The sequence below is a fragment of the Bordetella genomosp. 7 genome, from assembly GCF_002261415.1.
Taxonomy (GTDB): Bacteria; Pseudomonadota; Gammaproteobacteria; order Burkholderiales; family Burkholderiaceae_B; genus Bordetella_A.
Genome location: NZ_NEVI01000005.1, coordinates 57,265 through 111,612, shown reverse-complemented (window position 1 = coordinate 111,612; position 54,348 = coordinate 57,265). Strand labels below are relative to the sequence as shown.

Sequence of the window (54,348 nt, the reverse complement as noted above, 5' to 3'; positions counted from 1 at the left end):
GGCGACAAAAGCGCGGTTCATCGCCGCGTCTTCGCTTTCCCGCATGAAAATGCCGTCGGCGTTGACCGCATGCACGCCCAGAAACGCTTCGCGAACCTGGATATCCGGCAGGGTGTTGTTCTCGTGCCGCTCTATCGTGGCCAGTTTGCGGGGATCCAGGCGGCCTGCCAGGACATAGACGTGCGCAAGATGGCTTTGGCCTGCCGCCGTGGCCACTGACAGGCCATTGGTGATGATGTGCAGGTCTTGATGGCCGCGCAGCGCCATCGCCAGCGCATGGGCCGTGGTGCCTGCATTGATAAGAATGCTGTCGCCGTCCGAGATGTATTGCGCCGCGCATTCCGCGATCGCGGCTTTCTCTGCGGACTGCTGGCTGTGGCGTTCCGAGTAGCTGTACATCTCGTACCGGGCGCTGCCCTCGGCCAACACTTCCTGCGATAAAACCGCGCCGCCATGCGTGCGCTCCAGCAGCCCTTTATCCCGCAGTTCGAGCAGATCTCGCCGAATGGTGATGGGCGACGTCGAGAACATCTGGGCAAGATCCCGCACGGTCACGGCGTTGGTCTCTTGCATGAAGGTGAGGATACGCTGCTGACGTTCGGCTTTGATCATATATGTTCACATGCGCCTATTTCGATCAATTTAGCACAACAAATAGCCGCGCTTGATTCACAAAATGTTCACATTCGATCATTAAAGTGGCGGCCATGATAACGCCCCTTCATTACACCGCCATCGTGTTCGATCTGGATGGCACGTTGATCGATACCTGGCCCAGCCTGTTTGCCGCTGCGCAGGCTGTCGCGCCCGGATGCGCCCCGCGCCCCGATGTGTTGCGCCACGCACTCAGCGAAGGCATTGCTCCGATGTTCGCACGGGCGGCGCGCCACCTGGCGCCGACAGGCCCGGAACGAGCCGCGCTGGCAAGCGCCATGCATCACGACTATCTGACGCGCAAGCTTACCGACGCGCAACCGTATGACGGTGTCGACATCGCGCTCAAACGGCTCGCCGCAAGCGGTTACCCGCTGGCCCTGTGTACCAACCGCGACCGCGCCTCGACCGAGATCCTGCTGCGGCACTTGGGCTGGCAGTCCTTGTTCAGGCATACGCAATGTCTCGATGACGGCCTGCCCGCCAAGCCAGACCCTCGACCCCTGATCGCGACTGCGTTGCATGTGGCCGAGCACCCGTCGCAGGTGCTTTTCGTTGGCGACTCGCACATTGACGCCGCCTGCGCCGAAGCAGCGGGGATGCACTTTGCCGCCCACCTGGGGGGTTATCACACCCATGCGCACGATCTGCGTCCTGCTGTCGTGTGGTACCGCCATATCGATGAACTCTCGCAGCGGCTGGCGCAGCCGTTGCCTGTGATGGAGGTGAACCATGACTGATATCGTGCTTGAAAACATCGCGAAGACCTACGGCAATACCAAGGTCCTCGACGGCCTGTCGCTGACCATCCGGGACGGGGAGTTCCTGACGCTGCTGGGCGCATCCGGCTGCGGCAAATCCACGCTGCTGAAGCTGCTGGCCGGCCTGGAGATGCCGGATGCCGGCACGATACGCCGCGGCGACACGAACTTGCTGACGCGCTCGCCCGGCGAGCGCGATTGCGCTATGGTGTTCCAGTCGTATGCGCTGTACCCGCACCTGTCCGTGCGCGATAACGTCTGCATGCCGCTGTACATGCGATCGTTGAACTTCGTGCAGCGTCTGCCGGGGGTGCGCTGGCTCAGCCCGGCCACGCGACGTCAAGTGCGGCAAGCTCAGGCTCAGGGCACGGAAGTGGCGCGGGTGCTGGGCATCGAACATCTGTGGGCGCGCAAGCCCGCTCAATTGTCCGGCGGACAGCGGCAACGGGTGGCGCTGGCGCGGGCCATGGTGCGTCGTCCGTCATTGTTCCTGTTCGACGAACCGCTGTCCAATCTGGATGCCAACCTGCGTCAATCGTTGCGTAGCGAAATCCGCCAGCTGCACGAAAAGCTGGGGGTGACGTTCGTGTACGTGACGCACGACCAGCATGAAGCCATGTCGATGTCCGACCGGGTGGCGGTCATGAAAGACGGCCAGATCCTGCAACTGGGCACTCCGCAAGACATCTATCACGCGCCTGAGCACGCCAACGTTGCCGCGTTTGTCGGGGCGCCGCGCATCAACTTCCTGACGGTCGAACGCGATGGCGCGGGCAGGCCGACGCTGCAGGGGCGCGCGCTGGACGGCGCCTTCCCCAGTGAAACGCACAGGCTGGCATTTCGCCCTCATGAAGCTGCGCTCACCCCGATGCGCGATGCCCTGCCCGTCAGCGGCGTGGTCACGCAGGTGGAGTTCACGGGCGCCGACTGCATGATCACGCTGCGAACGGCGGCCGACGAAAGCGTGATGGCGGTGCTCGACCCTCAGTCGCGAGCGCAGGCGGGAAGCCCGCTGACTGTGTATATCCACCAGGACGCCTGGCATGCCTTTGATGCCAGCGGTCGTCGCCTGGCGCTCGATCGCCCGCAGATGTTCCGGGCCGCCTGACATCGGCAAGGGCTATTCACATGATGCGTATCAAACCCTTGCCGCTGGCGCTGCTGCTTGGCCCCAGCCTTGTTCTTACGGCGCTTCTGCTGATCGTGCCGTTGGCCATCGTGGCGCTGATGTCGATGACCGACTGGCAATTCGGCGCCGCCACATGGAATTGGGTGGGCCTGGAAAACTACATCAAGCTCTGGAACGACGATTCGTTTCGCAAGAGCTTTTCCAACACGGTGTTTTACCTGATCGTGGTGTCTTTGGGGTCCATCGGCCTGGGGCTCGGCCTGGCGCTGCTGATCGAATCGCACGACAGCTGGCGTTCTTTCTATCGGACGGCCTTCTTCATGCCGGTGGCCTCGACGTTGATTGCCATGGCCATCGTGTGGCAATTCCTGATGCACCCGACGGCCGGCTTCTTCAATTATGTGCTGTCGATGTTTGGCGGCGAACCTCGCAACTGGTTACGGGACTACGACCTGGCGCTGCCCTCGCTGGCCGTGATCGGCATCTGGCAGATGTCCGGCCTGGCGCTCGTGATGTTTCTTGCCGGGCTCAAGAGCATCCCCTCAGAACTGCGCGACGCCTGCCTGCTCGACGGCATGCGCCACCCGGTGGACCGCCTGTTCAGGCTGATCCTGCCGATGCTGGGCCCCACCATGTTGTTCGTCGTCACCGTATGCGCCATCCGATCGCTGCAGGTCTTTGACACCGTGCACGCCTTGACCCAGGGCGGGCCGAACAAGGCCACGGAAGTGCTGCTGCACACGATCTATTCGGAAGGTTTTGGATTCTTCCGCATGGGGTATGCGTCGGCAATGGTGGTGGTGTTCGTCGCCTGCATCTTCATATTGACGCTGATCCAGCAGATCGGCATGGAAAAACGGACGCACTACTGATGAAGAATCCCTTGCAAGCATCCTGGTCCTGGCGGGTTTTCCGGCATGCGGTGCTGTTGACCGGGGCGATGATCTACCTGCTGCCGTTCGTGTGGATGCTGTCGACATCGTTCAAGCCGGCAGACGAAATATTCCGGCAAGGTTTCCACCTGCTGCCGCAGAAGTGGGCGGCCATTGAAAACTACACGCAGGCGCTTACGCAAGTGCCGCTGCTGCGATACCTGGCCAACGGCGTGATCGTGTGCGGCGGCATTCTGATTCTGCAGATCCTCGTGTCGCTGCCGGCCGCGTACTGCTTCGCCAAGCTGGAATTTCGGGGCAAGCGCATGGCCTGGGGGTTGGTTCTGCTGTCCCTGATGATTCCGTTTCAGGCCACGGCCATCCCGTTGTACATCCTGCTGCACCATGCGGGCCTGCTGGACACGACCGCGGCGCTGATCATCCCCTTCATCGCCTCGGCGTTCGGCATCTTCCTGATGCGCCAGTTCTTCATGGGCGTGCCCAATGACCTGATCCATGCCGCGCGCCTGGACGGCATGGGCGAGTTCGAACTGGTGTGGCGGGTGCTCATGCCCGCCGCCATGCCCGCGCTGATCGCGTTCTCTATCTTCTCGGTGGTGTGGCACTGGAACGACTATTTCTGGCCGCTGCTGGTGATCAACTCGATGGATCTCGCCACGCCGCCGCTGGGAACCATGTTTTTCAAGAACGAAGAATCCGGGACCAACTACGGTCCTCTGATGGCCGGCACGGTCATTATCACCTTGCCGCTGCTGTTGTTCTTTCTGTCTGCGCAGAAGCGCTTTATCGAAGGCGTCACCCTCTCGGGTGTCAAAGGTTAAAGGAATTCAGATGCAATTCAAGGTGTTATTCAGTGTGCTTGCCGGCCTTGCCATGACCGGCGCCGCAGCCCAGGCTGCCAAGGTAGAACTCGTGGTCGAGTACCCCTACCCGGATGTGTTCAACCAGACGCACCAGGAAATTGCCAAGCGGTTCACCGCCAAGTTTCCCGACTACACGGTGAAGTTCCGTGCCCCCACGCCCGAGTACGAAGCCGCGGCCCAGCAGGCGTTGCGCCACGCCGTGACCGGCCAGCTGGCCGACGTGTCGTTCCAGGGCCTGAACCGCCAGCGCATCTTTGTCGACCGGGGTATCGCAGTCGATCTGACGCCCTTCATCAAGGCCGAACCCGACTGGGAACAAAGCGGCTATAGCGACGCCCTGATGTCGCTGGGGCAGATCAACGGCAAGCAGGTCGGCATCGGCTTTTCGCTGTCCACGCCCATCGTCTACTACAACATGGACCTGCTGGAAAAAGTCGGTGTCGCCGATGACGCACTGCCCAAGAACTGGGACGACATAATCGCGGTAGCCGACAAGTCGCGCCAGGCCAGCCCCGGCACGCATGGCCTGCACTACGATTGGGAGATCACCGGCAACTGGCTGTGGCAAGCCATCATCTTCTCGAAAGGCGGCGCCATGCTGAACGCCGACGAGACCAAGGTGGCCTTTGACAATGCCATCGGTCGCGAATCCATTGCGCAGCTTGGGCGCATGGTGCAAAACGGCACCATGGGCAATTTCTCGTACCGCGACGCGCAACAGCTATTCGTGAACGGCCAGCTGGCGGTGCTGTCGAGCTCGACCTCGCGGCTGCAGCATATCGAGTCGCAGATCGGCGACAAGTTCCGCATGGTGACAGGCTACTTTCCTGTGTACGCCGACAAGGGCACCGTACCTGCAGGAGGCAACGTCGCCATGATGTTCACCAAGGATCCGGAGCGTCAGAAAGCCGCCTGGGAATACATCAAGTTCGTGACGGGCCCCGAAGGCGCCACGCTGATGACCCAATCGACGGGCTATTTTCCCGCCAACACGCTGCCCATCGACGACCCGAAGATGCTGGCCGGCTACTATGACGCCAATCCGAATCAGTACACGGCCGTCAAGCAGCAAGCCTGGCTGACCGGCTGGTATGCCTTCCCGGGCGAGAACGGCCTGAAAATCACCGACGTGATCCACGACCACCTGCAGACCGTGTTCGACAAGAGCGCGCAGCCGCAGCAAGCGCTGGACGCGATGGTCAAGGACGTGCAGGCGCTGTTGAACTAAAGGAATCTCGATGAAATTCATTCATCTGACCGACACGCACCTGGTGGCCGACGCGGGCGACCTGTACGGCACGAACCCCAAAAAACGCGTGCAACAGGCCGTCGCCCATATGCAGGCGAACCAGCCGGATGCGCAGGCCCTGGTGATCACCGGCGACCTCACGCATTACGGGCACGACGACGCCTATCGTCATCTGCGCGAATGCCTGGCGCCGGTTACCATGCCCATCTACCCCATTCTGGGCAACCACGACCACCGGCTGCGCTTCCAGAATCATTTTCCGGAAGTGCCCCGCGATGCCGACGGCTTTGTGCAGTACACCGCGGATTTCAATGGTTCGCTGGCGATTTTCCTTGATACGAACGAGCCCGGCGTTACATGGGGCGTGTTCTGCGCCCGGCGCGGCGCCTGGCTGCGCCAGCAACTGGAACATACCGATAGCCCGGTGCTGATCTTCATGCACCATCCGTTCTTTTCGATTGGCATTCACAGCATGGACGCCATCTCTTTGCGCGACACCGGCCCGTTCATGGCGGCCATTGCCGGGCATGAGCACCGCATCCGCCACGTGTTCTTCGGGCATATTCATCGCCCGATCTTCGGCGCCTTCCGCGGCATCCCTTATTCGACCTTGCGCGGCACCAATCATCAAGTCGCGCTGGATCTGCACGGCAAACAGCTTGACGTGCTGGGTGCGCACGAACCCCCGCAGTACGGCGTCGTTCGGGTGGAGGCCGATCAGGTGCTGATCCACCTGGAAGACTATCTGAATGCCGGAAAGAGATTCCCGCTTGGCGAATACGATCACTCGATCGCCATTGCGGGATAGGGCTGCAGATCTTGTGGCCGCCGTGCCCTCCATGACAGAAACAAGGCTCTCGATCCGAGAGCCTTGTTTTTGACGATCTGCACCGCCGGCCGATCTGGCTTCAGGGCTCGATGTATCCGGCCACCGGCCCGAAACTGGCGCTGCTGGGCGTGGCGGCGACGGTCTGGCGGTTTTGGGCCACGGGGCCGGCGCTTGGCGGGCAGGTGTGGCCGGTGGCTTCCCAGGCCAGGCGGTTCTCTTCTTCACCGAAACAGAAGAAGCGCATTTCCGCAACCTCTTTGTAGCCGAGCTTGTAGGCGGTGGCTGTATCTTCACGGGCGTTACAAGACGAACTTTCGGACGCCACGGAACCGCCGATGCCGAAGCCCGTGACGCCCACTCCCATTGTGTTGCTCTGGCCGCAGTTGTTGGAACCGCCGAACATGCTGGGCGCGATATACACATTGGGCGTGGTGGAAATGCTTTGGTGCTTGCGTTGCGACGACCCCTCGAAGGTGATGTTTCCCATGCCCATCTCCGCCGACACCCCGACCTGGGCCGTACCGGACTGTGAGCTCGAGTTGGCGTTGCTGGATGCGTTGGAACCCGCGCTGGCGCCCGTGTTGATGGTTTGGCCCCACGCGCTGAACGTACATAAGGCCAAGGTTATTAGTGCTAGCCGTTTCATGAGTATTCTCCTGGATTTAAGCCACCTTATGCCGTTCGTAGGACGTCTGAGCTTCGGACGCCTTTGATAATGTAACTTTACGAGCGGTGACACCTTATTCTATGGTTACAAGAAAATGGATTTTTGCCAGTTTGTGCGTCATCGATAAATAAAAAAATAAATACTTCGCACCACCTATATTCAAAAATTCGCGCACTTTCTTTTTCTTTATCAACCTGGGCGTCGCCGTTGGCCATCGACCCGGCCGGCGTACGCACGACCCCTGTTCGCGGCTACTTCTCGTCATCGCAAGGCGGGCCGCTCTGCTTGCCGCGAATGCGCAGCTCTAGCATCGCTTCGCCGTAAGCCTGCTGCAGCGCCTTGATCTGCTTTTCATAATATTCCTTTACATTCAATGGGTTGGATCGCAACGCATTTTCCAGCCCACGCTTGCCCTCGTCTACCCACCGCTCGATCTCGGACGCTGGCAAGCCGAAGGTTTCGCTGGCTTCACGCACACTGGTGCGGCCCTGGATAATGTCCATGACCAGCACGCTTTTGCGCCTGACAGTCCAGCGCTTGATTTCTTCGTCAAGTTTTTCGTCCATCGCCAGCGCTCCTTAAATAAGGCCGATACAAATTCAGCCGGATTAAAATCTAGAAATGTAACCATGAAATAAAATTCGGCCAAAAAAAAGGCCAGTTATATTCCACGGCTTTTTAACCATAGCCCCGCCGCCTGTTTTCACTGGCGGCCAACCTGCAGGCCCAGTTCGAGCCAATGCCACCCCGGCGGCAATTGCCCGGTGACACCCGCATTGGGCAGGCTAGGCAATAACCGGGCGCGGGAGATCCATACCTGGTCGGCGCCCCCTTGCACAACACTGTGGTAGCCACTGCCCTCGACCGCTCTGCAATCCTGAAAGCCCGGCGCCAGCACGACGTCCTGGCCTGGCTCCGACATTTGCGGAAACGACGCGATTTCGGGGTACCCGGATTGCGCTTGTTCTTGCGGGCATGTGGCCTCCCATGCCGGAGCAGTATCCGCGCCAGGATTCGCAGCCATGGCTGGGGCCATAAACAGCGCCAACCATGCCGCAAGACTTCGAAGAACCGGTCGAAATGCAGTGTTCATCGCACTCTCCTGCGTGCAGGAGGCGCGGCATCGCGCCCCCTGCACGACGGGTGTCGGTATGGCTGCTGCTTACCAGCTCCAGCCGCCAAAACCGATGCTGCCCACATTGCCGGTGGCGCCGCTGGTGTATTCGCCGCCGGCCATGCCTGACGTGCTGCCCGCGGCGAACCCGGCGGTGTAACCGCCGCCGACCGACGTGTTGACGCTGGCACCGTTGGCGTAGGTGTTGGTGCCTTGCGGCGACAGGGAAACGCCCGAGTTCGCGCTGGTGCTACTCGTGGCCGTGCTGCCCTGCAACGCCGCGCCGAACCCCAGCGAGCCGCTGCCGCTGGTGGCCTGCGATCCGCCCATCGTTCCGGAAGAGGACGAGCCGGTGCCCGCGAAACCGCCAATGGCGAAACCGGCCGCATGGGCCATGCCGATCGAGCTCACGGCCAGAGCCGCTGCCAATATTGCTTTCTTCATGGTGTATTGCCTCCTGATAATTCGAGAAACCGTCTCGAGGCGGTACTACTCCGTGAATTCCCGTATTGGTCCGATGCATTGATTGGCTAATTTCGAGCCAATTCGGAAAACATTTGCTGCCTGGTTTCGTGCCTTCGGTAATAACCCGCATTAATCTCGATGCATCTAAATGGTGCGTTTTTCAAAAACCGCGGGAAAACACTACCCCTCCGGCCTCAATAAAGAGCCCGGAACCATTCCGTGTGTCTGTCGTTATTTGCCGGCCGCCCCGGATACGCGGGTGATTCCCTAATCCCTACGGCCTATTCAATATGTGCTATGCAAAACGCATAATCACTTCCCTGAAAAGTCGTCGCGCAAATTTCACTACTGATTCGTGCAGTTTCCGTGTCTGCCAACGCCACCTGAAAACTGCTTCCCTCTCCCGGACCGCTTGTCACGACGGCTTTCATTCTAGGCAGTTTGATTTCACAAAATTTACAGTTTGTGATCTTTTTGCCGATTTATCGAAACCTTTGTCCGCGCCATGCGGATTAACAAGCTCGCGGGAGCAAGCGCTGGGTCACCAGCGAAGGGAATGTTTTTATGGATCCTCGAATTCAATACTGCGTGACGCAAATCGAACAACAAATCCTGCATGGGTCTACAGACCATTGCGTACATGACGCGCTTATCCAGGAACTGGCGCAGAAGATCAGAGTCAGCCGGTTCCACCTGACCCGTCTTTTCATGAAGGATTTCCAGCATTCGCCACGCGACTACATCCACCACAATCTCATGGGACGTTGCGCACTGATGGTGGCGCATACGCGCCAACCACCCTTCTCCATCGCCATCGACATGGGTTTTTCGAGCCAGCAGGCCTTTACCCGGGCGTTCACCCGTTATTGGGGAATTCCGCCCGGCCAGTTCAGGCAGGCGCATGCGATGTACATCGCCAAGATCAATGAAACCGCGCAACAGGCATCAAGCACCTGGTGCATGCGCGAGAATCGTGCTCGCGTAACGCTGCGCGAAATGCCTCCGGCGCGCTTCTGGGCGGTGCGCTACGAAGGGATGTCGAACCAGAAACATGCTTGCTGGAACGACTTCTACCGGCTCTTTGCCAACCTGGGCGCCGACAAGCTGACCGGCCCGTTCTTCGGCCTGACATATGACACTCCGATGTTTGTGCCCATGCCGTTCATCCGGTATTACTGCGGAGTACAGGTGCCGCCCGGATTCGGGCCCAAGCCGCGCGACGCGTTCGAGATCACCTTGCCCGGCGGCCGCGTGGCCACGTGCGAGAACGACTGCACCGCTCATGATGTGTCCGGGCTGCATGCCAACCTGCTGGACCATTGGCTGCCCCGCTCTGGCTACAGCTTGCGGGCTTCCTGCTTTGCGGAGCGGTTCGACACGTTTCCGCTGAATTGGGACAAGACGCCGCACCCCGTGCAACTGTATTGCTGGATCCAGTGACACTGGCAAATCTGGCTGTAGATGTATCAAAAAATTCCCTTATTGCTATTTTTAGTATCGCGAGTTAAATTTTTTAACACTGAGGTTTATCCGGCGGCCGGCGCGGGCAGTATTCTGTCCGCTACGGCCAGTTTCCGGCCTCGTCACTGCTTTTGGCGTGCCTCCAAAAATAATCCAGGGGATTCCGCAGGAACCACGGAAGGAGAAGCCGTCATGTCGACGATCATTGTCATTGCGGCAGAACATGCGTATAGACAGGCGATTGTGCAGGCCGCGGCCAGCGCGTTGCCGGGTTGGCGCGTTGATGAAGCGGTACGCCCGGCATTGCTGTTCAACCATCGCCCGGGGCGCGAACACGAGCTCATGCTGCTGGCCGTGCCCAGCCTCGATCACATTCACCAGATCGTCCTGATGGCGCGGCTGGCATACCTGCCCAGGGCCGTTTTGCTGTTGACGTCGCGTACCGAGCCGGCGCCGTGGTCGCGCGGCCTGCCGACGGGCGTGGTCGGCTGCCTGCCGAGCGACGCCTCGGCAGAGATATTGCAGGCGGCAATCAAGCTCGTGCTGGCAGGCGGAATGCTGTTTCCGAGCCAGTTGGTCCCCCCGCTGACCGGGCCGCCACCAGCCTGCAGGCCCCCCGCGCCGGTGGCCGATGCGGCAGTGTTGCCTGAGCAGGTGGCCCGCCGCGAAAGTGCCGTGCTGGGCCTGACGCCACGGCAGTACGAAGTGCTGGTGCTGATGGCTCGAGGCTGCAGCCTGAAGGAAATCGGTCGGCAATTGAACATCGCGGTTCCTACTGCCAAGGTGCACGCGGAAACCGTGTACCAGCGCCTGCGCGTGCACAACCGGACCGAAGCGGTGTACGCCGCGATTTCGCGCGGGGCCACCCTGGGATGGTCGTCGATGGCGCGCGAGCCCGTGACCAGCGGCTAGCGACGCTGCCGCACCGGCGCGTGTGCAACCGATCTGGTTAAATAGCGCATGACGCGGGCGCTGGCTCCCGCGCGCAGGCCGATATCCGCATGGACTCTTCCGTCAAAGAAGCACTGGCCAAGTGGCCCAACGTGCCCGCCGTTTTCGGCTGGCTGTCGCTGGACGAGCGTGGCCGCTGGCGGCTGCATCCACAAGGCGATGCCGCGGCGGGCGGAATGGGCGAATCAATCCCGAATACGCAGATCGTGGCCTTCATCGACCGCAATTATGACGTCGACGAACAGGGTCGCTGGTTCTTCCAGAATGGCCCGCAACGGGTCTATGTGCGCCTGGACGGGGCGCCTTATCTGCTGCGGCGCGCGGACGACGGTATTGCGCTGGTGACCCATACTGGCCTGCCCGTGCGCGGCGTGTCCGCCTGGTGGCTTGACGACACGGGCCGGCTCTATGCGCAGGCGGACGTCGGCCCGGCGATGGTAGACGACCGCGACCTGCCGGCCCTGCTCGAGCAGCTGCGCACCGTGGCCGGCAACGCCGTGGCCGATGTGCTCGAGACCAACGACGCGCCGGTCCGGCTGACACATCCGGCGCTGGCCGGCGCGGCAGACCTGCATTGCCACACCAGCCGGGCCGATATCCCGGCACGCTTGGGCTTCGTGGCCCAGCCCAGGCCCTGAAGCGCTGCCGCGCAGAAGTCTGGAGACTGCCGGTAGAATCGACGCCATGACCGATCAATCGCCCGTGAACTATTTCCCCGCCCCACGCCGCGCGCGCTTCTGCAGCCAGTGCGGCACGCCGATAACGCGACGCGTGCCGGAAGGCGACAACCGCGAACGCGACGTCTGCGACCGCTGCGGCGCAATTCATTATCAGAATCCGCGGCTGGTGGTGGGCACCTTGCCGGTGTGGGACAACCGCATCTTGTTGTGCAGGCGCGCCATCGAACCGCGCTATGACACCTGGACGCTGCCTGCCGGATTCATGGAACTGGGCGAAAGCACGGCCCAGGGCGCGGCGCGCGAAACGCTCGAAGAATCTGGCGCCCGCATCGAGCTCGGCCAGTTGTTCACCGTGATAGACGTGCCCCAGATTGACCAGGTCCATGTGTTCTACCTGGCGCAGGCGCTGGACCCGCGCCTGGATCCCGGCCCCGAAAGCCTGGACGCGCGCTACTACGACGAAGCCGACATTCCGTGGAATGACCTGGCCTTCCGCACGGTGGCCACCACGCTGGAACGGTTCCTGGAAGATCGCCGCAGCGGCGCGTTCCAGACCCACCATTACACGCTCGAGTCGCATCGCTGACCTTGAAGCTGCCCTGGCTACTGCACGATACGCCGTTTCCGCCGGTCGAACTCGCACTGTCCGATCCGGCGGGCCTGCTGGCGGCAGGCGCCGATCTTTCTATCGAGCGCCTGACGGCCGCCTACTCTCAAGGCATATTCCCCTGGTATAGCGAAGGCGAGCCGCTGCTCTGGTGGAGCCCCGATCCGCGCATGGTGCTGGCTTGCGAAGATTTCGCTCCCTCGCATTCGCTGCGCAAATTGCTGCGCAAGATCGAGCGCGATGAAAACAGCCTGCTGCCGCGCGTGCAAGTGCGGGTCGACACGAACTTCGCCACGGTGATGGCCTGCTGCGCCGCCCCGCGCGACGGCCAGGCGGGCACCTGGATCACGCCCGCGATCCGGCAGGCCTATGGAGCCTGGCACGAGGCAGGCGTGGCGCATAGCGTCGAGACCTGGATAGACGGCGAGCTGGCCGGCGGCTTGTATGGCGTGAGCCTGGGCCGCATGTTTTTCGGCGAATCGATGTTTACCCGCGCGCCCGATGCCTCGAAAGTGGCGCTGGCCTACCTGGTGGCGTTTTTGCGCCGCGCCGGGGTGGCATGGATCGACTGCCAGCAGCAGACACGGCACCTGGGCAGCATGGGCGCCCGGCCGGTGCCGCGCGAAGACTTCGTCAGGCATGTGCGCCAGGCGGTCACCCAGCCCGCGCCCGCCTGGCGGCGGGGCCGTCTGGACAGCCAGGGAATTCTGCATCCCGACTTGCCGTCGCGGTTGTTGTACTGACGCGCTTCAGCGTTAAGATGTAGGCCTGCCTGCCCGGGCCCGATGCCTGTGCAGGGCACGAATGAGCCAGCTTAAAGAACTCCCTTTCGCGACGCTGCAGTTCTACTCGACTGCCCCTTACCCATGCAGCTACCTGCCCGGGCGCCAGGCGCGCTCGCAGGTGGCCGCCCCCGGGCACCTGATCAACGCGGGGGCGTATTCGCAGTTGGTCGAGCAGGGTTTTCGCCGCAGCGGGCTTTTTACCTATCGGCCGCACTGCGATAACTGTCGCGCCTGCGTCCCGGTGCGGGTCGACGCCGCCCGCTTCTCGCCCAGCCGCAGCCAACGCCGCGCCTGGCGCGCGCACGAGGGCTTGCGTGCCTTCGTGGCCGAACTGGCGTGGTCGCCGGAACACTACGACCTGTATACGCGCTACCAGCAGGGCCGTCATCCGGGCGGCGGCATGGATGACGACAGCCGCACTCAATACGCACAGTTCCTGCTCACCAGCCGCGTCAACACACGCCTGGTCGAGTTCCGCGATGCGCAAGGCACGCTGGCCATGGTGTCCATCATCGACGTGCTGGACGACGGCATGTCGTCGGTCTACACCTTCTACGACCCCGATGCCCGCGGCAGCCTGGGCACGTACAACATCCTTTGGCAGATAGAGCAGTGCCGGACCTTGAACCTGCCCTGGCTATACCTGGGATACTGGATACGCGACAGCCGCAAGATGGCCTATAAATCGGCGTTCCGTCCGCTGCAGATACACGAGGACGGACACTGGCGCGAGCCGCCTGCCGATATGCGCTGACGGCTGCGCGCCGGGGCCCAAACTGGCTACAATTGCGCCCCATGTCCATACTATTCGATGCCTATCCCCTGGCGCGCCGGGCGCTGTTCGCAATGGATGCGGAAACCGCCCACGAAGTCACGCTGACCGGCCTGCAACGAGCCTACGAATGCGGGGTGACGCGGCGGCTGCTGCACGCCCGGCCGCAGGCGCGCACCACGCTGATGGGGTTGGCGCTGGACAATCCTGTGGGGCTGGCCGCGGGGCTCGATAAAAACGGGGCCTATATCGACGCGCTGGGCAACCTGGGGTTTGGGTTTGTCGAGGTAGGCACGGTTACGCCGCGCGCGCAGCCGGGCAACCCCAAGCCCCGCCTGTTCCGCCTGCCCCGCGCACAGGCCTTGATCAATCGGCTGGGCTTTAACAACCAGGGGCTGGACGCCTTCATCGCCAATGTGCGGCGCAGCCAGTGGCGCGCCCAGGGCGGGGTGCTGGGCCTGAACATCGGCAAGAACGCCGACACACCCATTGAACGCGCTGCCGATGACTATCTGGCCGGCCTGGAAGGCGTGTATCCGCATGCCGACTACGTCACGGTGAACATTTCGTCGCCGAACACGCAAAACCTGCGCGCACTGCAAGGCGGCGACGAATTATCGGCGCTGCTGGCCCGGCTGCGCGACAAGCGCGCCGAACTGGCCGACCTGCACCAGCGCCACGTGCCGCTGGCAGTAAAAATCGCGCCCGACCTGACACCAGAACAGATCGACGCCATCGCCGACATTCTGCCGCGCTACGGCATAGACGGTGTTATTGCCACCAACACCACCCTGTCGCGCGACGCCGTGACCGGCCAGCCACACGCCAATGAGGCAGGCGGCCTGTCGGGCGCTCCGGTGCATGCCCTGTCGCTTGCGGTCATCGAACGTCTGCGCCAGCGCATGGGGCCCGCGATGGCGATCATCGGCGTGGGCGGCATCCTGTCCGGGCAACAGGCCAGCGAGAAGATCGCCGCCGGTGCGAATGCCGTGCAGCTGTACACCGGCCTTATCTACCGGGGCCCAGCCCTGGTAGCCGAATGCGTGCGCGACATCAGCCGCGCCACCGCCTGAAGCCGCTGTTGCGCATCAAACAGAAAAGCCACCCGAAGGTGGCTTTTCTGTTTGATGCCGGGCTGTCGCCGCCGGTGGCCGGCGGCGCACCACGGCACGATCAGGCGGCGCGGCGGCCGCGCGTGGACTTGGTGGCGGCCTCGGCGGCGTCGGTCGCTGCCTTGAACGTGGCATTGGCGGCGGCGTTAAGGTTCGACTCGGCGACCTCGGCAGCCTGCCTGGCGGCCTTGCTCAGCGATTCGTAGGCGCCATTGGCGGTGGCCAGCGACGACTTCAGCAGGGCCACGGCGCTTTCGGAACCGGCGGGCGCGTTCTTGGACAGCTGCTCGACGGTTTCGGCGACCTGCTGTTGGCCCTGGGCAATTTGCTCTTCGGCCAGCCGCACCAGTTCGCCTTGCACGCCGGCAACGATGTCGTACACGTGTTTGCCATAGGCCAGGGCCTTTTCGGCGCCGGGCTGCACCAGGCTGCTGGCAAATGCCGCGGCTTCCTGCGGGTCTTTCACGCTGAAGGCCTGCTGCGAATTCTGGGCGACTTCGTCCAGGGTGGCCTTGACGACCTTCAGGTTCAGGTCGACCAGCTTTTCAAAGCCGGCGAACAGCGTGGCTTGCGTGGCAACCAGGGTGTTCAGGGTGGATTTCTGGCGGTCCAGAATCTGTTGGGGGATGGCGGTCATGGTGGTCTCCGGAAAAATATGGCCGGAAGCGACCCGGCAGAAAGGCGAGCTATGCGGTCGAGGCAAGCGAGCGGTTGGTACACCGACGGCACTTGTTGCACTGCACAAAAGTCATTTTACCGACATCCACCCCGCTGTCAAGCACTTTTTTGTGCGACGCAGCATGGGACCTTTGCGCTGCCGCAGATCGGGGGAAATACCCGGGTGACGCGGGTTGCTATGTTTCTTACACTGACGACCGGCCGATGGCGCTTCAAAAAAGCCCTCGCCAAAATGCCAACACCGCCGCGCATCACGCGGCACAGGAGACCTCATGAAATTTATCCCCCGTACCCTTTCGGCAATGCTGGCCGCTGGCGCGCTATTCGCTGGCGCCGCCCACGCTGAATACCCGGAACGGGCCATTAATATGGTGGTTCCCTTCTCGGCAGGCGGTCCCACTGACAACGTGGCGCGGTCGCTGGCCGAAGCCATGCGCCCCACGCTGGGCCAGACCGTCGTCGTCGAGAACAAGGCCGGCGCCGGCGGCACCATCGGCACCTCGTTCGTCGGCCGCGCCGACCCCGACGGCTACACGATCCTGCTGATGCACCTGGGCTTCACCACCGCCCCGTCGCTCTACAAAGACCCGGGCTACGATCCGTTCAAGAGCTTCCAGCCGGTAGGCCTGGTGGTCGACGTCCCGATGACCGTCATCGCGCGCGAAGACTTCCCGCCCAACAACATCAAAGAGCTGGTCGACTACGTCAAGCAGAACAAAGACAAGGTCTCGCTTGCCAACGCGGGCATCGGCGCCGCCAGCCACCTGTGCGGCACGATGCTGGTCGACGCCCTGGGCGTAGACCTGCTCACCATCCCCTACAAGGGTACGGGCCCCGCGATGAACGACCTGCTGGGCAAGCAGGTCGACATGCTGTGCGACCAGACCACCAACACCACGCAGCACATCAAGGCCAACAAGGTGAAGGCCTACGCGGTCACCAGCCTGAAGCGCGTGCCCACCCTTCCCGACCTGCCCACCATGGACGAATCGGGCTTCAAGGGGTTCCAAGTGGGTATCTGGCACGGCATCTGGGTTCCGAAGGGCACGCCCCAGCCCGTGGTCGACAAGCTAGTGAAGGCGCTCCAGGCCGGCCTGGCTGATCCGAAGTTCAAGGAGCGCATGGCGGGTCTGGGCGCCGAAGTGCTCAACGACGATGCCAACCCCAAGTCGCTCGACGCCAAGGTTCAGCAGCAAGTGCCGCAATGGGCCGACCTGTTCAAGAAGGCCGGCGTACCGCAACAATAAGACTAACAACCCTTGCCTTCGGGCACCTGAACCCCCGGCCTGGCCGGGGGTTTTTTGTTGGCGGCTGGCCTGGCCAGGCCAGAGAAGCAGGCGCTAGACGCGCACCGCATGGGGCGCCAGGCCCCGCCCCGCGCCATTGCCCACCACGGTGGGCTCATAGCCCAGCGCTTCGGATATGTTGCGCGCGGCGTCGACCAACGCCTGTATCCATTCGTCCTGCAGGCGCTCGGCGGGCGCCGAAATGGACAGACCAGCCACCAGCTTGCCGGCATCATCGAAAATGCCGGCGGCGATGCAGCGCACGCCGAGCTCGAGTTCTTCGTTGTCACGCGCGTAGCCATGCCGCCGCACCAGCGCCAGTTCGCGTTCCAGGCGGTCCAGGTCGGTAAGGCTGTTGCGCGTGTGCCCTGCCAGCCCGGTACGCATGGCATAGGCGCGCACCTGGCGGGTGTCGAAGGTGGAAAGAAACAGCTTTCCGGTGGACGTCAGGTGCAGCGGCGCCCGCCCCCCTATGGCGCGCACCACCTGCATGCCCGAACGTTCGCTCCAGGCCCGGTCGATGTAGACGATTTCGTCGCCCTGTTGCACAGACAGGTTGATTGTCTGCCCGGTTAGCTTGTGCAGCGTGCGCATGGCCGAAATCGCGGCTTCGCGCACATTGAGACGCCCTTTGACGAGCGAGCCGAGTTCCAGCAGGCGCATGCCCAGCTGGTACAGGCCGTTGTCGACGCGTTCGACGTAGCGGCCCACAACCAGGTCATTCAGAATGCGATGCGCCGTGGACGCATGCAGCCCGGTGGCGGCAGACAATTCTTTCAGGGTGACCGGATCAGAACGGGCGGCCAGTGCATCCAGCAGGCGCATGGCGCGCTCGATGACCTGGATAGCGATAGGAGAATGGGCCGGTGCATGCTCGCTGTCCGAGCCCGGCGCTATGGCTGGCATAGTGGAAGTCGCATTGAAAGATGAGCGCAGGACAGACAATTGCGCCTCGGAAGGGAAATGCCGCGCTGCAACAAATATGGGTTTCCCGTATTGTGAAATCTTGCAGCCGTTTTGGCAACCCGGGGCAGCCCTAGGGTGGGCCGCCCGCCGGCATGGCTACGCCGCCAGTCGGCCGCCCAGGCGCAGCACTTCGTGCTGCAGAAAGGCCAGGGCCGGCGCGGCGTGCTCGGGGTCGCCCTTTACGCCCAGCTCGATATGGGGCGGCCCGCCTTTGTCGCCCACGCTGGGCAGGCTGAAGGCGCTGACGCCGGGCCAGCGCTGTTCCAGCGCTTGCATGACCGGCGCGACCCGAGATTCGGGGATGCCGAAGACCAGGAACGAATGCTCGATGTGCGCGACCTGGTGATGCAACGCCGCGTAGCGGGTGTCGAGCGTCCATTCGAGCATTGGCCACGCCATGACGGGAAACCCCGGCACGAAGGTATGGTCGCGAATGAAGAAACCGGGAATGCGGTTATAGGGATTGGGCACGATCTCGCTGCCGGCCGGGAACACGCCCATCTGCAGGCGCTGCTGGTTTTCGGGCGCGGCCATGTCCGCGACGCCCTGCCCCTGGGCGGCCATCTCGGCCACGCGCTGCGCAATGGCCTGCTCGGCTTCGGGATGCAGGCGCAAGGGCAGGTCCAGCGCCGCCGCGGCGGCCTGGCGCGTGTGATCGTCCGGCGTGGCGCCGATGCCGCCGCATACCAGGACGATATCGCCCGACTCGAAGCTGCGCCGCAGGCCGGCCGTGAGCACCTGGCGGTCGTCGGGCAGAATTTCGGCACGCCCCAGCCGCAGCCCGCGCGCGGCCAGCAGTTCGACCACCTTGGCGAAGTGCTTGTCCTGGCGGCGGCCGGAAAGGATCTCATCGCCTACGATGATCAGGCCGATACGGCGCAACGAAGGGGCAGCGACCATGTGTTTTCGATGTCTCAGGGTTGGGCTTCGATGACGCGTTCCTGGCGCAGCCGGCGCAAAGCCTCGAGCCCGTAGTGCGCGTAGACCAGGCCCGAATACACGGGCAGGATGACCCAGGCAGGCGGCAACAGGTTCAGCAGCGAACAGATCAGGCCGATAATCCAGAAGCCGGTGTTGTGGCGTTCAAGCAGCATGCGCCGTTCTTCCGGGCTGGCATGCTCGACGATGGCGTCTACGCGCAACATGCGCGAAAACGCAAAGGCCCACCAGAAAATCGACAGCAGCACGGCCATGGGGGGCACCAGCCAGAAAGGCAGCGTCAATACCCAGCCCACGGCAAAGACTCCACTGACCCAGATGGCGTTCCAGACGCTGTAGGCCGTTGCATTGCGCCCCTGGCGGGACACGCCCGCGTATTCGCGCGCGCCCACGTGCCGCAGCACCAGCGGCATGACGAACACGGCGGCGATAGCCAGCCCCAGGATGCCCGAGATGGGCAGCAGGATGGCGGCCGCGATAACCGGGATCAGGTACAGCTTGATGGAAAACAGGCCTAGACCCACGAGCCAGGCGTCAAAGCTGTTGACGACCTGCCACTGCGAGGCCTGCACATTGAGCCATTCGGTCAGCGGCGTCCAGAACAGCCACAGCAGCAACAGCGCGCCCAGCAGCGCGATGACAAAAGGCAGCAGCACCGCCAGCAGCATGTTGGGATGGAACTGCGATACCAGCGCGCGCTTGAATGCCTGCGCAACGCCGGCCGCGCCTGCCGTGGCGGCACGGGCGGGGAACGACGACGCCGCGTCGGAACGGGGAGGAATCATGGGGAAAACCTGTCGGAAGACATGCCGGGTATCATAGTCTCAAATACGCTGCGATTTGATGCCATGTCCTTGCTCGTTCCCGGACCCGACACCCCCGCGTTGCGCGCCGCCCTGGCGCGGCCTCGCGCCGACACCTGGCTGGTTGCCTGCTTCTGCGCGGCCTGGTGCGATACCTGCGGCCAATACCGGCCGCGTCTTGCGGCGCTGGCCAATACCCAGCCCGAGCGCGTATTTGCCTGGATAGACATCGAAGATCACCCCGACCTGCTGGGCGATGAAGACGTCGAGAATTTTCCTACCCTGCTCGTGCAGGTGGGTTCGCGAGTGGTGTTCTACGGGCCGATGCTGCCGCATATCGGCCACCTGGAAAGGCTGCTCGACAGCCTGGGCCCCGACAGCCCGGCGGTGCAAACCGATCTGCCCGACGTGCCCGCCCTGCTCTGCGCCTGAGCCTTTACTGGGGTTTGCGGCTGCCGCCCAGCAGCACCGCCACTTGCCGCTTCGGGGCGCCGGAACGGGGCTCGGGCCTGGAGGCGCCGGTGTCGGGCGCCGCCGCCGAAGGCTCGTAGGGCTTGTAGAAGAAATCGTCCACGGGCTGGCGCGGCGCGCTGTATGCCGACGAGGCATGGCGCTCGCGCCCGCTGCGGGCCCGAGGCTCGCGGGTGTGGCTGCGCACGACCAGTTCGCGGGGCACATCGAGCTTGCCGCGCGCCACCGGGCGCTTGGTCAGTTTCTCGATGTCTTGCAGGTAGCGTTCTTCGTCGGACGTGAACAGCGCAATGGCCTCGCCCGTGGCGCCGGCGCGGCCGGTACGGCCAATGCGGTGCACGTAGTCTTCGGCATTGTGCGGAAGGTCGTAGTTGATGACGCAAGGCACGCCGGCCACGTCCAGCCCGCGCGCGGCCACGTCTGTGGCCACCAGGACTTCGAGCTCGCCGGCCTTGAAGGCATCCAGGGCCTTCATGCGGTCGGCCTGGCTCTTGTCGCCATGAATGGATTCGGCCCGCACACCGTCGCGCTCGAGTTCGCGTGCCAGGCGGGCAGTGCCGATCTTGGTGTTGGAGAACACGATCACCTGCTTCAGGCCGCGCGACTTGACCAGGTGCACCACCGCGGCGCGCTTGGCATCGCTGGGCATCTGGTAGGCAATCTGGCTGACCGTATCCGCCGTGGCATTGCGCGCGGCCACTTCGATTTCGACGGGCTGGTTCAGGTAGGTGCGGCCCAGCTTGCGGATTTCGTTGCTGAAGGTGGCCGAGAAAAGCAGGCCCTGCCGCTGGGCCGGCAGCAACCGCACGATACGGTCGAGGTCGGGCAGGAAGCCCATGTCGAGCATGCGGTCGGCTTCGTCGAGCACCAGAATGCCGACCTGGCTGAGGTTGACGGTTTTCTGCTCGACGTGGTCCAGCAGCCGGCCGGGCGTGGCCACCAGGATTTCGCAACCGCGGCGCAGGGCTTCTTTCTGGGGGCCGATGTCGACGCCGCCAAACACCACTGCCGAACGCAATGGCGTGTGCTTGCTGTAGCGCTTGACGCTTTCGTACACCTGGTCGGCCAGTTCGCGCGTGGGCGTGAGGATCAGCGCTCGCACCGGATGCCGGGCCGGCGACGCGCTGGTGTTGGCCAGCGGCATCAGGCGGTGCAGGATGGGCAGCGTGAATGCCGCCGTCTTGCCCGTGCCGGTTTGCGCAGCCCCCATGACGTCGCGCCCCGCCATGACCGGCGGCAACGCTTGCGCCTGGATGGGCGTGGGCGTGGTGTATCCGGTGTCGGCCACCGACTGGAGCAGTTGGGGATGCAGTCCGAAGTCGGTGAAAGTCGGGGTGGGAGCGTCGGCGCTGGGTGCTGCGGGTATGTTGGTGTCAGTCATCAGGATAGGCAGATGCCGGGGCAGTGAAAAAGAACAAAACGAGTATGCTGCCAAGCCCGGATTGCTGTGGATAACTTTATTTTAGCGCAGCCGGCCCGGGGGATCAGCCGGCCAGCCAGCGCAGCGCCCACAAGACCGCCATGCCGGCCACGATGACGGCCACGGCGCTGCGCGTGCGCAGGAACACCATCACCCCCACCATCGCCGCCACCAGGCGGTAGTCGAACGCCGGCCCGGCGCCGGCTTTCCAGGGCAGCAGGTCGGGCACGATGATGGCCGTCAGCGCGGCTGCGGGCGCATAACGCAACGCGCGCCGCACGCCATCGGGCAACGGCACGTAGTCGCCGAACACCATGAATCCCGCCCGGGTTATCACGCTGCACAGCGCCAGCAGCAAGATGGCGGAATAAACATAGATTTCGGATGGCCAGAAGGTCATGCGCGCCCCGTTTTGTGGAAATACCGTTCAGCCCAGATGCCTGCCAGTATCCCCATGATGACGGCGGCGGCAAGGCCCAGCCGCAAGGGCAGCAACTGGCCGACCCAGGCCGTCACCCCCGCGGCCAGCATGGAAACAAGCATAGACTTGGAGTTGGCCAGCGGCACGGTGATGGCAAGCAGGGCAAGCACCGCCGCAAAATCCAGCGACCAGCCGGTAGGCACCAATGCGCCCAGGTAGATGCCGGCAATCGATGCGCTCTGCCACACCAGCCAGCCGGGCGCGATGGTTCCCAGGAAATACCACAGCTGTTCGCGGGTGCCGCGCTGGGCGGCGTCGCCAAAGCGCGGCATGAACAGCACGAACCCCATGTCGGTGGTGAAATAGCCCAGCGCAAGACGCCTGGGCCAGGGCAGGTGGCGAAAGAACGGATGCAGGGCCGCGCCGAAGATCAGGAAGCGCAGGTTGACCACGCACCCGGCCATGAAGATCAGCCACAGGGGGGCTCCGCTGGCGATCAGGGGCAGCGAAGTCAGCTGGGCCGATCCGGCGTACAGCAGCAGGGTCATGGCCAGCGCCATGGATTCGGTAAGGCCCGACTTCACCATGGCCACCCCCGTGACCAGGCCCCAGGTGGCCGTGGCGATCAGCGCCGGGACAATGGCGTGCACGCCCTGGCGGAACGCGGCCAGGCGCTCTTGGCGCAACAGCCGGGTCGAGTCGGACGAATCTGGCGAGTCAGGAAGCACCGGCGGCCCCCTGGCTAATGGAACTGGACGGCATGGAACTCATCAAAGAAAAGCACATACGCGCAGGCCAGTTCGCCCGGCGCGGCGCCGAGCACGGGCCGGCGCTGAAAGAGCGGCATTGTACTCTTGCCGCTTGATACAATAGGCGCCACTTTCAGGGGGATACAACCATGTCGATGGCAGACCGAGACGGCTATATCTGGTACGACGGCAAGCTTGTGCCCTGGCGCGACGCCACCACGCATGTGCTGACCCACTCCCTGCACTACGGCCTGTCTGTCTTCGAAGGCCTGCGCGCCTATAAAACGGCGTCCGGCACGGCCATCTTCCGCCTGCAAGACCACACCCGGCGGCTGTGCAATTCGGCGCATATCTACCAGATCCCCATGCCCTTCGACGCCGACACGCTCAATGCGGCGCAATGCGAGGTGGTGCGGGCCAACCAGCTTGAATCGTGCTACGTGCGGCCGCTGGTGTTCTACGGTTCCGAGAAAATGGGCGTCTCGCCCAAGGGCGCCCAGGTGCACGTGGCGATCGCCGCATGGCCGTGGGGCGCCTACCTGGGCGAAGAGGCGCTGGCGCAGGGCATACGCGTCAAGGTGTCGTCATACGCGCGCCAGCACGTCAACGTCACCATGCCGCGCGCCAAGGTGGCCACTACCTACGCCAACTCCATCCTCGCCAACGCCGAAGCCCTGGAAAACGGCTACGACGAGGCCCTGCTGCTGGATACGGAAGGCTTCGTGGCCGAAGGCGCGGGCGAGAACCTGTTCATCGTCAAGGATGGCGTCATCTGCGAACCCGAGATCGCGTCCGCCCTCACCGGCATTACGCGTTCCACCGTGCATGCGCTGGCGGCCGACCTGGGCATTCCCGTGGTCACCAAGCGCCTGACGCGCGACGACGTCTACATTGCCGACGAAGCCTTCTTTACCGGCACCGCTGCCGAAGTCACCCCCATCCGCGAAGTCGACAATCGCAAGATCGGGGCGGGTCGGCGCGGCCCGGTTACCGAGAAACTCCAGACGGCCTTCTTCGATGTGGTGAGCGGCCGCAACCCCAAATATGCGCACTGGCTCACCCAAGTCTGAACACCGCATCCTTCCATCCAAGTTTTTTAGGACTGATCCATGACCGCAGCCGCTGCCGCCGCCGCGCCCTCCCCCGAAGCCATTGAAGTCGGCGCCGAAGACTTGCCGGTGTACTGCCCCGGACCCAAGGCGCCACTCTGGAGCATGCACCCGCGCGTATATCTCGACGTTACCCATACCGGGTCGGCGCGCTGCGCGTATTGCGGCGCCGAATACCGTCTGAAGCCGGGCACTGTCGTCCGCGGCCACTGACGCGCCATGTTCGCCACGCCCGAAGAAGCCGAGCAAGCGTTCTACGAAGCGCTTGAGCAAGCCGATACCGATCGCCTGATGCAGATATGGGCCGACGACGAAGAAGTCGTCTGTATCCATCCGGGCGGGCTGCGCGTGGTCGGCCATCTGGCGGTGCAGGAATCGTGGCAACAACTGCTGGCGGCCGGCCCATTGCACATCCGGCCGCTGCGCCCGCTGGTCATGCAGAGCATGATGTGCTCGGTGCACACGCTGGTTGAACAGGTCATGGTGCGCACGCAAGGCGGCACGCAATACGCCAACTGCTATGCCACCAACATCTTCCATAAAGGGCCAACCGGATGGCGCATGGTCGTGCACCACGCGTCGGCGGCGCCCGACGATGCCGGGGTCCTCGATTTACACGACGTACCCGACCGGCTCCACTGACGCGGGTGGAACGCTTGGCCACAGCCCGACTCGACACTTCCCCCTGTCCCGTTCCCGCCTGGCTGCCCGATCGCCATAGCCAGACGATCTATGCCGCCTTTGTCGCGCAGCATCACCATATTGCCTTCGTGCGCGAACGCGTCGATACGCCCGACACTGACTTCATCGACATCGACTGGACGGGGCCCGGGCTGTTTCCCCACAAGAGCGCCGACGGCCAGCCCATCGACAACGCTACGCCGGTGGTGCCGGGCAAGACAGCGGCGGCACGCTGGATAACCGATGCCGACTGGCTTTCGCTGCCGCAGACGCCGGACACCCCGGCCCTGCTGCTGCTGCATGGGCTGGAAGGCGGCAGCACCAGCCGCTATGCGCAGTCGATCGCGCACCATTTCCGGGCCCGCGGCTGGATCGTGGCGGTCGCGCATTTCCGGGGCTGCTCGGGCGCGCCCAACCGGCTCGCGCGGGCCTATTATTCGGGCGACTCCACCGAAGTGGGCTTCATGCTCGACGTGGTGCGCGCGCGCATTCCGCATGCGCGCTGGCACGCGGTGGGGGTGTCGCTGGGCGGCAATGCGCTGCTCAAATTCCTGGGCGAGCAAGGCAGCAACGTATCGTGGCTGGCGGCCTGCGCCGGCGTGTCGGTTCCCGTAGACCTGGTGGCCGGCGGCACGACGCTGTCCAAGGGCTTTATCAATCGTCGCCTTTATAGCGCGCACTTTCTTAAAACGATGAAGCGCAAGGTGCTCGAAAAGGCGCGGCGCTTTCCAGGCGCGATCGACGTCATGCGCATTGCGCATGCGCGCGACCTGCGCGAGTTCGACGACGCATACACCGCGCCCATGCACGGTTTCCGCAATGCACTCGATTACTGGACGCGCGCATCCAGCAAGCCGTTGCTGGCCACCATCCAGGTGCCCACCCTGGTGCTGAACGCCCGCAACGATCCCTTTCTGCCCGCCAGCGCCCTGCCGGTGCCGCGCGAATGTTCGCCCCAGGTGCTGCTGCACCAGCCCGCCGAGGGCGGCCATGCCGGGTTTCCCACCGGGCCTTTCCCGGCCCACCTTGGCTGGCTGCCGCAACGGCTGGGGCGGTTCTTCGAGACCGGGCAGTAAGCCCTGCGATGGGAGGTTGTGCGGTGTCTGACACCGAAGGTGTCAGACACCCGTTTTCGCTGACGCGTGCCTGTGATGGGGGGTTGTGCGGTGTCTGACACCAAAGGTGTCAGACACCCGTCTTCGCTGCCGCCTGCCTGTGATGGTGCGTTGTGCGGTGTCTGACACCAAAGGTGTCAGACACCCGTTTTCGCTGCCGCCTGCCTGTGATGGGGCGTTGTGCGGTGTCTGACACCAAAGGTGTCAGACACCCGTTTTCGCTGACGCGTGCCTGTGATGGAAGGGTTGTGCGGTGTCTGACACCAAAGGTGTCAGACACCCGTCCCGCCGGACAAAGGCCGTGCTAGCTCTTGAACCGTTCGAGCAGTTCGCGTTCGGCGGTGAGCTTGTCTTTGACTTCGCGGATCTGTACGTCGATCTGCGATTGTTCGTAGAAATCGCGGGACAGCGAACGCGCCTGTTGCAGCTGGGATTCTGCGGCCGCGTAGGCGCCGGTCAGCACGTAATAGCGCGCCATGTCGCGGCGGGCCTGGACGGGTTGGCCGTTGCGCTCTTCGCTCTGGGCCAGCATCTGGTATAGGCCCGGCTCCTCGTCGCCCCACTGCTTGATGCGGTCGCGCAGGTAGGCCTGGGCCTCGGCGTGGCGGCCGGCGCCTTGCAGCGCCTGTGCATAGGCGATGCCCAGGGCCCGCTGCTGGGGCCAACGCTTGATGGCGGCGGCGGCCAGTTCCAGTGCGCGTGCGCTGTCTTTGCGGGCGGCGGCCAGGTCGATGCCCAGGCGGGCCAGGTAGGGGCTACTGTGCCCGGCGCTGCCCTGGTCAAGGTAGCGCTGCGCCTCGTCGAGGTTGTTGCGCTGGAACGCCTGCAGCGCCAGGCCATAGTACGCGGCGGACTGGCGCACGCCCGCGAGCGTCCGGGCATCGTCTTGTAGCTGCTGCGCGGCCGTGCGCAGGCTGACCGCGTCCCGGCCCTGAATGACCCGCATCTTGGCGCGCACGTACCAGAAGTCGTCGCTGTCGGCATGCCGCTCGGCAGGCAATGCGCGGCTGCGGTTCTGGATATCCGACATCCGTTCAATAGACAGAGGGTGGGTCGATGCCCAGGCGCCGCCCCCCATGCCTTCGTTCAGCCGCGACGCGCTCATCAGCCGCGAGAACATGCGCACCATGCCTTGCGGGTCATAGCCCGCCCTGGTCAGCATCTGGAAACCGGCGCGGTCGGCTTCGCGTTCGGCATCGCGCGAAAAGCCCAGCTGGCGGTTGATGGCCGCAGCCTGCCCGAAGGCGGCCACCCCCACGGCGAGGTTACCGCCTCCGCCCGCCAATGCCGCCAGCAGGGCGGCCGCCAGGCTGGCCATCATGACGACGCCGCTCTGGGCCTGCTGCGTCATGCCGCGCGCGATGTGACGCTGCGCCACGTGGCCGATCTCGTGCGCCAGCACCGCGGCGAGCTCGGATTCGCTGGAAGCGCCCACGATCAGCCCGCTGTTGACCCCAATGAAGCCGCCCGGCATGGCAAAGGCGTTGATCTCCGGATCGCGCACCCCGAACACCTCGATGTCGGGCAAGGCGCCTGGCGCATACGCGGCCAGTCTGTGCGCCATGGTGGTCAGGTACTGGTTGAGCTCCGGGTCGTTGATGTAGGTGGGATCACGCCGGCCCTGGGCCATGATGGCCTCGCCCAGCTGGCGCTCTAGCGCGGGAGGAAGATCGGCCGATGAGGCCGCGCCCATGGACGGCAGGCCCACCGGCTGGCCCACGGCCGGGGCGACCGGCAGCGCCAGCGCAACGCTCAGCGCGCCGGCCAGCGCGCCTCGAAGTAACTTGGGATGCCTGGGTATCGTATGCCTGCGGTTCATTGCAATATGATAGCGACCGCCGTAAAAAGTTTGGCTGTCTATCCAATTTCATGCGAGGTTCCCATGCGCCCAGTCCGCAAAGCCGTTTTCCCCGTCGCCGGAATGGGCACACGTTTTCTGCCTGCCACCAAGGCCATGCCCAAGGAAATGCTGCCGGTGGTGGACAAGCCCCTGATCCAGTACGCCGTCGAAGAGGCCGTGGCGGCCGGCGTCACCGACCTGATCTTTGTCACCGGGCGCAATAAGCGCGCCATCGAAGACCATTTCGACTCGGCCCCCGAACTCGAGGCCGACCTGGAAGGCAAAGGCAAGCACGAACTGCTGGCCATGGTGCGCGACATTCTGCCCGCCCACGTCAATTGCCTGTACATACGCCAGCCGGCCCCCCTGGGCCTGGGCCACGCCGTGCTGACCGCCGCCCCGGCCGTGGGGGACGAGCCCTTTGCGGTGCTGCTGGCCGACGACCTGATCGACGCAGACACCCCGGTGCTCAAGCAGCTGATCGACACGGCCTATGCGCATGACGCCAGCGTGCTGGGCGTACAGGATGTGCCGCGCGCAGATACCCGCAAATATGGCATCGTGGCCGCGCAGCCCCTGGACGAGCGTACCGCGCGCGTCACGCACATTGTGGAAAAGCCGGCGCCGGAGCAGGCGCCGTCCACATTGGCGGTGGTGGGCCGCTACGTACTCGAGCCGCAGATTTTCGATTTCCTGCGAGCCACCCAGGCCGGCGCGGGCAACGAAATCCAGCTGACCGACGGTATCGCCGCGCTGATGAGCGCGCGCGCTGTGTACGCGCATCGATACCAGGGGCAACGCTACGACTGCGGCAGCAAGGCCGGCATGTTCCAGGCCACCGTGGCCCTGGGCCGCAAATACCACGGCCTGGAGCCCTGAAACGGGGGCCGGCCCGCGCCCGCGGATGATTAAAGGCTGGCGGCCGGCTTGCCGGCGTCGGCATGCTCGCGCATGCGGGCCCGGGCCAGCGCCTGGCGGTCTTCAAGACGCAGGCGCCCCTTGCTGGACAGGCGCATCAGCGTGCCCAGCGCGACCATCAGGCCGAACACTTCGACCATTGCGGCAGGAATCCACATGGTCAGGCCGCCGATGGTCTGGTCAGTCTGGGCAGACATCGAAATCGCGCGCCCGCACAGCTCGAACAGCGGGTAGATATCGTATTCGGTAAAAGTGATGACCGCGCCGGCCACCATCTGCGGCGCCATGGTCAGCACGGGCGACAGCACCCGCCCGCCCGGACTCATGGCGGCGGGAGGGCTGGGACGCCGGTCGAGGATGAGGTTCCAGTACAGGAAGCCGCTGATCACCACCGACCAGTTCATCAGGCGGTAGAGCCGCCAGTCGAGCATGGAATAGAACTGCACCGACGGAATCAGCCACACCAGCACCAGGAAGACGAACAGCGCCGGGATGAAGTACTTATTGGTCAGCACCGCCACCACGGCACGGCCGGACGAAGTGCGCAGGAAGTCGCGCAGCCGTATCCGCCAGGCCATGGGCAGGCCGGCACGCATCACCGAACCGGGATACGCCGCCATGACCAGCAGCGGCCCCAGATGGTGCAACACCAGGTGCTGGATGCGGTGGATGAAGAACATGCGCTCGGCGTAATAGTCGATGCGCGTGTGCAAGGACAGGTACAGCAGCACGATGCCGGACCAGAACAGGAACTGGCGCCAACCATTGACCCGATGCACGCGCTGACCACGCACGAACAGTACGATGCCTGCCACGAAGGCAGCGATCAAGGCCGGGGAGAATTCCCACGGCGTGAGCCAACCGAGCCAATCCATGCCGAAATCCGATAAACCTGACAAGTCGCGGGCGACGCCCGTGGGGGCATTGTAGTTGACCCACGCACGGGCGAAGCCGGCCGGGTCAGGCGCGGGCCGACGCCCCGAAGCGCACGTGGCGTACAGCCGGATGGGCACGCAGGCGCCGTGCCTGCGACATGAGTTCGCCGCGCAATTCCGGCGGGCAATTGACGGTGATGCAGGCCGACGCAAAATCGGCATCGCGGCCGGAGTCAACCTGGAACTGGGCCACATCGATGCCGGCGGCGCCGAAATCCAGGCAGATCTGCTTGCGCACCGCCCCCAGCGCATCGCGCGGGCACTCGATGGTAAGTCGCGACGTGCCAGAACGACGGTTGAGCGCGGCGCGGTCCACGCCGGCACGGCGCATGAACAGGTCGAATAAACGCATGGCAACCTCCCGGAAACGGGAGCGCTCGTGCGAATGCGCGTGTCGGCACAGCGGCGCGCGGGCGGCGCACGAATCGTGCACAGCAACGCGGGCTGTGGGGCACAGCAACGGTTCGGGCGGTATTAGCGGGAATATGACGGCAAAGAACTTACCGCCACGTACCGCATCCTGCACTGGCAGGACACGGCAGAAGGAGTTTCTGCGGGGATCCTGTCAGGCAGCGACGTCGATGCAAGATCGACTACTACTGTCGCCGGAATCGGTATTCACAGAGCAACTCCGTATGATTTGAACGTATTGATTTTACGCGGTTTATTGATGACCGACAAGGGTTTTCCCTGTCGCACGCTTCAAATGTTGCGCAGGACGCGCACTGCCGGCCGCAACAGCCGTCAACGCACGAAATGCCAGCCCAGGTACACCGCGAACAGCCCGTAGAACCCGCCCACCGTGGACAGCACCGGCACGCTCATGCCGGCGCGGCGGAATCGCAGCCACAGCAATGCGATCGACAGCAGCGTGAACAGGCCTGCGGCCACGAGCGGGCCATCGAGCAGCCACGGGGTCAGGAATATGCCCAGGGCGCTGGGGATCGTGGCCTGGATCATCATGGCGCCCGAAATATTGGCCAGCGCCAGGCGTTCCTTGCCCTGCCGCACCCAGATCAGCGCGTTCATGATTTCGGGCAACTCGGTCGCCACCGGAGCGAGCAGCAATGCGGCGACGTGCGGCGAGGCGCCCATGGCGATACCCAGCAGTTCGATCTGGCGCACGAACACGTGCGAGGCGCCCGCGATCACCACCAGCGCCAGCACCGTCTGGGCGGCCGCCCAGGCCGTGGTTGGCGTCGGATCGCGCGGCCGCAGTTTCAGGGGTTCGATGTCGTCACAGTCCAGGCAGGCCTCGTCATTGGCGAGCTCGCGCTTGACGTACAGGCCGTAAACCGCCAGGAACAGCAGGCCCAGCCAGGGTTTCCAGGCGAACACCACCAAGCCCAATGCCACCTTGACCACGAACACGCCCATGAACCAGGCCTGGTCGCGCGCCAGGCGCTGCTGGTCGGCATTGATGCGGGCCGCGCTGCGGCCGCCCCGCCACAGCGCCCAGCCCACCACGGCATAGGCAAGCGTGGCGAGCACCAGGGGCCCGCCCATGGCGGCGCCCACGCCGATATCTTTCTGCTCGGGAGTCGTGCCGAAGACCACGGCCATGAAGGTGACTGCGCTTTCGGGCAGTGCGGTGCCGAACGCCGCCAGCACGGTGCCGGTGGCGGTGGCGCCCAATTTCATCCGGTGGCCGAGCCATTCGATGCCGTTGACGAAATACTCACAGGCAAAGTAAATGACCAGCGCGGACAGAAAAAAGAGAAACAGGGTGAGCAGCATGATGCATAGCCGGACGAGCAGACACCAATGGCGCGACGATGCGGCTCGCCCGGCAGGCATGTACGCATCGCGGCCAAAGGTCTCGCCTGGCTTCCCGGTGCGGCGACGCGGGTGCCGTCAGCGCCATGGGGTACGAAACCGCCAAGTCTGTTGACGCTGACTCCTTTGGGGATTCAAAGGATGGCTACTCCCCAATGACAGTGGCGCGGATTATAGCAGCCGCCCGCTCGCCCCGCCGGCGCATGGCGCGGTAAAGTAGCCCATGCCCCGGCTGGCGGGGCGACTCTTATGGCTGCCACCAACGATGAGCCTTTCCCCTGCCGACATTGCGCCCTACGCGCGGCGCCGCCACCGCTTGCTGGACCATATGCGCGCCGCCGGCGGCGGCGTGGCCGTCGTGGGCACCGCGCCCGCCGCGGTGCGCAATCGCGACACGGAATACCCGTACCGCCACGACAGCAACTTTTTTTACCTGACCGGCTTCGCCGAGCCGCAAGCATGGCTGGTATTGGTGGCGGGGCCCGTCGACCGGGCGATCCTGTTCTGCCGCCCCCGGCACCCCGAGCAGGAAATATGGGAGGGCTACCGCTGCGGGCCCGAGGCTGCGCGCGAGCGCTACGGGTTCGATGAAACCTACTCGATCGACGAACTCGACAAGCTGATGCCCGAGCTGCTGCTGGACCAGCCCACGCTGTTCTGGCCGTTTGCCGCGCGCGGGCCGGCGCAGCGCATGCTGCGGGCCTGGCAGGCGCAGGCCGAGGAACAAGGGCGCGGACGGCGCCGGCCGCCGGCGCGCGCGCAAGATCTGCGGCCCGTGCTGGCCGAGATGCGCCTGATCAAGGAGCCTGGCGAGATCGCCACCATGCGCCGGGCGGCGCGTATCTCGGCGGGCGCGCACGCACGCGCGATGCGCGCGGCACGGGTGGGCCAGCACGAATATGAGCTGGAAGCCGAACTGCTGTATGAATTCCGGCGCCATGGCGCACAGGCGCCGGCATATCCCTGCATCGTGGCCGCGGGCGCCAACGCGTGCGTACTGCACTACGCGGCGGGCGACACCGAGCTGCGCGATGGCGACCTGGTGCTGATCGATGCCGGATGCGAAGTGGACAGCTACGCATCGGATATCACGCGCACGTTCCCCGCCAACGGCCGCTTCAGCGGCCCGCAACGCGAGCTGTACGACCTGGTGGCCGCGGCGCAGCTTGCGGCTGCGCAGGCCACTGCCCCGGGGCGCAGCTTCAACGATGCGCACGACGCGGCGGTGCGCGTGCTGGCGCGCGGCATGCTGGATGCCGGCCTGCTGCAGGGGTCGCTGGACGGCGTGATCGAATCGGGGGCATATACCCGCTACTACATGCATCGCACCGGCCACTGGCTGGGCCTTGACGTGCACGATGCGGGCGACTACCGCAGCGGCGCGGCCGAAGCCGGCCAGGATCGCCCCTGGCGCACGCTCGAGCCCGGCATGCTGCTGACCATCGAGCCCGGCATCTATGTTCGCGCCGGCGACGATGTGCCCCGGCAGTTCTGGGACATCGGCATCCGCATTGAGGACGATGCGCTGGTCACGGCGGAAGGCTGCGAATTGATCACCCGCGGCGTGCCCGTTGACGCACGCGAGATCGAGGCGCTGATGCGCGAATGACTGCAACCGCGCGGGCGGCTGCGGGCGGGCCTTCAGAAGACGTAGCCGTCCAGCCAGCCCATCGCCGTCCAGGTGTACACCACCACCATGGCGATGCCGAAGATGCCCGCCGTGGCGCCTACCAGGGTGCCCATGATCGCCACCAGCACCGGCCCCCAGCCCGTATGCGTGACGCGCCCGTGGCCGGGGTTGTAGAGGCGGTCGAATTTTTCGTCCGGCATCAGGCTGAAAACCACGCCTTCGATAAAGCCGTCGATCATGGGCACAAACACCAGGAAGAACGCCGGGTTGTCGTACCAGACCGGAAATTGCGTGGCCGCAGCCAGGCAGGCCAGCACGGCGGCGGTAACCATCCAGGCATGGCGGCGCCCCAGGTACCACCAATGCGCGCCCAGCCAGCCGAACAGGCACGCCAGCAGTCCCACCACCAGCTTGCGCCGCGGCGGGCGGAGGGAAACGGATTTCGAGGACGACATCAATTGCATATCGGAACGGCGTGACGCCCGCCGCCGGGCGGTTATCGATCGGAATGCCCGCGATTGTAGTGGACGGTAGAATTCGAGCATGACCCAGTCTGCCTATGACATTGCCATCCTGGGCGCCGGCCCGGTCGGCCGCACCCTGGCGCTGCTGCTCGCCCGCCATAGCGCGCGGCCCGAGCGCATCGCCTTGCTGGCGGGCGCGGCGCCGGCCGGCAAGGCCGTCCAGCCCCCCGCCGCCGACCCGCGCGTGCTGGCGCTGAACCACGGCAGCCGGGTGCTGCTGGAATCGCTGCGGGCCTGGCCGGGACGCGCCGCCGACATTCGCACGGTGCATGTTTCGCAACGCGGCCGGCTGGGCAGCACGCTGATTCAAAGCAGCGACTTCCAGGTAGAGCGGCTGGGCAGCACGGTATCGTACGCCGAGCTGCATGCCACGTTGCTGGAACGTGTGCAGGAAAGCGGTGTAACCGTCCTGCACGGGCCGCCCGCCCAAGTGGCTGGCCAGGACGGTCAGGCTGTCGTCGTGCGCCAGGGCGATTCGGACTTGCGGTGCGCAGTGGCGGTGCAGTCGGACGGCAGCGGCGGCGATGACATACGCCGCGAATACGGCCAGCATGCGGTCATCACCAGCGCCTCGGCCGCCCTGCCCCGGGCCGGTTGGGCATGGGAACGCTTTACCCGCGAAGGGCCGCTGGCGCTGCTGCCGCACCCGCAGCTGGCGGGCGCGTATTCGGTGGTGTGGTGCAGCAGCCCCGGCCGCGCCGCCGAGCTGGCGCAAATGGACAACGCCGCTTTTTCGGCGGCCCTGAACCAGGCGTTCGGCACCCGCCTCGGACGCCTGTACAGCCAGGCCCCGCGGCACATTTTTCCGCTGGCGCTGAACGCGCGCCGCACGCTGGTGCAGGGGCGGCTGGCGGCCATCGGCAACGCAGCGCAGACCCTGCACCCGGTGGCGGGCCAGGGACTGAACCTTGGGTTGCGCGATGCGGCACGCCTGGCACAGGGATTGGCCGACTGGCTCGTCGCCCCCGCAACCGACCCGCAACCCGCACTGGCGGAATTCGGACGGGCGCGCCGCGCCGACCGCTGGATCACGGCCGGCCTTACCGACCTGATGCCCCGCGCTTTCGCCACCGGCCTGGCCCCCGTCGAGCACGCCTGCGGGCTGGGCTTGCTGGCGCTGGACCTGGCCGCGCCCCTGCGCGCACCGCTGGCCCGCCACCTGCTTCAGGGGCTGCGTGTCTGAAGGCGGCAGCCCGATCAAATAGGTGCCGTATTGAAGGCGGGTAAAATCCCGCCCATGCGCATCGGCCCCTGGACCCTTCCCAACAACGTGCTGGTCGCTCCCATGGCGGGAGTGACCGACCGGCCTTTCCGACAGCTGTGCAAGCGGCTGGGGGCCGGGCATGCCGTGTCGGAAATGGCGGCCAGCAACCCGCGGCTATGGGAAAGCGTCAAGACCTCGCGGCGCCTCAACCACGACGGCGAGATCGCTCCGGTGGCCGTACAGATCGCCGGCGCCGACCCGGCCATGATGGCCGAGGCCGCCGCGTTCAACGCGGCGCGCGGCGCGCGCATCATCGACATCAATATGGGTTGCCCGGTCAAGAAAGTATGCAACCTGGCGTCCGGTTCGGCCCTGCTGCGCGACGAAGACCTGGTGGCCCGCATACTCGACGCGGTCGTGGCGGCCTGCCAGCCGCTGGGCGTACCGGTAACGCTGAAGACCCGTACCGGCTGGGACCGCGATAACCGCAACGCGTTGCGGGTGGCGCGCCGCGCCCAGGACGCCGGCATCGCCGCCCTGGCGCTGCACGGACGTACCCGCGCCGACCTGTACACTGGCCAGGCCGAATACGACACCATACGCGCGGTCAAGGCCGAGATCGCTATTCCGGTCATTGCCAACGGCGATATCGACAGCCCGCGCAAGGCGCGCCAGGTGCTCGATTACACTGGCGCCGACGCGGTCATGATCGGCCGGGCGGCCCAGGGCCGGCCCTGGATCTTCCGCGAAATCGACCACTACCTGCGCACAGGCGAAACGCTGGCGCCGCCTTCCACCGAAGAAATGCGCGACCTGCTGCTCGAGCACCTGGACGATCATTACCGCTTCTACGGCGAGCACACCGGCGTGCGCTCGGCGCGCAAGCATATCGGCTGGTACATAGACGGCCTGCCCGGCGCAGACGCGTTCCGCGACCGCATGAACCGCATCGACAACACCCGCGACCAATGGCGCGCCGTGTCCGACTGGTTCGACGAACTTTTGCGCGCCGGCCCGGCCATTGCGGCCGCCGACGCGCAATCCCTGCTGGCGGCATGATCCGCCACCACCCACCTCCAACTATAAAATTTGTACACAATGAGCAAGAAAGATGTCCTGGAAGACTGCGTGCGCGCCAGCCTGGAGCGCTATTTCGAAGACCTGGGCGAATCCCAGCCCCACGACATGTGGGACATGGTGATGCGCTGCGTGGAACGCCCGGTTCTCGAAGTCGCCCTGGAGCGTTCCGGCGGCAACCAGTCGCGGGCGTCTGAAATGCTCGGCATCACGCGCAATACGCTGCGCAAGAAGCTGCAGGCCCACAACATCCAGCCCTGAGCGCCCGCCGCGCTCGCGACCGTTTTTCTTTCTTTCAGCCGCCCTCTCCATGAAAATCGAAACTGCCCTGCTCTCGGTGTCCGACAAGACCGGCATCGTTGAATTCGCCCGCGCGCTGGCCGCGCGCGGGGTGCGCCTGCTGTCCACGGGCGGCACCGCCCGGCTGCTGGCCGAGTCCGGCCTGGCCGTCACCGAAGTCGCCGCGCATACCGGATCGCCGGAAATCCTCGACGGCCGGGTCAAGACGCTGCACCCAAAGATCCACGGGGGCCTGCTGGCCCGCCGCGACAGCGCCGAACACCTGGACACCATTGCCGAGCATGGCATCGACCGCATCGACATGCTGGTGGTGAACCTGTATCCGTTCCGCGAAACCATCGCGCGGCCGGGCTGCACGTTTGCCGACGCGGTAGAAAACATCGACATCGGCGGGCCGGCGATGCTGCGGGCGGCCGCCAAGAACCACGGCACCGAGGCCGGCGGCGTCACGGTCGTGATCGACCCGGCCGACTATTCGCGCGTGCTGGCAGAAATGGACAAGACCGGCTCCACATCGTATGCGCTGCGCCTGGAGCTGGCCGCCAAGACTTACGCCCATACGGCCGCTTACGACGGCGCGATCGCCGGCTACCTGACCAGCCTGGCGGAACCCGCGCCCGCACAGGACGCCGCCCCGTCGCGCCACGACTGGCCGGGCACGCTGACACTGCAGGTCAACAAGGCACAGACCTTGCGCTACGGCGAAAACCCCCACCAGCAGGCCGCGTTCTATGTCGACAGCCACCGCGCCGCCGGCCTGCTGGGCAATTACCGGCAGCTGCAAGGCAAGGAACTGTCGTACAACAACATCGCCGACGCCGACGCGGCGTGGGAATGCGTGCGCAGCTTCGACACGCCCGCCTGCGTGATCGTCAAGCACGCCAACCCCTGCGGCGTGGCGGTGGCGGGCGATACGCTGCACGCCTATCAGCAAGCCTTCAAAACCGACCCGACATCGGCCTTCGGCGGAATCATCGCCTTCAACCGCCCCATTGACGCGGCCACGGCCGAAGCTGTCAGCGGCCAGTTCGTGGAAGTGCTGCTGGCGCCGGGCTACGACGGCGCGGCGCTGGCCGTGCTGGCGGCCAAGAAAAACGTGCGCGTGCTGGAAGTTCCCGCCGGCGCCGGACACAACGATTTCGACATCAAGCGCGTGGGCGGTGGCTGGCTGGTGCAGACGCCCGACTCGTATAACGTGCCGCGCGATGCGCTCCGGGCGGTTACCCGCCGCCAGCCCACCGAACAGGAAATGAACGACCTGGCCTTTGCCTGGAAGGTCGCCAAGTATGTCAAGTCCAACGCCATCGTGTTCGCCGCCGGCGGCATGACCCTGGGCGTCGGCGCCGGCCAGATGAGCCGCATCGATTCTGCCCGCATTGCCTCCATCAAGGCCGAGAACGCGGGGCTGACGCTGCAGGGCTCGGCGGTGGCGTCCGATGCGTTCTTCCCGTTCCGTGACGGCCTGGACGTGGTGGTGGCGGCCGGGGCGACCTGCGTGATCCAGCCCGGCGGCAGTGTGCGCGACGACGAAGTGATCGCGGCCGCCGACGAGCATGGCATCGCCATGGTCTTCACCGGCACGCGTCACTTCCGTCACTGATGCGCGTCCTCGGCATCGACCCCGGCCTGCGCCGCACCGGTTTCGGTGTGATCGATGTCAAGGGCGCGAGCCTGCGCTATGTGGCCAGCGGCACCATCGTGGTGCCGCCTGCGCTGGCGCTGCCCGAGCGCCTGAAAGTCATCCTGGACAACCTGCGCGAGGTCGCCCGCGACACGCGCCCCGATGTCGCGGCGCTGGAAATCGTCTTCCTCAACACCAATCCCGCGTCCACCCTGCTGCTGGGGCAGGCGCGCGGCGCGGCGCTGTGCGCGCTGGCCGACAGCCGGCTCGAGGTTCACGAATACACCGCGCTGCAGATCAAGAAGGCTGTGGTCGGCACCGGGCGGGCCGCCAAAGAGCAAGTGCAGATGATGGTTCAGCGCCTGCTGTCGCTGGACGGCACGCCCGCTCCCGATTCGGCCGATGCGCTGGCCTGCGCAATTTGCCATGCACACGTCGGGCCGCTGCAAAGCCGCCTGGGCCTGCTGTCGGGCGGCGCAGGCCGTGGCAGCCGTGCGCGCGTGCGTGGCGGCCGCGTGGTGGGCTGACCCGCCCCGCGCGGCACACCGTTTAGAATGCCGGCAGGGCGCGCGCGGCGCGCCATTCCTTCACTTGCTGGCGCCTGCACCATGATCGGACGCATTACCGGAACCCTGATCGAGAAATTGCCGCCCACCATTTGCGTGGACGTCAATGGCCTGGGCTATGACATCGAAGTGCCCATGAGCACCCTGTACGCCCTGCCGGAAACCGGCGCACGCGTTGCGCTGTATACCCACCTGACCGTGCGCGAGGACGCGCACATCCTCTACGGGTTCGCCACGCCGGCCGAACGCAGCGCGTTTCGCGAACTGATCAAGGTCAGCGGCATCGGCGCACGCACGGCGCTGGCGGTGTTGTCGGGCCTTTCGGTAAGCGAGCTGGCGCAGGCCATCACGCTGCAGGAATCCGGGCGGCTTACACGCGTGCCCGGCATCGGCAAGAAAACCGCCGAGCGCCTGTTGCTGGAAATGCGCGGCAAACTGGGCGCCGACATCGGCGCCAGCGCGCACCCCGTGCCCGACAGCCAGGCCGACATCCTGAACGCGCTGCTCGCGCTGGGGTATTCCGAAAAAGAGTCGCAGGCCGCGCTCAAGACACTGCCCGAAGGCACCGAGGTGTCGGACGGCATACGCTTGGCCCTGAAGGCGCTGGTGCGATAAACAGCGGCGGGGGGGTGTAGGGTCAAGCGGGCTTCAGGTAGCCCGGCACGACCGCTTCCATGCTGGCGGGCACCACGCCCAGCTCGGGCGCCATGGCTGCGGACCCGATGTTGTCGACGGTAAGCGACGCAAGGTTGTCGCGCGAGATGAGCGGGTCGCCGGGCAGGCATTCGAAGCAGCGCGCCTGCAGGCGGGCCACGCCCGCGGGCAGCGCGCACACCGGCCTGGGATGGCCGCTCCAGATGGCGCACAGGCGCACGATTTCACGCAGCGTATATACCTGCGGCCCGGCCAGTTCGTAGGTACGGCCGGCCGTTACGGGGTTGACCAGGGCCGTGGCGATTGCGCTGGCCACGTCGGCCACGCTGACCGGCTGCATGCGTGCGTCGGCGCCCGCCAACGGGATGGCGGGCAGCCAGCGCGCCAGCCGCGCGAACAGGGTCGTGAAGCGGTCGTCGGGGCCGAATACGACCGACGGCCGGAATATCGTGCAGGCGCCGTCGGGCCAGGCGGCATAGACCTGGCGCAGGGCGGCTTCGCCGTCGCCCTTGGACCGCAGGTACATGCTGGGGCCGGAGGAATCGGCGCACAAGGCGCTGACGTGCAGCAGGCGCCGCACGTCGTGGCGCCTGCACGCTTGCGCAAGCCGGCGCGGCAGCTCTACGTGCACCCGGGCAAAGCCGGCGCCGTACGGCCGGCCATGCCCGCCATGCAGGATGCCGGCCAGGTTGATGACCGCGTCGCTTTCTTGCAGCATGCGGTCGAGCGCCGTGTCGTCGTGGACATCGGCTTCAAGTAACGTAAGCCCCGGCAACAATTGCAGATCGCGGCCGCGCGCATACTGGCGCGTGGGAACGAGCAGGATGTGCCCGTCGCGGGCCAGCCGTGCCGCCACGTGCCTGCCCAGGAAACCGGTGCCGCCAACAAGCAGGATACGCATGGTTGCAGCCTCTTATTCGGATAACGGTTCCGCCCATTCTGCCCCGCGCCGCCAGGCGCCGCAAGCGAGTGGATCAACCCGCCAGCAGCCGCGCGTAATTGCCCAGATCGACGTTGCCGCCGCTGATGATGACGCCCACCCGCTTGCCCGGCATGGCCAGGGCCTGGTGCAGCACCGCCGCGGTGGACAGGCAGCCGGTGGGTTCGACCACCATTTTCATGCGTTCGGCAAAGAATTTCATGGTCTCGACCAGCTGGTCGTCGGTGACGGTGACGATGTCTTTGACGTGCTGCCGGATGAGCGGGAACGTCAACTGCCCCAGATGGGTCGTGACGGCGCCATCGGCCAATGACTTGGGCGTGGGGATGCGCACGATTTCACCCTTGCGCAGCGACTGCTGGCCGTCGTTGCCGGCTTCCGGCTCGACCCCATAGACGGCGCAGGCCGGGCTGAGGGCGCTGGCCGCCAGCGCCGATCCGGCCAGCAAGCCGCCGCCGCCCAGGCAGACGACCAGGGCGTCCAGCGGGCCGACTTCTTCGAACAGTTCTTTGGCGGCGGTGCCCTGCCCCGCGATGACGTCCGCATGGTCATAGGGCGGGATCAGCGTGGCGCCGGTCTCGGCCTGGATGCGGCGCGCCACCGCCTCGCGGTCGTCGGTGTAGCGGTCATAGGTGACGACGTGCCCCCCATAGCCTTCGGTGGCGGCGCGCTTGGCCACCGGTGCGTCGTGCGGCATGATGATGGTGGCGCGCACGCCCAGCAGGCGCGCGGCCAGGGCGATGGCCTGGGCATGATTGCCGGACGAAAACGTAACGACCCCGGCATCCCGCTGCGCCGGCGTCAGCCGCGCAATGGCGTTGTAGCCGCCACGGAACTTGAACGCGCCCATGCGCTGGAAGTTTTCGCACTTGAAGAAAATCTGCGCGCCGGTGCGCGCGTCGGCGGTGGCCGAGCGCAGTACGGGGGTGCGGTGGGCGACGCCGGCCAGGGTCTGGGCGGCGCGTACGACATCATCGTAGGTGGGTAGCGTGGACATGAGGTCTTTCTTTGGCTTGGGTGGGAGTGCGGTGGTTGGATGATATCGCCTGTTGACGGGATGGGTGGTGTACGATGCTTGCGCTGGCCCGGCTGTTGCTGTGATGCCAGTCTTGCTTTTTATTATGGCCATCCAGTCTGATTCGCTTTCTTCCCTGCCCGACGCGCCCCGCCTGGTGACGCCGCAACCGGTGTCGCCCAACGAAGAGTCCATCGAACGCGCCCTGCGCCCCAAGGCGCTGCAAGAATACGTGGGCCAGCAGCGCGCGCGCGAGCAGCTCGAGATTTTCATTGCCGCGGCGCGCAAGCGCGGCGAGGCGCTCGATCATGTGCTGCTGTTCGGCCCGCCTGGGCTGGGCAAGACGACGCTCGCGCACATCATCGCGCACGAAATGGGCGTGCAGTTGCGGCAGACATCGGGGCCGGTGCTGGAGCGCCCCGGCGACCTGGCCGCGCTGCTGACGAATCTTGAAAAGAACGATGTGTTGTTCATCGACGAGATCCATCGGCTGTCGCCTGTGGTGGAAGAAATCCTGTACCCGGCGCTGGAAGATTTCCAGATCGACATCCTGATCGGCGAAGGCCCCGCGGCGCGCAGCGTCAAGCTGGACCTGCAGCCGTTTACGCTGGTGGGGGCCACCACGCGGGCCGGGATGCTGACCAACCCGTTGCGCGACCGTTTCGGCATCGTTTCGCGCCTGGAGTTCTACAACGCCGATGACCTGGGGCGCATCGTCACGCGCAGCGCGGGTTTGCTCAACGTCGCGATTACGCCCGACGGCGCGGCGGAAGTGGCACGCCGGTCTCGCGGCACGCCGCGTATTGCCAACCGGCTGCTGCGCCGGGTTCGCGACTACGCGCAGGTCAAGTCACACGGCACGATCGACGCCGAGTCGGCGGGCAAGGCGCTGGCCATGCTCGAAGTGGACCCGCAAGGGCTGGACTTGATGGACCGCAAGCTGCTGGAAGCGATCGTGCACAAGTTCGACGGCGGGCCGGTGGGCGTGGACAGCCTGGCCGCCGCCATAGGCGAAGAGCGCGACACCATCGAAGACGTGATCGAGCCTTACCTGATCCAGCACGGCTATCTGCAACGCACGCCCCGAGGCCGCATGGCCACCCAGACGACGTGGCGGCACCTGGGCCTGGCCCCTCCCACAGGCAGCGGCGAACTGTTCAAGTAGGCGCACCCGGGGGCGTCGGCTGCCGGGGTGCGACCCGAGGGGCCAGCACGGGCGGCCAGATGGTTCTGATGTGGTGTCTGACACCCTTCGGGAGTCAGACACCTGGCGGACTCCCTTCGAGCATGGCCGGCCAGATGCTGCTGATGTGGTGTCTGACACCCTTCGGGAGTCAGACACCTGGCGGACTCCCTTCGAGCATGGCCGGCCAGATGCTGCTGATGTGGTGTCTGACACCCTTCGGGAGCCAGACACCTGGCGGACTCCCTTCGGGCATGGCCGGCCAGATGCTGCTGGTGTGGTGTCTGACACCCTTCGGGAGCCAGACACCTGGCGGACTCCCTTCGGGCATGGCCGGCCAGATGCTTCTGGTGTGGTGTCTGACACCCTTCGGGAGTCAGACACCTGGCGGGAAACTGTTCTGATGCGGTGTCTGACTCCCGAAGGGTGTCAGACACCGACCGCGCAAGCGCGGCGGCGGATGTTGATTACGCCACCAGCCTCAGGATGTCGTCGCCGTACGCTTCGAGTTTGCGCGTGCCCACGCCATTGATATGCGCCAGTTCGTGCATGGACGCGGGCCGCGCCAGGGCGATTTCACGCAGCGTGGCATCGTGAAAGATCACATAGGCCGGCACGCCATGGTTCTTGGCGACCTCGCCGCGCCAGTTGCGCAAGGCCTCGAAAACGGGCTGCGCTTCGGGCGGCAGATCGATGACCGCGGCGCGGCTGCGGCCGCCGGACTTGCTGTTCCGCGCCTTTTTCTCTGATTCGCGCCGCAGCATCAGCTGGCGTTCGCCCTTGAGCACGGTCCGGCTGCCCTCGGTAAGGGCCAGCGTGCCATAACCGTCGGTATCGACGGCCAGCAGGCCCTGGGCCAGCAACTGGCGCAACACACCGCGCCAGGCATTTTCGGACAGATCGGCGCCCACGCCGAACACGCTCAGCGTCTGGTGATCGTTCTGCCGGATGCGGTCGGTATCTTTGCCGCGCAGAATATCGATGATATGGCCCGCGCCATAGCGCTGCCCGCGCTCTTTCCACAACCGGTACACCGCCGACAGCACTTTCTGCGCGGCCACCGTGCCATCCCAGGACTGGGGCGGATCAAGACATACGTCGCAGTTGCCGCAAGCGGTGATTGCCTGCCCGAAGTAGGCCAGCAGGCGCACGCGGCGGCATTCGACGGTTTCGCACAGGCCCAGCATGGCGTCGAGCTGCTGGCCCAGGCGGCGGCGGTAGAGCTCGTCGCCCGGGGATTCGTCGATCATGCGGCGCTGCTGTACGACATCCTGCAGTCCGTAGGCCAGCCACGCCGTCGCGGGCAGGCCGTCGCGGCCCGCGCGGCCGGTTTCCTGGTAGTAGCCCTCGACCGACTTGGGCAGATCGATGTGCGCCACGAAGCGCACGTCGGGCTTGTCGATGCCCATGCCGAATGCAATGGTGGCAACCATGACGATGCCGTCTTCGCGCAGGAACCGGGACTGGTTGCCCGCACGCACCGCGGCGCTCAGGCCGGCGTGGTACGGCAAGGCATTGACGCCGTTCTGGCACAGGAAGTCGGCGGTTTCCTCGACCCGGGCGCGCGACAGACAATACACCACGCCCGAATCGCCATCGTGCTCGCCACGGATCAGGTCCAACAATTGGCGCCGCACTTCGTTTTTCTCGACGATGCGATAGCGGATGTTGGGCCGGTCGAAACTGGCCACGAAATGGCGAGCCTCGTCCAGCGCCAGCCGCTGGGCGATTTCGACGCGCGTGGCCGCCGTGGCGGTGGCGGTGAGCGCGATGCGGGGCACATCGGGCCAACGCTCGTGCAGCATCGACAAGCCCAGGTACTCGGGCCGGAAATCGTGGCCCCATTGCGATACGCAATGCGCTTCGTCGATGGCGAACAAGGCAATGCGGCCGCGTTCGAGCAATTGCAGGCAGCGGTCGGTCAGCAGACGTTCGGGGGCCACATACAGCAAGTCGAGCTCGCCCGCCAGGAACGCCTGTTCGACCTCGCGCGCCACGCGCCAGTCTTGCGTGGAATTCAGATAGGCCGCGCGCACGCCGAGCTCGGTCAGGGCGTCGACCTGGTCTTGCATCAGCGCGATAAGGGGCGACACCACCACGCCGGTGCCCTCTCGCACCAGCGCCGGAACCTGGTAGCACAGTGATTTGCCGCCGCCTGTGGGCATCAGCACCAGCGCGTCGCCCCCGCCGATGACGTGATCGACGATGGCCTGCTGGTCGCCGCGGAAGGATTCGTAGCCAAAAACGCGCTGCAGGACGTCCTGGGCGCGGGGGTCAGACATGAGAAGTAGCGTAAGGCGTCATGGCGGCGATTTTAAGCCCCATTCAGGGGCCGGGCGAGGCGCGGGGCCGCAAACCGTCCTACCACGACAGCCACAGGCCGCGCATGAACGCATCGACCGGCATGGTAAGCCCCGCGCGCATTTCGTAATCGCCCGTGACCACATCGCGATCGGCGCCCACGGCGAGGCGCACGCTGGGCGCCACCAGCATGCTGTGCTGCAGCCCGAAGCGTTGTTCGATGGCCACGCCGGATTCGCGCAGCCCGGTATAGGTGCCCGTCAGCGTGCCCCAGCCCGAGATGGGCACGCCGGCGGCAAACGTATTGCGCATGCGGGGCGAGGTGAACGACCCGTCGCGGTATTGGGACAGGTCGCCGAAACCGGCGTCGACCTGCTCATTGGTGACCGCCAGGCTCACCGATTCGAGCAGATTGACGTTGTAGCCGAAGCGGTAGCGCCACGCGTTGACATTGTCGAACGTGCTTTGCGTCACGCCGACCTGAAAGGTGCCCAGATCGCCCGCCGAATAGGTCGTGCCCAGCCCGCGGGTGGCCAGATCGGGCGCGGTCTGCATCTGGCTTTCGAGCGTCAGCGCGGGAGTCAGGCCATAGCGCAGCGTTCCGCTGCCCGCGGTGACGCCGTAATCGATAGCGCCCGACTGCGCGGCCAGGTTGGTGTAGTTGAGCCGGCCGACGGTAGACGAATAGGCGACCTTGCCGGGCGGCACCACCTGCGCCCCGCCCGCCCAGTCCGCAATCTGCAGGCCGCCGATGGGCACCGCACTGCCCCACAGCGGCGCGTTGGCCGTCAGGTGGCCCACGGCCAGGCTGGGCCCCGCGGTGTCGCGATACACCCAGCGCCCGCCCGAAAAGGCAAACCCCTGCTGGCTGCTCAGAGTGGAAAACCAGGGGCTGGCGGGTTGGGCCACGCCGGTGACCACCATCACGGAGCCCGACGGCACCGGGTCGCGCGTTTCCAGGCCAAAGTCGTATTGCTGCGGCGGCACGGGCTGCACATCGGGGAACAGGTTCGCGCATTGCACCGGTAGCGGGGCCGCCTGGGCGGCGGCGGACATGTCGACCGTGCCGGTGCCGTCCGGGCCCGCCGCTCTGGCGGCATCGCGGTGGGCGTCCCGCTGCTGCAGCGAGGCGTCGACCAGGCCCTCGAGCGGAGACAGCTGGCAGGGCATCGGGTCCAGCTCGAGGGGCCGCGATTCGGCCAGCGTGGCGGGCGCCACCGGCAACGGCATGGCGGGCGCCAGCACCGCGATGCCGAATCGCGCAGCCCGCTCGGTATCGTCGCGCGCCGGCTGCCCGGCGTCCGGGCGCGGCGCCTGGCCCCGCGGGGCCGGGTCGTGCGGTGACGTCACGGCGAAGGGGGCCGACGGCAGGGAATCGGGCGCGGCGCAGGCGCCCAGGCCCAGGCTGCAGGCCGACAGGCCGGCCAGCATGGGACGCACGGCCGCCCCGCGCCAGCCACGATACATGGCCATGACGCTCGACAGTGTACGGACCCGAGAACGGCGCATCAGGAAAACTTCTGGGCGAAAGAAAACGACCGCGCAAACGCGTAAGGCGAAGTCGCTATTTTAGGTTGCCCCGGCTGGCGCGGCCCAGGCCGCGTTATATTTCAATCTATTTCCCGCCCCTTGCCGGCGCTCCCATCCCCGGACACTATGGCGTCCATGGACAATCCGCATACCAAGCTGCTGGTCGTCGACGACGACCCCGCCCTGCGCCAGCTGCTGGCCGACTATCTCAACCGGCATGGCTACGACACGCTGCTGGCCCCCGACGCCAGCGACCTGACCGCGCGCATCGCCCGCTACACCCCCGACCTGCTGGTGCTCGACCGCATGCTGCCCGGTGGCGACGGCGCCGATGCCTGCCGCCGGCTGCGCGAACAGGGCGAAGATATCCCCGTCATCCTGCTGACGGCGCGCGACGAGGCGGTGGACCGCATCATAGGCCTGGAGGCCGGCGCCGACGACTATCTGGGCAAGCCGTTCGATCCCCGCGAATTGCTGGCGCGCATCGAAGCGGTATTGCGGCGCAAGCGCGGCCCTTCGGCGCTGACCAAGGACGTGCCGGTCAGCTTCGGGCCCTTTGTATTCGACCCGGCCCTGAGGCAGCTGTTGCGCGACGGCGAGCCGGTCAAGCTGACCGGCGGCGAAATCAACCTGCTGGAAGCCCTGGTACGCAACGCCGGCAAGCCGCTGTCGCGCGAACGCCTGCTGGCGCTGGCGCGCGACGACGACGGCGGTGAACGCAACGACCGCGCCATCGATATCGCCATCCTGCGCCTGCGGCGCGCCATCGAAGACGACCCGAAACAGCCGCGCTGGATACAGACGGTATGGGGCATCGGCTACCGGTTCTCGCCTTGATTGCCCGCCGCCACCTTGCATGAACCGCCTGCTCAGTTCCCTGTTGCCGCGCTCGCTGCGGACGCGCCTGATCCTGCTTGTATTGGGCGCGGTGCTGCTGGCGCAGGCTGCCACGCTGGCGACCGTGTCGTATTACCGCCAGAAGTTCCTGGAAGACGTGGCGATAGGCTATATCGCCACCACCATACGCACCCTGCGCGCGGCGGTGTCGGAAATCCCTGCGGACGACCGCGCCGAATTCGTGCGCAACGCCTCGCAGAACCAATGGCGGCTGTGGTCGCGCACCCTGCCGGCCGAGGCGCGCCTGCAACGGTTTTCGCGCACGCCGTCGCCCGGGGCGCGGCAGGACGCCAGCGGCACGCCGCACCGGGATGTCGACCGGATTCGGCACCGTTCGCACCATGACGCGCAGACCGACGATATCCGGGACGACCTGCGTTCGCTGATCCGCAAGCTCAATGACCGCCTCAACGATGGCACGCGCGTGGCGCTGTCGCACGGGCGGGATCCCGAGATTTTCATCTCGCTGGCGCGCAACACCGATACCGAAGAAGCGCCTCGCCTGCGCGAATGGCTGGTGATCCCGCTCGAACGGCTCGATCCCCCGGTGGCCACGCCCATGATCGCCGCGTGGCTGGGCGGCATGGGGCTGGTGCTGCTGCTGGCCGGCGGGTTTTCCTGGCACATTACACGGCCGCTGACGCGGCTGGCCGAAGCCGCCGACCGCCTGGCCGCCGGGCAACCCCAGCGCGTGCAGCCGTCCGGCCCGAGCGAAACCCGTGCGCTGGGCGAACGCTTCAACGCCATGCTGGATGCCCTGGCTGAATCGGAATCCGTGCGGCGCACGCTGCTGTCGGGCCTGCCTCATGACCTGAAGGGGCCCTTGTCGCGCATGTGGCTGCGCATTGAAATGGCCGACGACCCGGTCCTGAAAGACGGCCTGCGCAAAGATCTGCAGGACATGCAGCACATGGTCGACCAGTTCATCGGTTTCGTGCGCGGCACCGATCCCGCCGGCTATCGCTATGTCGAGATGGCGTTTCCGGAATGGCTGGCCGACCGGGTGGCGGGCTGGCAGAGCACGGGCACCGAGGTCACCCTGGATATGTCGGACGACAACATGGTGCTGCAGGGCGATGCGGTGGCCCTGGGCCGGCTGCTGGACAACCTGATCGGCAACGCGCTGCATCACGGCAAGCCGCCCGTGGATATCCGCCTGCGGCGCGCGGGCGCGCACGCCGTGCTGGAAGTGGCCGATCACGGCCCGGGCATCGCTCCCGAACGCCGCGCCGAAGCGCTGCGGCCGTTCGCCAGGCTGGACGACGCCCGCACGCGCACCGGCAATGTCGGGCTGGGGCTGGCGCTGGCCGAAGCCATCGCGCGCGCGCACGGCGGCGCGCTGAAACTCGACCAGGCCCGCGAAGGCGGGCTGCTGGTGCGCATCACCCTGCCCCTGGCCGCCGACCGGGCCGAAGACGCGGCGTCTTGATACCCCGACAGCCCCGGCCGCCCCGACAGCCCCGGCCGCCCCGGCGGCAACGCGCCGCGCTCAGCCCGCGCGGCGCTCTTTGCCGAATACCGACCGGTAGGCCAGCAGGTTGAACACCACGACCACCGGCGCGCCGATCACGGCCCCGGCCAGCACCAGGCGCATCGATCCGATCGAGGCCGTGCCGTCCCAGAGCGTCATGTCGTCGAGGATCAAGTAGGGAAACAGGCTGTAGGCCAGGCCCGCGAGCATCAGCCAGTACAGCACCACGCACAGCACAAACGGCAGCCAGCTGTGCTGCTCGGCCCGACCCGGTATGCGCGACAGGCGCATTTCCACGTTGGAAAAGCACAGCAGCATCAGCCCCCATACCACCGCCGCCACTACCAGCCCGGAAGGGTTGCTCCATTTATAGAAAATGCCGGCATTGGCCAGCCCCAGCATCGCCGACGTGGCGACCATGCCCACGGCGGCCCAGCGGATGGCCGCGCGGCCCCAGCGCGCGGCGCGGCGCTGCAGCTCGCCGTCGACGCGCATGACCAGCCACGCCGCCCCCAGCAGCGCGTACGCGGCCACGGCGCAAAAGCCCATCAGGACGGCAAACCACCCGTAGCCCGCGGCGGTCTGGTACCCCGTGGCAAAACGCCCCAGGATAAGCCCTTGCGCAAACGCCGTGGCCACCGAGCCCAGCCAGAACCCCAGCACCCAGCGCGGCTTGAGCTCGCTGCGCGCGCGGATGCGGAACTCGAAAGAGACACTGCGCAGCGCCAGTCCGAGCGCCATCAGGGCCAGGGGCCCGTACAGCTTGCCGAATACGGCGCCCCACGCCATGGGAAATGCCGACGCAAACAGGCCTATGCCCAGCAAAGGCCAGAATTCATTGGCATCGCGCCACGGGCTGAGCAGGCTCATCATGCGGCCGCGCTCTCCGGCCGGCGCCAGCGGCAGCAACATGCCCACGCCCAGGTCGAAGCCGTCCAGGACGACGCCGCCCGCGATCAACAGGAACAACAACCCCATGAACACCAGCGGCATCCAGAAGGTCGGATCGCTGGAATTCACCCCCAGCGAAGCGGCCAGCATGTCGATCATGGGGACAGGCCTCCGGGTTTGCGCACCGGCACCACGCCGTAGCGCGCGGCATGGAACAACATGCCATTGAAGGCCGCCAGCAGCGCCGCATACAGCGCCAGGTAGCCCGCCAGGCTGGCCGCCAGCACCGGCACGCTGGCCGTGCCCAGCACTTCGCTTTGCGTGATGGTGGCGTTGACCGCATACGGCTGCATGCCGGCCACCGAAAACACGCCCCCGGCCAGCACGGCAAGCCCGCCGGCATACAGCATGGCGACAACCATCCGCAGCCACCAGCGCGGCAGCAGCGACGGATCCAGCCCGCGGCGGGCGGTGAACGCCAGCGTCAGCAGCGACACCGCCAGCATGGCCAGGCCCAGCAACATTACCGCACGCAACGTCCAGAACGTGGCCGCCACCGGCGGCTGCATACCGGAAAACTTGTCCAGCCCCTGGTAGAGGCCTTGCGCATCGCGTCCCAGCCATGCCTCGCCCACGCCGGGCAACGCCAGCTCGGCGCGCGTGGCCTGCGCCCTGGCGTCGGGCCAGCCGAACAGGGCCCAGGCCGGCTCGGCGCCGCTTTGCCAATAGCCCGCCGCGGCCGCCGCCTTGGCGGGCTGGTGCTCGGCCATGACGCGGCCCGCGCCGTCGAGCACCGGCCCCTGCAGCAGCGAGGCGGCCGCCGCCGCGACCAGCGCCGCCTTGAACGCACAGCGTTCGCCCTCGTCGAGCCGGCGGCGCAACGCCTGCAGCGCGGTAACGCCCAATATCAGGAAGGCCGCCGCCAGGGCGGACCACAATGCCATCAGGCCCAGGTTCCAGCCGAACGACGGATTGAAGATGACCGCCCGCCAGTCATAGACCTGGTAGCGCGCGTCGATGAGGGTGGCGCCGGCGGGCGTCTGCACCCACGATTGCAGCGCCAGCACCCAGAACAGGGTTGCCGCCTGCCCCAGCGCCACCATGAACACCGCCAGCGTATGCGCGCCCGCGGATACGCGGCGCTGCCCGAACAGCATCACCCCCAGGAAGCATGATTTCAGGATGAACACCGACAGCACCCCGAAACCGATGAGCGGCCCGGCCACATTGCCGATTTTGTCCATCAGGCCGGGCCACAGGCTGCCCAGCTGTATCAGCACCGGCAGCGCGGCGGCCAGGGCCAGCACGAACGACAGGGCAAAAAAGCGCACCCAGAACCGGTAGGCGGCCGTCCACCCGGGCCGTCCCGTGCGGTGCGCGCACAGCTTGAAAAACAGCAGCATCCAGGACAGCGCCAGCGAAAGCGCCATGAACAACGCCAGGAAGCTCAGGCTTGCCGTGAACTGGATGCGGGCCAGCAATAAAGGGACGATATCCATGATGGCCGGTAGTGTAGAGCCTGTTTCCGGAAGATGGGGACAGGTTTACAACGGTTTCGGAGTGCGGACGTGGCAAAATTGACGCTTTGCCGCTGTTTTCTCCTTTCTCGAGCATGACCACCGCCCCCACGCCGACTGCCGCCACCAATTTCCTGCGCAACATCATCGACGACGATCTGCAGGCCGACCGATTCCAGGGCAAGCGCTGGGCCGGCGAGCCTGGCCCGGCCTCGGTCCAGTCCCGGGGCGCGCCCGACCCGGCCCGCATCCGCACGCGGTTCCCGCCCGAGCCCAACGGCTATCTGCACATCGGGCACGCCAAGAGCATTTGCGTGAACTTCGGGCTGGCCCGCGAATACGGCGGCGTGTGCCACCTGCGCTTTGACGACACGAACCCCGAGAAAGAAGACCAGGAATACGTCGACGCCATCATCGAGGCGGTGCGGTGGCTGGGCTTCGACTGGAACGCCAACGGCACCGAGCACCTGTACTTCGCCAGCGATTACTTCGGCTTCATGTACGAGTTCGCCCAGGCCCTGGTACAGGCCGGCCACGCCTACGTCGACGAACAGACGCCCGAGCAGATCCGCGCCAACCGCGGCACCCTGACGGAACCGGGCGTGCCTTCGCCCTGGCGCGACCGCCCCGCCGACGAATCGCTGGCGCTGCTGGCCGAAATGCGCGACGGCAAGCATCCCGACGGCAGCCTGGTGCTGCGCGCCAAGATCGACATGGCGTCGCCCAACATCAACCTGCGCGACCCCGTGATGTACCGCGTGCGCCACGCCACGCACCACCGCACCGGCAACACCTGGTGCATCTACCCCATGTACAGCTGGGCGCATCCGGTCGAAGACGCGCTGGAAGGCATCACGCACAGCATCTGCACGCTCGAGTTCGAAGATCAGCGCCCCTTCTATGACTGGATCCTGGCGCGCCTGGCCGAACTGGGCAAACTGGCCCGGCCGCTGCCGCGCCAGTACGAATTCGCCCGCCTGAACCTGACGTACGTCGTCACCAGCAAGCGCAAGCTGCTGCAACTGGTGCGCGAAGGCTACGTCGATGGCTGGGACGACCCGCGCATGCCCACCCTGTTCGGTCTGCGCCGGCGCGGCTACACACCGTCGTCCATCCGCCTGTTCTGCGACCGCACGGCCGTGTCCAAGTCCGATTCGCGCATCGACTACGGCCTGCTCGAGCAGGCCGTGCGCGACGACCTGGACCCCACCGCGGCGCGCTCCGTGGCGGTGCTCGACCCGCTCAAACTGGTCATCACCAATTACCCCGAAGGCCAGCACGAAGCCTGCACCGCCCCGCGCAACCCGCATGATCCGGCCGCCGGGGCGCGCGAGTTCCCGTTCTCGCGCGAGCTCTGGATCGAGCGCGACGATTTCCGCGAAGAGCCGCCCAAGAAGTATTTCCGCCTGTACCCCGGCAACACCGTGCGCCTGAAATACGGCTACGTGGTGCGCTGCACGGGCTTCACCAAAGACGAATCCGGCCGCGTAACCGAAGTGCAGGCCGAATACCTGCCCGATACCAAGAGCGGCACGCCAGGCTCGGACAGCGTCAAGGTCAAGGGCAATATCACCTGGGTCAGCGCGGCTCACGCGGTGCCGGCGCGCGTGCATCTGTACGATCGCCTGTTCTCCGACCCCTATCCGGACGCCGGCGACAAGGATTTCCTGACCTGCCTGAACCCGGACTCGCGCCGCACCGTCGACGCCTGGCTGGAACCGGGCACCCGGATCGCGCCGGGCGCCACATGGCAGTTCGAGCGGTTGGGCTACTTCACGGTAGACAGCAAAGACTCGACGCCCGAGGCGCCGGTGCTCAACCGCATCGTCACGCTGCGCGACTCATGGGCCACGGCCTGATTTCGTTCCCACATGACTACTGATACCCTCGCCCTGGATTTCAAAAGCGCCACGCTGTATGCCGTACGCGTGGTGCTGCACAGCGCCGACCTGTCTCTCCTGACGGCGGCGCTGGATCGCCGCATGGCGGACGCCGGCAGCTTCTTCGAGAATGAACCCGTGGTCATCGATGCCAGCCGCGTCGACAGCCCGATCGACTGGCCGGCGCTGCTGCAGGCGCTGCGCCGGCACAACCTGCCGCCCATAGGCGTGGTGGCCCAGGGCGCCAACCTGCAGGCCGCCCAGGAAGCCGGCCTGGCCGCCGTGGAACTGTCCACGCCACGCCCCGCGCCCGCCGTAGAAACCGCCGCGCCCAGCGACATCGCCACGCCGGTGCCGGCCGTGCCCGCGGCGGCCCTGGAAACCGCGACGGCCCCCGGCGCCGACCCGGCCAGCGGTGCGGCCGCTGCGCCGGCCGCCCCTGCGCAGCCCGCGCCTGAAGAATCCCCCTTGCCCGCGTCCGCGCCGGCTTCGGCATTGGTCATCACCAAGCCGCTGCGTTCGGGGCAGCGCGTGTACGCGCGCCATACCGACCTGGTGGTCATCGGCATGGTCAGCCAGGGCGCCGAAGTGATCGCCGACGGCAACGTGCACGTCTATGGCCCGCTGCGCGGCAAGGCGATGGCGGGCGCGCGCGGCGACACGTCGGCCCGCATCTTCACCACACAGCTCGACGCCGAGCTGCTGGCCGTGGCCGGCGTTTACCGGGTGGTGGAAGCCAAGCTCGACCGCAGTCTGCACAATCAGCCGGCGCTGGTGTACCTGGATGGCGAAACGCTGCACATCGAGGCGCTGCGCAAGTAGCCGGGCATGGATAGCATCAATGGGCGTTGCCGCGGGATACCGGGGCACGCCTACATCTTGTAAGAAGCCTTACACGGGCTTTTTGCTTTACGATAACGCGATTTATTCGAACATAAGGGTTAAACGGTCATGACACGTATTGTTGTGGTGACTTCCGGCAAGGGTGGGGTCGGAAAGACCACCAGCAGCGCCAGCTTTTCCGCCGGATTGGCCATGCGTGGCCACAAAACGGCCGTCATCGACTTCGACGTCGGCCTGCGCAACCTGGATCTGATCATGGGTTGCGAACGCCGTGTCGTGTATGACTTCGTCAACGTCATCCAGGGCGAAGCCTCGCTGAACCAAGCGCTGATCAAAGACAAGCAGCTCGAGAACCTGTTCATCCTGCCCGCCTCGCAAACTCGCGACAAAGACGCGCTGACCCAGGAAGGCGTGGGCAAGGTGCTCGATGACCTGAAAGAAATGGGTTTCGAGTACATCGTCTGCGACTCGCCCGCCGGCATCGAAACCGGCGCGCTGATGGCCGCCTACTTCGCCGACGACGCGCTGGTGGTCACCAACCCCGAAGTCTCGTCCGTGCGCGATTCCGACCGCATCCTGGGCATCCTGTCGGCCAAGTCGCGCCGCGCGGTCGACGGCGAAGAACCCGTCAAGGAATACCTGCTTCTGACGCGCTATAACCCCAAGCGCGTCAATGATGGCGAGATGCTCTCGCTGAGCGACATCGAAGATATCCTGCGCATCAAGCTGATCGGCGTCATCCCCGAGTCGGAAGCCGTGCTGCAGGCGTCGAACCAGGGCCTGCCCGCGATCCACCTGCGCGACACGGACGTATCCGAGGCCTATAAAGACGTGGTGGCCCGCTACCTGGGCGAAGACAAGCCGCTGCGATTCGTCGACTATGAAAAACCCGGCCTGTTCAAGCGCCTTTTCGGAGGGAAGTAAGCAATGTCCTTCCTGTCGTTTCTGTTAGGCCAGAAGAAAACCTCGGCGGTGGTCGCCAAGGAACGCCTGCAAATCATTCTTGCCCATGAACGAACGGGCCGCGGCTCGTCGCCCGATTACCTGCCGCAATTGCAGCAGGAGCTGGTCGCCGTCATTTCCAAATACGTGAACATCGATCCGGACGACATCAAGGTGCACCTGGAGCGTCAGGACACGCTCGAAGTCCTTGAAGTCAAGATCGAGATGCCGCAAAAAGAGGCTTGATTGCCGCGCGGGCCGCG

General features: G+C 65.6%; 57 protein-coding genes and 1 riboswitch (1 of these 58 only partly in view). Of the genes, 34 read left to right on the top strand and 23 right to left on the bottom strand.

Annotation, left to right across the window (positions count from 1 at the left end):
* Nucleotides 1-612, bottom strand: partial view of a DeoR/GlpR family DNA-binding transcription regulator gene (locus CAL18_RS03265; RefSeq protein ID WP_094817333.1) — the 5' portion only. Its footprint begins 177 nt before the window's first position; 612 of the gene's 789 nt are visible here — the first part of the coding sequence; its start codon is at nucleotides 610-612; its stop codon lies off the left edge, out of view.
* 95 nt (nucleotides 613-707) lie between these two features.
* On the opposite strand from CAL18_RS03265, the gene CAL18_RS03260 reads away from it, so the two are divergent.
* The 6 genes from CAL18_RS03260 to CAL18_RS03235 are packed head-to-tail and all read left to right on the top strand — an operon-like array spanning nucleotide 708 to nucleotide 6,357.
* Nucleotides 708-1,394 (top strand): HAD family hydrolase, encoded by a 687-nt coding sequence (locus CAL18_RS03260; RefSeq protein ID WP_094817332.1) that lies wholly within the window; start codon nucleotides 708-710, stop codon nucleotides 1,392-1,394.
* Complete coding sequence (locus CAL18_RS03255) at nucleotides 1,387-2,523, top strand: ABC transporter ATP-binding protein (RefSeq protein ID WP_094817331.1); 1,137 nt, start codon at nucleotides 1,387-1,389, stop codon at nucleotides 2,521-2,523. Before CAL18_RS03260 ends, CAL18_RS03255 begins: the two co-directional genes overlap by 8 nt.
* Before the next feature lie 20 nt (nucleotides 2,524-2,543).
* Entirely contained in the window at nucleotides 2,544-3,416 is an 873-nt protein-coding gene (locus CAL18_RS03250; RefSeq protein ID WP_249278369.1) for a carbohydrate ABC transporter permease, read from the top strand.
* 11 nt (nucleotides 3,417-3,427) lie between these two features.
* The gene (locus CAL18_RS03245) at nucleotides 3,428-4,258 is read left to right on the top strand and encodes a carbohydrate ABC transporter permease (RefSeq protein ID WP_249278368.1); all 831 of its coding nucleotides are present in this window, start codon (nucleotides 3,428-3,430) and stop codon (nucleotides 4,256-4,258) included.
* Nucleotides 4,259-4,268: 10 nt separating this feature from the next.
* Nucleotides 4,269-5,528 (top strand): ABC transporter substrate-binding protein, encoded by a 1,260-nt coding sequence (locus tag CAL18_RS03240; RefSeq protein ID WP_081745618.1) that lies wholly within the window; start codon nucleotides 4,269-4,271, stop codon nucleotides 5,526-5,528.
* A gap of 10 nt (nucleotides 5,529-5,538) precedes the next feature.
* Nucleotides 5,539-6,357, top strand: coding sequence for a phosphodiesterase (locus CAL18_RS03235; protein ID WP_038851971.1), 819 nt, complete (start codon nucleotides 5,539-5,541; stop codon nucleotides 6,355-6,357).
* Between the two features lie 100 nt (nucleotides 6,358-6,457).
* Here the strand turns inward: CAL18_RS03235 and CAL18_RS03230 are convergent, their stop codons facing one another.
* The 4 genes from CAL18_RS03230 to CAL18_RS03215 all read right to left on the bottom strand — a co-directional run bounded on the left by CAL18_RS03230 (nucleotide 6,458) and on the right by CAL18_RS03215 (nucleotide 8,603).
* Nucleotides 6,458-7,024 carry a hypothetical protein gene (locus CAL18_RS03230; RefSeq protein WP_026638473.1) on the bottom strand — a complete coding sequence of 189 codons (567 nt, stop codon included), beginning with the start codon at nucleotides 7,022-7,024 and terminating at the stop codon, nucleotides 6,458-6,460.
* Nucleotides 7,025-7,296: 272 nt separating this feature from the next.
* Complete coding sequence (locus tag CAL18_RS03225) at nucleotides 7,297-7,611, bottom strand: DUF1153 domain-containing protein (protein WP_026638474.1); 315 nt, start codon at nucleotides 7,609-7,611, stop codon at nucleotides 7,297-7,299.
* Nucleotides 7,612-7,748: 137 nt separating this feature from the next.
* The gene (locus tag CAL18_RS03220) at nucleotides 7,749-8,069 is read right to left on the bottom strand and encodes a hypothetical protein (protein ID WP_141217737.1); all 321 of its coding nucleotides are present in this window, start codon (nucleotides 8,067-8,069) and stop codon (nucleotides 7,749-7,751) included.
* A gap of 138 nt (nucleotides 8,070-8,207) precedes the next feature.
* Nucleotides 8,208-8,603, bottom strand: coding sequence for a hypothetical protein (locus CAL18_RS03215; protein WP_094817328.1), 396 nt, complete (start codon nucleotides 8,601-8,603; stop codon nucleotides 8,208-8,210).
* Between the two features lie 585 nt (nucleotides 8,604-9,188).
* Here CAL18_RS03215 and CAL18_RS03210 point away from each other — a divergent pair.
* The 7 genes from CAL18_RS03210 to CAL18_RS03180 all read left to right on the top strand — a co-directional run bounded on the left by CAL18_RS03210 (nucleotide 9,189) and on the right by CAL18_RS03180 (nucleotide 14,953).
* Nucleotides 9,189-10,064, top strand: a complete 876-nt coding sequence (locus tag CAL18_RS03210; RefSeq protein WP_026638477.1) for a helix-turn-helix domain-containing protein — start codon at nucleotides 9,189-9,191, stop codon at nucleotides 10,062-10,064.
* Between the two features lie 213 nt (nucleotides 10,065-10,277).
* On the top strand, nucleotides 10,278-10,997 hold the full coding sequence (locus tag CAL18_RS03205) for a helix-turn-helix transcriptional regulator (protein ID WP_094817327.1): 720 nt from the start codon (nucleotides 10,278-10,280) through the stop codon (nucleotides 10,995-10,997).
* 89 nt (nucleotides 10,998-11,086) lie between these two features.
* Nucleotides 11,087-11,674, top strand: a complete 588-nt coding sequence (locus CAL18_RS03200) for a DUF2946 family protein (protein WP_094817326.1) — start codon at nucleotides 11,087-11,089, stop codon at nucleotides 11,672-11,674.
* Between the two features lie 46 nt (nucleotides 11,675-11,720).
* Complete coding sequence (locus CAL18_RS03195; RefSeq protein ID WP_026638479.1) at nucleotides 11,721-12,302, top strand: NUDIX hydrolase; 582 nt, start codon at nucleotides 11,721-11,723, stop codon at nucleotides 12,300-12,302.
* Nucleotides 12,303-12,304: 2 nt separating this feature from the next.
* Entirely contained in the window at nucleotides 12,305-13,066 is a 762-nt protein-coding gene (gene aat / locus CAL18_RS03190; protein ID WP_094817325.1) for a leucyl/phenylalanyl-tRNA--protein transferase, read from the top strand.
* A 61-nt stretch (nucleotides 13,067-13,127) separates the two neighbouring features.
* Complete coding sequence (locus tag CAL18_RS03185) at nucleotides 13,128-13,862, top strand: arginyltransferase (protein WP_026638481.1); 735 nt, start codon at nucleotides 13,128-13,130, stop codon at nucleotides 13,860-13,862.
* A gap of 41 nt (nucleotides 13,863-13,903) precedes the next feature.
* Nucleotides 13,904-14,953 (top strand): quinone-dependent dihydroorotate dehydrogenase, encoded by a 1,050-nt coding sequence (locus tag CAL18_RS03180; protein WP_094817324.1) that lies wholly within the window; start codon nucleotides 13,904-13,906, stop codon nucleotides 14,951-14,953.
* A gap of 100 nt (nucleotides 14,954-15,053) precedes the next feature.
* Here CAL18_RS03180 and phaP read toward each other — a convergent pair whose 3' ends face one another.
* Nucleotides 15,054-15,629, bottom strand: coding sequence for a TIGR01841 family phasin (phaP, locus tag CAL18_RS03175; protein ID WP_026638483.1), 576 nt, complete (start codon nucleotides 15,627-15,629; stop codon nucleotides 15,054-15,056).
* Between the two features lie 313 nt (nucleotides 15,630-15,942).
* Here phaP and CAL18_RS03170 point away from each other — a divergent pair, with 313 nt between their 5' ends.
* Entirely contained in the window at nucleotides 15,943-16,917 is a 975-nt protein-coding gene (locus CAL18_RS03170) for a tripartite tricarboxylate transporter substrate binding protein BugD (protein WP_026638484.1), read from the top strand.
* A gap of 93 nt (nucleotides 16,918-17,010) precedes the next feature.
* On the opposite strand, the gene CAL18_RS03165 is transcribed toward CAL18_RS03170, so the two are convergent.
* From CAL18_RS03165 to CAL18_RS03155, 3 genes are all read right to left on the bottom strand, one after another.
* Complete coding sequence (locus tag CAL18_RS03165; protein ID WP_094817323.1) at nucleotides 17,011-17,862, bottom strand: IclR family transcriptional regulator; 852 nt, start codon at nucleotides 17,860-17,862, stop codon at nucleotides 17,011-17,013.
* Nucleotides 17,863-18,018: 156 nt separating this feature from the next.
* Nucleotides 18,019-18,822: a competence/damage-inducible protein A gene (locus CAL18_RS03160; protein WP_094817322.1), complete on the bottom strand. Its 804-nt coding sequence runs from the start codon at nucleotides 18,820-18,822 to the stop codon at nucleotides 18,019-18,021.
* Nucleotides 18,823-18,836: 14 nt separating this feature from the next.
* Nucleotides 18,837-19,646, bottom strand: a complete 810-nt coding sequence (locus CAL18_RS03155; RefSeq protein WP_026638487.1) for an EI24 domain-containing protein — start codon at nucleotides 19,644-19,646, stop codon at nucleotides 18,837-18,839.
* A 63-nt stretch (nucleotides 19,647-19,709) separates the two neighbouring features.
* Between CAL18_RS03155 and CAL18_RS03150 the strand changes: the two genes are divergently transcribed.
* On the top strand, nucleotides 19,710-20,096 hold the full coding sequence (locus CAL18_RS03150; protein WP_026638488.1) for a thioredoxin family protein: 387 nt from the start codon (nucleotides 19,710-19,712) through the stop codon (nucleotides 20,094-20,096).
* 4 nt (nucleotides 20,097-20,100) lie between these two features.
* Here the strand turns inward: CAL18_RS03150 and CAL18_RS03145 are convergent, their stop codons facing one another.
* The 3 genes from CAL18_RS03145 to CAL18_RS03135 form a co-directional block, all read right to left on the bottom strand.
* The gene (locus CAL18_RS03145) at nucleotides 20,101-21,516 is read right to left on the bottom strand and encodes a DEAD/DEAH box helicase (RefSeq protein WP_094817321.1); all 1,416 of its coding nucleotides are present in this window, start codon (nucleotides 21,514-21,516) and stop codon (nucleotides 20,101-20,103) included.
* Nucleotides 21,517-21,619: 103 nt separating this feature from the next.
* Nucleotides 21,620-21,955 (bottom strand): AzlD domain-containing protein, encoded by a 336-nt coding sequence (locus CAL18_RS03140; protein ID WP_026638490.1) that lies wholly within the window; start codon nucleotides 21,953-21,955, stop codon nucleotides 21,620-21,622.
* Nucleotides 21,952-22,626, bottom strand: coding sequence for an AzlC family ABC transporter permease (locus CAL18_RS03135; RefSeq protein WP_094817360.1), 675 nt, complete (start codon nucleotides 22,624-22,626; stop codon nucleotides 21,952-21,954). Before CAL18_RS03135 ends, CAL18_RS03140 begins: the two co-directional genes overlap by 4 nt.
* Nucleotides 22,627-22,874: 248 nt before the next feature.
* On the opposite strand from CAL18_RS03135, the gene CAL18_RS03130 reads away from it, so the two are divergent.
* Genes CAL18_RS03130 through CAL18_RS03115 form a run of 4 tightly spaced genes read left to right on the top strand, consistent with a single transcriptional unit; the run spans nucleotide 22,875 to nucleotide 25,591 of the window.
* Nucleotides 22,875-23,795: a branched-chain amino acid transaminase gene (locus tag CAL18_RS03130; RefSeq protein WP_026638492.1), complete on the top strand. Its 921-nt coding sequence runs from the start codon at nucleotides 22,875-22,877 to the stop codon at nucleotides 23,793-23,795.
* Between the two features lie 39 nt (nucleotides 23,796-23,834).
* Nucleotides 23,835-24,047 (top strand): zinc-finger domain-containing protein, encoded by a 213-nt coding sequence (locus tag CAL18_RS03125; protein WP_026638493.1) that lies wholly within the window; start codon nucleotides 23,835-23,837, stop codon nucleotides 24,045-24,047.
* Nucleotides 24,048-24,053: 6 nt separating this feature from the next.
* Entirely contained in the window at nucleotides 24,054-24,476 is a 423-nt protein-coding gene (locus tag CAL18_RS03120) for a YybH family protein (RefSeq protein WP_026638494.1), read from the top strand.
* Between the two features lie 14 nt (nucleotides 24,477-24,490).
* Complete coding sequence (locus tag CAL18_RS03115) at nucleotides 24,491-25,591, top strand: YheT family hydrolase (protein ID WP_026638495.1); 1,101 nt, start codon at nucleotides 24,491-24,493, stop codon at nucleotides 25,589-25,591.
* Between the two features lie 343 nt (nucleotides 25,592-25,934).
* On the opposite strand, the gene CAL18_RS03110 is transcribed toward CAL18_RS03115, so the two are convergent.
* Nucleotides 25,935-27,449, bottom strand: a complete 1,515-nt coding sequence (locus tag CAL18_RS03110) for a M48 family metalloprotease (RefSeq protein WP_094796041.1) — start codon at nucleotides 27,447-27,449, stop codon at nucleotides 25,935-25,937.
* Nucleotides 27,450-27,512: 63 nt separating this feature from the next.
* On the opposite strand from CAL18_RS03110, the gene galU reads away from it, so the two are divergent.
* Nucleotides 27,513-28,349 carry a UTP--glucose-1-phosphate uridylyltransferase GalU gene (galU, locus tag CAL18_RS03105; RefSeq protein ID WP_094796040.1) on the top strand — a complete coding sequence of 279 codons (837 nt, stop codon included), beginning with the start codon at nucleotides 27,513-27,515 and terminating at the stop codon, nucleotides 28,347-28,349.
* Nucleotides 28,350-28,378: 29 nt separating this feature from the next.
* On the opposite strand, the gene CAL18_RS03100 is transcribed toward galU, so the two are convergent.
* The 3 genes from CAL18_RS03100 to CAL18_RS03090 form a co-directional block, all read right to left on the bottom strand.
* A complete protein-coding gene (locus tag CAL18_RS03100; protein WP_094817320.1) occupies nucleotides 28,379-29,263 on the bottom strand; it encodes a cytochrome c oxidase assembly protein in 885 nt (294 codons plus the stop codon).
* A gap of 85 nt (nucleotides 29,264-29,348) precedes the next feature.
* Nucleotides 29,349-29,675: a hypothetical protein gene (locus CAL18_RS03095; RefSeq protein ID WP_026639902.1), complete on the bottom strand. Its 327-nt coding sequence runs from the start codon at nucleotides 29,673-29,675 to the stop codon at nucleotides 29,349-29,351.
* A gap of 392 nt (nucleotides 29,676-30,067) precedes the next feature.
* Nucleotides 30,068-31,060, bottom strand: a complete 993-nt coding sequence (locus CAL18_RS03090) for a sodium:calcium antiporter (protein WP_026639903.1) — start codon at nucleotides 31,058-31,060, stop codon at nucleotides 30,068-30,070.
* Between the two features lie 19 nt (nucleotides 31,061-31,079).
* Nucleotides 31,080-31,265: riboswitch (yybP-ykoY riboswitch) on the bottom strand.
* A gap of 99 nt (nucleotides 31,266-31,364) precedes the next feature.
* Between CAL18_RS03090 and CAL18_RS03085 the strand changes: the two genes are divergently transcribed.
* Nucleotides 31,365-32,708 carry an aminopeptidase P N-terminal domain-containing protein gene (locus CAL18_RS03085; RefSeq protein ID WP_026639904.1) on the top strand — a complete coding sequence of 448 codons (1,344 nt, stop codon included), beginning with the start codon at nucleotides 31,365-31,367 and terminating at the stop codon, nucleotides 32,706-32,708.
* 32 nt (nucleotides 32,709-32,740) lie between these two features.
* On the opposite strand, the gene CAL18_RS03080 is transcribed toward CAL18_RS03085, so the two are convergent.
* A complete protein-coding gene (locus CAL18_RS03080) occupies nucleotides 32,741-33,193 on the bottom strand; it encodes a TM2 domain-containing protein (RefSeq protein ID WP_026639905.1) in 453 nt (150 codons plus the stop codon).
* A 79-nt stretch (nucleotides 33,194-33,272) separates the two neighbouring features.
* On the opposite strand from CAL18_RS03080, the gene CAL18_RS03075 reads away from it, so the two are divergent.
* The 6 genes from CAL18_RS03075 (at nucleotide 33,273) to ruvA (ending at nucleotide 38,636) form a co-directional block, all read left to right on the top strand.
* Complete coding sequence (locus tag CAL18_RS03075) at nucleotides 33,273-34,436, top strand: UbiH/UbiF/VisC/COQ6 family ubiquinone biosynthesis hydroxylase (RefSeq protein WP_094796036.1); 1,164 nt, start codon at nucleotides 33,273-33,275, stop codon at nucleotides 34,434-34,436.
* 54 nt (nucleotides 34,437-34,490) lie between these two features.
* Entirely contained in the window at nucleotides 34,491-35,516 is a 1,026-nt protein-coding gene (dusB, locus tag CAL18_RS03070; RefSeq protein WP_026639907.1) for a tRNA dihydrouridine synthase DusB, read from the top strand.
* Between the two features lie 39 nt (nucleotides 35,517-35,555).
* Complete coding sequence (locus CAL18_RS03065) at nucleotides 35,556-35,795, top strand: helix-turn-helix domain-containing protein (protein WP_026639908.1); 240 nt, start codon at nucleotides 35,556-35,558, stop codon at nucleotides 35,793-35,795.
* 49 nt (nucleotides 35,796-35,844) lie between these two features.
* Nucleotides 35,845-37,434, top strand: a complete 1,590-nt coding sequence (gene purH / locus CAL18_RS03060; protein ID WP_026639909.1) for a bifunctional phosphoribosylaminoimidazolecarboxamide formyltransferase/IMP cyclohydrolase — start codon at nucleotides 35,845-35,847, stop codon at nucleotides 37,432-37,434.
* Complete coding sequence (gene ruvC / locus CAL18_RS03055; protein WP_026639910.1) at nucleotides 37,434-37,982, top strand: crossover junction endodeoxyribonuclease RuvC; 549 nt, start codon at nucleotides 37,434-37,436, stop codon at nucleotides 37,980-37,982. The genes purH and ruvC overlap by 1 nt, the downstream gene beginning before the upstream one ends.
* Before the next feature lie 81 nt (nucleotides 37,983-38,063).
* On the top strand, nucleotides 38,064-38,636 hold the full coding sequence (ruvA, locus tag CAL18_RS03050; RefSeq protein ID WP_094817319.1) for a Holliday junction branch migration protein RuvA: 573 nt from the start codon (nucleotides 38,064-38,066) through the stop codon (nucleotides 38,634-38,636).
* A gap of 22 nt (nucleotides 38,637-38,658) precedes the next feature.
* Here ruvA and CAL18_RS03045 read toward each other — a convergent pair whose 3' ends face one another.
* Both CAL18_RS03045 and CAL18_RS03040 read right to left on the bottom strand, forming a co-directional pair.
* Nucleotides 38,659-39,576, bottom strand: coding sequence for a complex I NDUFA9 subunit family protein (locus CAL18_RS03045; RefSeq protein WP_026639912.1), 918 nt, complete (start codon nucleotides 39,574-39,576; stop codon nucleotides 38,659-38,661).
* A 73-nt stretch (nucleotides 39,577-39,649) separates the two neighbouring features.
* The gene (locus CAL18_RS03040; protein WP_026639913.1) at nucleotides 39,650-40,612 is read right to left on the bottom strand and encodes a threo-3-hydroxy-L-aspartate ammonia-lyase; all 963 of its coding nucleotides are present in this window, start codon (nucleotides 40,610-40,612) and stop codon (nucleotides 39,650-39,652) included.
* 124 nt (nucleotides 40,613-40,736) lie between these two features.
* Here CAL18_RS03040 and ruvB point away from each other — a divergent pair, with 124 nt between their 5' ends.
* The gene (gene ruvB, locus CAL18_RS03035) at nucleotides 40,737-41,795 is read left to right on the top strand and encodes a Holliday junction branch migration DNA helicase RuvB (protein WP_026639914.1); all 1,059 of its coding nucleotides are present in this window, start codon (nucleotides 40,737-40,739) and stop codon (nucleotides 41,793-41,795) included.
* Between the two features lie 485 nt (nucleotides 41,796-42,280).
* On the opposite strand, the gene recQ is transcribed toward ruvB, so the two are convergent.
* Complete coding sequence (recQ, locus tag CAL18_RS03025; protein ID WP_026640879.1) at nucleotides 42,281-44,095, bottom strand: DNA helicase RecQ; 1,815 nt, start codon at nucleotides 44,093-44,095, stop codon at nucleotides 42,281-42,283.
* A 79-nt stretch (nucleotides 44,096-44,174) separates the two neighbouring features.
* Nucleotides 44,175-45,623, bottom strand: a complete 1,449-nt coding sequence (locus tag CAL18_RS03020; RefSeq protein WP_094817317.1) for a fimbrial protein — start codon at nucleotides 45,621-45,623, stop codon at nucleotides 44,175-44,177.
* A gap of 156 nt (nucleotides 45,624-45,779) precedes the next feature.
* Between CAL18_RS03020 and CAL18_RS03015 the strand changes: the two genes are divergently transcribed.
* A complete protein-coding gene (locus tag CAL18_RS03015; protein WP_026640881.1) occupies nucleotides 45,780-46,481 on the top strand; it encodes a response regulator in 702 nt (233 codons plus the stop codon).
* Between the two features lie 19 nt (nucleotides 46,482-46,500).
* Complete coding sequence (locus CAL18_RS03010; RefSeq protein ID WP_094796030.1) at nucleotides 46,501-47,970, top strand: ATP-binding protein; 1,470 nt, start codon at nucleotides 46,501-46,503, stop codon at nucleotides 47,968-47,970.
* Nucleotides 47,971-48,030: 60 nt separating this feature from the next.
* Here CAL18_RS03010 and CAL18_RS03005 read toward each other — a convergent pair whose 3' ends face one another.
* Together CAL18_RS03005 and CAL18_RS03000 are read right to left on the bottom strand one after the other, a co-directional pair.
* Nucleotides 48,031-49,062, bottom strand: a complete 1,032-nt coding sequence (locus CAL18_RS03005) for a cytochrome d ubiquinol oxidase subunit II (RefSeq protein ID WP_094817316.1) — start codon at nucleotides 49,060-49,062, stop codon at nucleotides 48,031-48,033.
* Complete coding sequence (locus tag CAL18_RS03000) at nucleotides 49,059-50,402, bottom strand: cytochrome ubiquinol oxidase subunit I (protein WP_094817315.1); 1,344 nt, start codon at nucleotides 50,400-50,402, stop codon at nucleotides 49,059-49,061. The genes CAL18_RS03005 and CAL18_RS03000 overlap by 4 nt, the downstream gene beginning before the upstream one ends.
* A 113-nt stretch (nucleotides 50,403-50,515) precedes the next feature.
* Between CAL18_RS03000 and CAL18_RS02995 the strand changes: the two genes are divergently transcribed.
* From CAL18_RS02995 to minE, 4 genes are all read left to right on the top strand, one after another.
* Nucleotides 50,516-52,279, top strand: a complete 1,764-nt coding sequence (locus CAL18_RS02995; RefSeq protein WP_094796027.1) for a glutamine--tRNA ligase/YqeY domain fusion protein — start codon at nucleotides 50,516-50,518, stop codon at nucleotides 52,277-52,279.
* Nucleotides 52,280-52,291: 12 nt separating this feature from the next.
* Nucleotides 52,292-53,122 (top strand): septum site-determining protein MinC, encoded by an 831-nt coding sequence (gene minC, locus CAL18_RS02990; RefSeq protein ID WP_026640886.1) that lies wholly within the window; start codon nucleotides 52,292-52,294, stop codon nucleotides 53,120-53,122.
* A gap of 129 nt (nucleotides 53,123-53,251) precedes the next feature.
* Nucleotides 53,252-54,067, top strand: a complete 816-nt coding sequence (gene minD / locus CAL18_RS02985) for a septum site-determining protein MinD (RefSeq protein ID WP_094796026.1) — start codon at nucleotides 53,252-53,254, stop codon at nucleotides 54,065-54,067.
* Nucleotides 54,068-54,070: 3 nt separating this feature from the next.
* Nucleotides 54,071-54,331, top strand: coding sequence for a cell division topological specificity factor MinE (gene minE / locus CAL18_RS02980; protein WP_026640888.1), 261 nt, complete (start codon nucleotides 54,071-54,073; stop codon nucleotides 54,329-54,331).
* The last annotated feature ends 17 nt before the right edge of the window (nucleotides 54,332-54,348 follow it).

What these genes read in the sequence shown, in the direction of transcription:
- CAL18_RS03260 (WP_094817332.1), top strand. Translation starts at nt 708, where the DNA reads ATGATAACGCCCCTTCATTACACCGCCATCGTGTTCGATCTGGATGGC.
- CAL18_RS03255 (WP_094817331.1), top strand. Translation starts at nt 1,387, where the DNA reads ATGACTGATATCGTGCTTGAAAACATCGCGAAGACCTACGGCAATACC.
- CAL18_RS03250 (WP_249278369.1), top strand. Translation starts at nt 2,544, where the DNA reads ATGATGCGTATCAAACCCTTGCCGCTGGCGCTGCTGCTTGGCCCCAGC.
- CAL18_RS03240 (WP_081745618.1), top strand. Translation starts at nt 4,269, where the DNA reads ATGCAATTCAAGGTGTTATTCAGTGTGCTTGCCGGCCTTGCCATGACC.
- CAL18_RS03235 (WP_038851971.1), top strand. Translation starts at nt 5,539, where the DNA reads ATGAAATTCATTCATCTGACCGACACGCACCTGGTGGCCGACGCGGGC.
- CAL18_RS03230 (WP_026638473.1), bottom strand. Translation starts at nt 7,024, where the DNA reads ATGAAACGGCTAGCACTAATAACCTTGGCCTTATGTACGTTCAGCGCG.
- CAL18_RS03225 (WP_026638474.1), bottom strand. Translation starts at nt 7,611, where the DNA reads ATGGACGAAAAACTTGACGAAGAAATCAAGCGCTGGACTGTCAGGCGC.
- CAL18_RS03220 (WP_141217737.1), bottom strand. Translation starts at nt 8,069, where the DNA reads ATGGCTGCGAATCCTGGCGCGGATACTGCTCCGGCATGGGAGGCCACA.
- CAL18_RS03215 (WP_094817328.1), bottom strand. Translation starts at nt 8,603, where the DNA reads ATGAAGAAAGCAATATTGGCAGCGGCTCTGGCCGTGAGCTCGATCGGC.
- CAL18_RS03210 (WP_026638477.1), top strand. Translation starts at nt 9,189, where the DNA reads ATGGATCCTCGAATTCAATACTGCGTGACGCAAATCGAACAACAAATC.
- CAL18_RS03205 (WP_094817327.1), top strand. Translation starts at nt 10,278, where the DNA reads ATGTCGACGATCATTGTCATTGCGGCAGAACATGCGTATAGACAGGCG.
- CAL18_RS03200 (WP_094817326.1), top strand. Translation starts at nt 11,087, where the DNA reads ATGGACTCTTCCGTCAAAGAAGCACTGGCCAAGTGGCCCAACGTGCCC.
- CAL18_RS03195 (WP_026638479.1), top strand. Translation starts at nt 11,721, where the DNA reads ATGACCGATCAATCGCCCGTGAACTATTTCCCCGCCCCACGCCGCGCG.
- CAL18_RS03185 (WP_026638481.1), top strand. Translation starts at nt 13,128, where the DNA reads ATGAGCCAGCTTAAAGAACTCCCTTTCGCGACGCTGCAGTTCTACTCG.
- CAL18_RS03180 (WP_094817324.1), top strand. Translation starts at nt 13,904, where the DNA reads ATGTCCATACTATTCGATGCCTATCCCCTGGCGCGCCGGGCGCTGTTC.
- phaP (WP_026638483.1), bottom strand. Translation starts at nt 15,629, where the DNA reads ATGACCGCCATCCCCCAACAGATTCTGGACCGCCAGAAATCCACCCTG.
- CAL18_RS03170 (WP_026638484.1), top strand. Translation starts at nt 15,943, where the DNA reads ATGAAATTTATCCCCCGTACCCTTTCGGCAATGCTGGCCGCTGGCGCG.
- CAL18_RS03165 (WP_094817323.1), bottom strand. Translation starts at nt 17,862, where the DNA reads ATGCCAGCCATAGCGCCGGGCTCGGACAGCGAGCATGCACCGGCCCAT.
- CAL18_RS03160 (WP_094817322.1), bottom strand. Translation starts at nt 18,822, where the DNA reads ATGGTCGCTGCCCCTTCGTTGCGCCGTATCGGCCTGATCATCGTAGGC.
- CAL18_RS03155 (WP_026638487.1), bottom strand. Translation starts at nt 19,646, where the DNA reads ATGATTCCTCCCCGTTCCGACGCGGCGTCGTCGTTCCCCGCCCGTGCC.
- CAL18_RS03150 (WP_026638488.1), top strand. Translation starts at nt 19,710, where the DNA reads ATGTCCTTGCTCGTTCCCGGACCCGACACCCCCGCGTTGCGCGCCGCC.
- CAL18_RS03145 (WP_094817321.1), bottom strand. Translation starts at nt 21,516, where the DNA reads ATGACTGACACCAACATACCCGCAGCACCCAGCGCCGACGCTCCCACC.
- CAL18_RS03140 (WP_026638490.1), bottom strand. Translation starts at nt 21,955, where the DNA reads ATGACCTTCTGGCCATCCGAAATCTATGTTTATTCCGCCATCTTGCTG.
- CAL18_RS03130 (WP_026638492.1), top strand. Translation starts at nt 22,875, where the DNA reads ATGTCGATGGCAGACCGAGACGGCTATATCTGGTACGACGGCAAGCTT.
- CAL18_RS03125 (WP_026638493.1), top strand. Translation starts at nt 23,835, where the DNA reads ATGACCGCAGCCGCTGCCGCCGCCGCGCCCTCCCCCGAAGCCATTGAA.
- CAL18_RS03120 (WP_026638494.1), top strand. Translation starts at nt 24,054, where the DNA reads ATGTTCGCCACGCCCGAAGAAGCCGAGCAAGCGTTCTACGAAGCGCTT.
- CAL18_RS03110 (WP_094796041.1), bottom strand. Translation starts at nt 27,449, where the DNA reads ATGAACCGCAGGCATACGATACCCAGGCATCCCAAGTTACTTCGAGGC.
- galU (WP_094796040.1), top strand. Translation starts at nt 27,513, where the DNA reads ATGCGCCCAGTCCGCAAAGCCGTTTTCCCCGTCGCCGGAATGGGCACA.
- CAL18_RS03100 (WP_094817320.1), bottom strand. Translation starts at nt 29,263, where the DNA reads ATGGATTGGCTCGGTTGGCTCACGCCGTGGGAATTCTCCCCGGCCTTG.
- CAL18_RS03095 (WP_026639902.1), bottom strand. Translation starts at nt 29,675, where the DNA reads ATGCGTTTATTCGACCTGTTCATGCGCCGTGCCGGCGTGGACCGCGCC.
- CAL18_RS03090 (WP_026639903.1), bottom strand. Translation starts at nt 31,060, where the DNA reads ATGCTGCTCACCCTGTTTCTCTTTTTTCTGTCCGCGCTGGTCATTTAC.
- CAL18_RS03085 (WP_026639904.1), top strand. Translation starts at nt 31,365, where the DNA reads ATGAGCCTTTCCCCTGCCGACATTGCGCCCTACGCGCGGCGCCGCCAC.
- CAL18_RS03080 (WP_026639905.1), bottom strand. Translation starts at nt 33,193, where the DNA reads ATGCAATTGATGTCGTCCTCGAAATCCGTTTCCCTCCGCCCGCCGCGG.
- CAL18_RS03075 (WP_094796036.1), top strand. Translation starts at nt 33,273, where the DNA reads ATGACCCAGTCTGCCTATGACATTGCCATCCTGGGCGCCGGCCCGGTC.
- dusB (WP_026639907.1), top strand. Translation starts at nt 34,491, where the DNA reads ATGCGCATCGGCCCCTGGACCCTTCCCAACAACGTGCTGGTCGCTCCC.
- CAL18_RS03065 (WP_026639908.1), top strand. Translation starts at nt 35,556, where the DNA reads ATGAGCAAGAAAGATGTCCTGGAAGACTGCGTGCGCGCCAGCCTGGAG.
- purH (WP_026639909.1), top strand. Translation starts at nt 35,845, where the DNA reads ATGAAAATCGAAACTGCCCTGCTCTCGGTGTCCGACAAGACCGGCATC.
- ruvC (WP_026639910.1), top strand. Translation starts at nt 37,434, where the DNA reads ATGCGCGTCCTCGGCATCGACCCCGGCCTGCGCCGCACCGGTTTCGGT.
- ruvA (WP_094817319.1), top strand. Translation starts at nt 38,064, where the DNA reads ATGATCGGACGCATTACCGGAACCCTGATCGAGAAATTGCCGCCCACC.
- CAL18_RS03045 (WP_026639912.1), bottom strand. Translation starts at nt 39,576, where the DNA reads ATGCGTATCCTGCTTGTTGGCGGCACCGGTTTCCTGGGCAGGCACGTG.
- CAL18_RS03040 (WP_026639913.1), bottom strand. Translation starts at nt 40,612, where the DNA reads ATGTCCACGCTACCCACCTACGATGATGTCGTACGCGCCGCCCAGACC.
- ruvB (WP_026639914.1), top strand. Translation starts at nt 40,737, where the DNA reads ATGGCCATCCAGTCTGATTCGCTTTCTTCCCTGCCCGACGCGCCCCGC.
- recQ (WP_026640879.1), bottom strand. Translation starts at nt 44,095, where the DNA reads ATGTCTGACCCCCGCGCCCAGGACGTCCTGCAGCGCGTTTTTGGCTAC.
- CAL18_RS03020 (WP_094817317.1), bottom strand. Translation starts at nt 45,623, where the DNA reads ATGCGCCGTTCTCGGGTCCGTACACTGTCGAGCGTCATGGCCATGTAT.
- CAL18_RS03015 (WP_026640881.1), top strand. Translation starts at nt 45,780, where the DNA reads ATGGACAATCCGCATACCAAGCTGCTGGTCGTCGACGACGACCCCGCC.
- CAL18_RS03010 (WP_094796030.1), top strand. Translation starts at nt 46,501, where the DNA reads ATGAACCGCCTGCTCAGTTCCCTGTTGCCGCGCTCGCTGCGGACGCGC.
- CAL18_RS03005 (WP_094817316.1), bottom strand. Translation starts at nt 49,062, where the DNA reads ATGATCGACATGCTGGCCGCTTCGCTGGGGGTGAATTCCAGCGATCCG.
- CAL18_RS03000 (WP_094817315.1), bottom strand. Translation starts at nt 50,402, where the DNA reads ATGGATATCGTCCCTTTATTGCTGGCCCGCATCCAGTTCACGGCAAGC.
- CAL18_RS02995 (WP_094796027.1), top strand. Translation starts at nt 50,516, where the DNA reads ATGACCACCGCCCCCACGCCGACTGCCGCCACCAATTTCCTGCGCAAC.
- minC (WP_026640886.1), top strand. Translation starts at nt 52,292, where the DNA reads ATGACTACTGATACCCTCGCCCTGGATTTCAAAAGCGCCACGCTGTAT.
- minD (WP_094796026.1), top strand. Translation starts at nt 53,252, where the DNA reads ATGACACGTATTGTTGTGGTGACTTCCGGCAAGGGTGGGGTCGGAAAG.
- minE (WP_026640888.1), top strand. Translation starts at nt 54,071, where the DNA reads ATGTCCTTCCTGTCGTTTCTGTTAGGCCAGAAGAAAACCTCGGCGGTG.